At 66.5% G+C, this 56,319-nt stretch carries 52 protein-coding genes (2 of these 52 running past the window's edge); 22 read left to right on the top strand and 30 right to left on the bottom strand.

The features are described 5' to 3' along the window. A protein-coding gene (locus ACCQ04_RS01185) for an MBL fold metallo-hydrolase (RefSeq protein WP_226427047.1) crosses the window boundary here: on the bottom strand, window positions 1-660 show its 5' portion. 396 nt of this gene lie to the left of the window's left edge; 660 of the gene's 1,056 nt are visible here — the first part of the coding sequence; its start codon is at window positions 658-660; its stop codon lies beyond the left edge, outside the window. Between the two features lie 102 nt (window positions 661-762). Between ACCQ04_RS01185 and ACCQ04_RS01190 the strand changes: the two genes are divergently transcribed. Continuing rightward, window positions 763-1,395, top strand: coding sequence for a TetR/AcrR family transcriptional regulator (locus ACCQ04_RS01190; RefSeq protein WP_039529027.1), 633 nt, complete (start codon window positions 763-765; stop codon window positions 1,393-1,395). A 157-nt stretch (window positions 1,396-1,552) separates the two neighbouring features. Here the strand turns inward: ACCQ04_RS01190 and ACCQ04_RS01195 are convergent, their stop codons facing one another. The 4 genes from ACCQ04_RS01195 to ACCQ04_RS01210 all read right to left on the bottom strand — a co-directional run bounded on the left by ACCQ04_RS01195 (window position 1,553) and on the right by ACCQ04_RS01210 (window position 5,448). Continuing rightward, window positions 1,553-1,900 (bottom strand): VOC family protein, encoded by a 348-nt coding sequence (locus ACCQ04_RS01195; protein ID WP_226427151.1) that lies wholly within the window; start codon window positions 1,898-1,900, stop codon window positions 1,553-1,555. A gap of 77 nt (window positions 1,901-1,977) precedes the next feature. Then, window positions 1,978-2,706 (bottom strand): helix-turn-helix domain-containing protein, encoded by a 729-nt coding sequence (locus tag ACCQ04_RS01200; protein WP_104569279.1) that lies wholly within the window; start codon window positions 2,704-2,706, stop codon window positions 1,978-1,980. 145 nt (window positions 2,707-2,851) lie between these two features. After that, entirely contained in the window at window positions 2,852-4,114 is a 1,263-nt protein-coding gene (locus ACCQ04_RS01205) for a cation:proton antiporter (RefSeq protein WP_226427046.1), read from the bottom strand. A 377-nt stretch (window positions 4,115-4,491) separates the two neighbouring features. Beyond that, window positions 4,492-5,448, bottom strand: a complete 957-nt coding sequence (locus tag ACCQ04_RS01210) for a LysR family transcriptional regulator (RefSeq protein WP_046345344.1) — start codon at window positions 5,446-5,448, stop codon at window positions 4,492-4,494. A gap of 119 nt (window positions 5,449-5,567) precedes the next feature. Here ACCQ04_RS01210 and aceB point away from each other — a divergent pair, with 119 nt between their 5' ends. The 4 genes from aceB to ACCQ04_RS01230 all read left to right on the top strand — a co-directional run bounded on the left by aceB (window position 5,568) and on the right by ACCQ04_RS01230 (window position 12,702). After that, window positions 5,568-7,184, top strand: coding sequence for a malate synthase A (gene aceB, locus ACCQ04_RS01215; RefSeq protein ID WP_065033136.1), 1,617 nt, complete (start codon window positions 5,568-5,570; stop codon window positions 7,182-7,184). Window positions 7,185-7,362: 178 nt separating this feature from the next. Continuing rightward, window positions 7,363-8,658, top strand: coding sequence for an isocitrate lyase (aceA, locus tag ACCQ04_RS01220; protein ID WP_039517647.1), 1,296 nt, complete (start codon window positions 7,363-7,365; stop codon window positions 8,656-8,658). Between the two features lie 303 nt (window positions 8,659-8,961). Then, entirely contained in the window at window positions 8,962-10,038 is a 1,077-nt protein-coding gene (locus tag ACCQ04_RS01225; RefSeq protein WP_039517644.1) for a GGDEF domain-containing protein, read from the top strand. 3 nt (window positions 10,039-10,041) lie between these two features. Beyond that, the gene (locus ACCQ04_RS01230; RefSeq protein ID WP_226427045.1) at window positions 10,042-12,702 is read left to right on the top strand and encodes a putative peptide modification system cyclase; all 2,661 of its coding nucleotides are present in this window, start codon (window positions 10,042-10,044) and stop codon (window positions 12,700-12,702) included. Here ACCQ04_RS01230 and ACCQ04_RS01235 read toward each other — a convergent pair. Beyond that, window positions 12,642-12,980: an NHLP-related RiPP peptide gene (locus tag ACCQ04_RS01235; RefSeq protein WP_024939015.1), complete on the bottom strand. Its 339-nt coding sequence runs from the start codon at window positions 12,978-12,980 to the stop codon at window positions 12,642-12,644. The two genes, ACCQ04_RS01230 and ACCQ04_RS01235, sit on opposite strands and share 61 nt — an antisense overlap. A 95-nt stretch (window positions 12,981-13,075) precedes the next feature. Between ACCQ04_RS01235 and ACCQ04_RS01240 the strand changes: the two genes are divergently transcribed. Then, entirely contained in the window at window positions 13,076-14,284 is a 1,209-nt protein-coding gene (locus ACCQ04_RS01240) for a putative peptide maturation dehydrogenase (RefSeq protein WP_226427044.1), read from the top strand. A gap of 149 nt (window positions 14,285-14,433) precedes the next feature. On the opposite strand, the gene ACCQ04_RS01245 is transcribed toward ACCQ04_RS01240, so the two are convergent. From ACCQ04_RS01245 to ACCQ04_RS01260, 4 genes are all read right to left on the bottom strand, one after another. Then, complete coding sequence (locus ACCQ04_RS01245) at window positions 14,434-16,521, bottom strand: S9 family peptidase (protein WP_226427043.1); 2,088 nt, start codon at window positions 16,519-16,521, stop codon at window positions 14,434-14,436. Between the two features lie 103 nt (window positions 16,522-16,624). Next, the gene (locus ACCQ04_RS01250; RefSeq protein WP_226427042.1) at window positions 16,625-18,652 is read right to left on the bottom strand and encodes an acetyl/propionyl/methylcrotonyl-CoA carboxylase subunit alpha; all 2,028 of its coding nucleotides are present in this window, start codon (window positions 18,650-18,652) and stop codon (window positions 16,625-16,627) included. Window positions 18,653-18,894: 242 nt separating this feature from the next. Beyond that, the gene (locus ACCQ04_RS01255; protein ID WP_226427041.1) at window positions 18,895-20,505 is read right to left on the bottom strand and encodes a carboxyl transferase domain-containing protein; all 1,611 of its coding nucleotides are present in this window, start codon (window positions 20,503-20,505) and stop codon (window positions 18,895-18,897) included. Between the two features lie 10 nt (window positions 20,506-20,515). Continuing rightward, the gene (locus tag ACCQ04_RS01260) at window positions 20,516-21,679 is read right to left on the bottom strand and encodes an isovaleryl-CoA dehydrogenase (RefSeq protein WP_104553342.1); all 1,164 of its coding nucleotides are present in this window, start codon (window positions 21,677-21,679) and stop codon (window positions 20,516-20,518) included. A 128-nt stretch (window positions 21,680-21,807) separates the two neighbouring features. Here ACCQ04_RS01260 and ACCQ04_RS01265 point away from each other — a divergent pair, with 128 nt between their 5' ends. From ACCQ04_RS01265 to ACCQ04_RS01275, 3 genes are all read left to right on the top strand, one after another. Then, window positions 21,808-22,428, top strand: coding sequence for a TetR/AcrR family transcriptional regulator (locus ACCQ04_RS01265; protein ID WP_104553341.1), 621 nt, complete (start codon window positions 21,808-21,810; stop codon window positions 22,426-22,428). An 86-nt stretch (window positions 22,429-22,514) separates the two neighbouring features. Next, window positions 22,515-22,889 carry a hypothetical protein gene (locus ACCQ04_RS01270; RefSeq protein ID WP_016902050.1) on the top strand — a complete coding sequence of 125 codons (375 nt, stop codon included), beginning with the start codon at window positions 22,515-22,517 and terminating at the stop codon, window positions 22,887-22,889. Further along, entirely contained in the window at window positions 22,886-23,413 is a 528-nt protein-coding gene (locus ACCQ04_RS01275) for an RES family NAD+ phosphorylase (RefSeq protein ID WP_024939008.1), read from the top strand. The genes ACCQ04_RS01270 and ACCQ04_RS01275 overlap by 4 nt, the downstream gene beginning before the upstream one ends. A gap of 9 nt (window positions 23,414-23,422) precedes the next feature. Here the strand turns inward: ACCQ04_RS01275 and ACCQ04_RS01280 are convergent, their stop codons facing one another. From ACCQ04_RS01280 to ACCQ04_RS01295, 4 genes are read right to left on the bottom strand one after another with little or no spacing between them, the layout of a single operon-like run. After that, the gene (locus ACCQ04_RS01280) at window positions 23,423-23,758 is read right to left on the bottom strand and encodes a DUF3325 domain-containing protein (protein ID WP_226427040.1); all 336 of its coding nucleotides are present in this window, start codon (window positions 23,756-23,758) and stop codon (window positions 23,423-23,425) included. Beyond that, on the bottom strand, window positions 23,755-25,371 hold the full coding sequence (locus tag ACCQ04_RS01285) for a PepSY-associated TM helix domain-containing protein (protein ID WP_226427039.1): 1,617 nt from the start codon (window positions 25,369-25,371) through the stop codon (window positions 23,755-23,757). The genes ACCQ04_RS01280 and ACCQ04_RS01285 overlap by 4 nt, the downstream gene beginning before the upstream one ends. After that, window positions 25,368-25,679 carry a DUF3649 domain-containing protein gene (locus tag ACCQ04_RS01290; RefSeq protein ID WP_024939006.1) on the bottom strand — a complete coding sequence of 104 codons (312 nt, stop codon included), beginning with the start codon at window positions 25,677-25,679 and terminating at the stop codon, window positions 25,368-25,370. The genes ACCQ04_RS01285 and ACCQ04_RS01290 overlap by 4 nt, the downstream gene beginning before the upstream one ends. A gap of 25 nt (window positions 25,680-25,704) precedes the next feature. Then, the gene (locus ACCQ04_RS01295; protein WP_039528992.1) at window positions 25,705-26,349 is read right to left on the bottom strand and encodes a DUF4198 domain-containing protein; all 645 of its coding nucleotides are present in this window, start codon (window positions 26,347-26,349) and stop codon (window positions 25,705-25,707) included. 281 nt (window positions 26,350-26,630) lie between these two features. Between ACCQ04_RS01295 and ACCQ04_RS01300 the strand changes: the two genes are divergently transcribed. After that, window positions 26,631-27,149: a c-type cytochrome gene (locus ACCQ04_RS01300; RefSeq protein ID WP_016902056.1), complete on the top strand. Its 519-nt coding sequence runs from the start codon at window positions 26,631-26,633 to the stop codon at window positions 27,147-27,149. Window positions 27,150-27,543: 394 nt separating this feature from the next. Then, the gene (locus ACCQ04_RS01305; protein WP_226427038.1) at window positions 27,544-29,262 is read left to right on the top strand and encodes an ExeM/NucH family extracellular endonuclease; all 1,719 of its coding nucleotides are present in this window, start codon (window positions 27,544-27,546) and stop codon (window positions 29,260-29,262) included. A 4-nt stretch (window positions 29,263-29,266) separates the two neighbouring features. On the opposite strand, the gene ACCQ04_RS01310 is transcribed toward ACCQ04_RS01305, so the two are convergent. Then, window positions 29,267-29,653, bottom strand: coding sequence for a MerC domain-containing protein (locus ACCQ04_RS01310; protein WP_026064212.1), 387 nt, complete (start codon window positions 29,651-29,653; stop codon window positions 29,267-29,269). Between the two features lie 62 nt (window positions 29,654-29,715). Here ACCQ04_RS01310 and ACCQ04_RS01315 point away from each other — a divergent pair, with 62 nt between their 5' ends. After that, window positions 29,716-31,041: a GTP-binding protein gene (locus ACCQ04_RS01315; RefSeq protein ID WP_226427037.1), complete on the top strand. Its 1,326-nt coding sequence runs from the start codon at window positions 29,716-29,718 to the stop codon at window positions 31,039-31,041. 436 nt (window positions 31,042-31,477) lie between these two features. Here the strand turns inward: ACCQ04_RS01315 and ACCQ04_RS01320 are convergent, their stop codons facing one another. Beyond that, window positions 31,478-32,353, bottom strand: a complete 876-nt coding sequence (locus ACCQ04_RS01320) for an EamA family transporter (protein WP_226427036.1) — start codon at window positions 32,351-32,353, stop codon at window positions 31,478-31,480. 66 nt (window positions 32,354-32,419) lie between these two features. Between ACCQ04_RS01320 and ACCQ04_RS01325 the strand changes: the two genes are divergently transcribed. From ACCQ04_RS01325 to ACCQ04_RS01355, 7 genes are all read left to right on the top strand, one after another. Then, window positions 32,420-33,082 (top strand): alpha/beta hydrolase, encoded by a 663-nt coding sequence (locus ACCQ04_RS01325; protein WP_184614736.1) that lies wholly within the window; start codon window positions 32,420-32,422, stop codon window positions 33,080-33,082. A 78-nt stretch (window positions 33,083-33,160) separates the two neighbouring features. After that, complete coding sequence (gene zapE, locus ACCQ04_RS01330) at window positions 33,161-34,255, top strand: cell division protein ZapE (protein WP_226427035.1); 1,095 nt, start codon at window positions 33,161-33,163, stop codon at window positions 34,253-34,255. A 2-nt stretch (window positions 34,256-34,257) separates the two neighbouring features. Beyond that, a complete protein-coding gene (locus ACCQ04_RS01335; RefSeq protein WP_506191512.1) occupies window positions 34,258-34,938 on the top strand; it encodes a hypothetical protein in 681 nt (226 codons plus the stop codon). A 109-nt stretch (window positions 34,939-35,047) separates the two neighbouring features. Continuing rightward, a complete protein-coding gene (locus ACCQ04_RS01340; RefSeq protein WP_047127839.1) occupies window positions 35,048-35,509 on the top strand; it encodes a MarR family winged helix-turn-helix transcriptional regulator in 462 nt (153 codons plus the stop codon). A gap of 106 nt (window positions 35,510-35,615) precedes the next feature. Further along, window positions 35,616-36,044: an organic hydroperoxide resistance protein gene (locus tag ACCQ04_RS01345; protein ID WP_226427033.1), complete on the top strand. Its 429-nt coding sequence runs from the start codon at window positions 35,616-35,618 to the stop codon at window positions 36,042-36,044. A 274-nt stretch (window positions 36,045-36,318) separates the two neighbouring features. After that, complete coding sequence (locus tag ACCQ04_RS01350) at window positions 36,319-37,020, top strand: alpha/beta fold hydrolase (RefSeq protein ID WP_184432496.1); 702 nt, start codon at window positions 36,319-36,321, stop codon at window positions 37,018-37,020. A 480-nt stretch (window positions 37,021-37,500) separates the two neighbouring features. Next, the gene (locus ACCQ04_RS01355; RefSeq protein ID WP_226427032.1) at window positions 37,501-37,911 is read left to right on the top strand and encodes a hypothetical protein; all 411 of its coding nucleotides are present in this window, start codon (window positions 37,501-37,503) and stop codon (window positions 37,909-37,911) included. 72 nt (window positions 37,912-37,983) lie between these two features. Here ACCQ04_RS01355 and ACCQ04_RS01360 read toward each other — a convergent pair whose 3' ends face one another. From ACCQ04_RS01360 to ACCQ04_RS01375, 4 genes are all read right to left on the bottom strand, one after another. Beyond that, a complete protein-coding gene (locus tag ACCQ04_RS01360) occupies window positions 37,984-38,286 on the bottom strand; it encodes a hypothetical protein (RefSeq protein ID WP_024938997.1) in 303 nt (100 codons plus the stop codon). 143 nt (window positions 38,287-38,429) lie between these two features. Next, window positions 38,430-39,233 carry a 2,5-didehydrogluconate reductase DkgB gene (gene dkgB, locus ACCQ04_RS01365; protein WP_226427031.1) on the bottom strand — a complete coding sequence of 268 codons (804 nt, stop codon included), beginning with the start codon at window positions 39,231-39,233 and terminating at the stop codon, window positions 38,430-38,432. 73 nt (window positions 39,234-39,306) lie between these two features. Continuing rightward, window positions 39,307-40,335: an NADPH-dependent curcumin/dihydrocurcumin reductase gene (gene curA, locus ACCQ04_RS01370; protein ID WP_226427030.1), complete on the bottom strand. Its 1,029-nt coding sequence runs from the start codon at window positions 40,333-40,335 to the stop codon at window positions 39,307-39,309. Between the two features lie 116 nt (window positions 40,336-40,451). Then, window positions 40,452-41,423: an aldo/keto reductase gene (locus ACCQ04_RS01375; protein WP_024938994.1), complete on the bottom strand. Its 972-nt coding sequence runs from the start codon at window positions 41,421-41,423 to the stop codon at window positions 40,452-40,454. Between the two features lie 232 nt (window positions 41,424-41,655). Here ACCQ04_RS01375 and ACCQ04_RS01380 point away from each other — a divergent pair, with 232 nt between their 5' ends. Together ACCQ04_RS01380 and ACCQ04_RS01385 are read left to right on the top strand one after the other, a co-directional pair. Next, complete coding sequence (locus ACCQ04_RS01380) at window positions 41,656-42,510, top strand: class I SAM-dependent methyltransferase (protein WP_226427029.1); 855 nt, start codon at window positions 41,656-41,658, stop codon at window positions 42,508-42,510. Window positions 42,511-42,866: 356 nt separating this feature from the next. Further along, a complete protein-coding gene (locus ACCQ04_RS01385) occupies window positions 42,867-43,445 on the top strand; it encodes a pseudouridine synthase (protein ID WP_104626053.1) in 579 nt (192 codons plus the stop codon). 401 nt (window positions 43,446-43,846) lie between these two features. Here the strand turns inward: ACCQ04_RS01385 and ACCQ04_RS01390 are convergent, their stop codons facing one another. Both ACCQ04_RS01390 and hrpB read right to left on the bottom strand, forming a co-directional pair. Further along, a complete protein-coding gene (locus ACCQ04_RS01390; RefSeq protein WP_104593690.1) occupies window positions 43,847-44,278 on the bottom strand; it encodes a hypothetical protein in 432 nt (143 codons plus the stop codon). Window positions 44,279-44,607: 329 nt separating this feature from the next. After that, window positions 44,608-47,109 (bottom strand): ATP-dependent helicase HrpB, encoded by a 2,502-nt coding sequence (gene hrpB, locus ACCQ04_RS01395; protein WP_372358631.1) that lies wholly within the window; start codon window positions 47,107-47,109, stop codon window positions 44,608-44,610. 182 nt (window positions 47,110-47,291) lie between these two features. On the opposite strand from hrpB, the gene ACCQ04_RS01400 reads away from it, so the two are divergent. After that, entirely contained in the window at window positions 47,292-49,409 is a 2,118-nt protein-coding gene (locus ACCQ04_RS01400) for a methyl-accepting chemotaxis protein (RefSeq protein ID WP_275945960.1), read from the top strand. Window positions 49,410-50,030: 621 nt separating this feature from the next. Here ACCQ04_RS01400 and ACCQ04_RS01405 read toward each other — a convergent pair. The 8 genes from ACCQ04_RS01405 to ACCQ04_RS01440 all read right to left on the bottom strand — a co-directional run. After that, window positions 50,031-50,504 (bottom strand): YehS family protein, encoded by a 474-nt coding sequence (locus tag ACCQ04_RS01405; protein ID WP_016901421.1) that lies wholly within the window; start codon window positions 50,502-50,504, stop codon window positions 50,031-50,033. Between the two features lie 104 nt (window positions 50,505-50,608). Next, entirely contained in the window at window positions 50,609-50,968 is a 360-nt protein-coding gene (gene uraH / locus ACCQ04_RS01410) for a hydroxyisourate hydrolase (protein WP_016901422.1), read from the bottom strand. Then, the gene (gene hpyO, locus ACCQ04_RS01415) at window positions 50,938-52,359 is read right to left on the bottom strand and encodes an FAD-dependent urate hydroxylase HpyO (RefSeq protein WP_226427027.1); all 1,422 of its coding nucleotides are present in this window, start codon (window positions 52,357-52,359) and stop codon (window positions 50,938-50,940) included. Before hpyO ends, uraH begins: the two co-directional genes overlap by 31 nt. Next, window positions 52,356-52,847: a 2-oxo-4-hydroxy-4-carboxy-5-ureidoimidazoline decarboxylase gene (gene uraD, locus ACCQ04_RS01420; RefSeq protein ID WP_016901424.1), complete on the bottom strand. Its 492-nt coding sequence runs from the start codon at window positions 52,845-52,847 to the stop codon at window positions 52,356-52,358. Before uraD ends, hpyO begins: the two co-directional genes overlap by 4 nt. Continuing rightward, window positions 52,844-53,239, bottom strand: a complete 396-nt coding sequence (hpxZ, locus tag ACCQ04_RS01425) for an oxalurate catabolism protein HpxZ (protein ID WP_226427026.1) — start codon at window positions 53,237-53,239, stop codon at window positions 52,844-52,846. Before hpxZ ends, uraD begins: the two co-directional genes overlap by 4 nt. Continuing rightward, window positions 53,236-54,126: an allantoinase PuuE gene (gene puuE / locus ACCQ04_RS01430; protein WP_046344985.1), complete on the bottom strand. Its 891-nt coding sequence runs from the start codon at window positions 54,124-54,126 to the stop codon at window positions 53,236-53,238. The genes hpxZ and puuE overlap by 4 nt, the downstream gene beginning before the upstream one ends. Further along, complete coding sequence (locus ACCQ04_RS01435) at window positions 54,123-55,379, bottom strand: pyridoxal-phosphate-dependent aminotransferase family protein (RefSeq protein WP_184457827.1); 1,257 nt, start codon at window positions 55,377-55,379, stop codon at window positions 54,123-54,125. The genes puuE and ACCQ04_RS01435 overlap by 4 nt, the downstream gene beginning before the upstream one ends. Next, window positions 55,369-56,319, bottom strand: the 3' portion of a protein-coding gene (locus ACCQ04_RS01440) for an allantoate amidohydrolase (protein ID WP_226427025.1). It continues 321 nt past the right edge of the window; 951 of the gene's 1,272 nt are visible here — the last part of the coding sequence; its start codon lies beyond the right edge, outside the window; it ends in the stop codon at window positions 55,369-55,371. Before ACCQ04_RS01440 ends, ACCQ04_RS01435 begins: the two co-directional genes overlap by 11 nt.

Raw genomic sequence — 56,319 nt, forward strand, 5'->3', positions numbered from 1 at the left:
CTCGCGCTCCTGGATCGCCCAGGAGCACCACAGCGAACGACCACTATCGAACAGGCCGCGCCCGGAAAAATGCTGCGACGGGGTGGCGGTGAGTTGCAGGCCATCGATGTTGATCGTGTCCCACCAGTCCAGCTGGCGCACCTTGGCCGGGTCCACGCCCCAGCGCACCAGCAGATCGCCCACGCCCAGCGGCGCGACGAACACGCCGACGCGGTCGGCCAGGGCACGGATGCTGGCGCGGTCGAGGTGGTCGTAATGGTTGTGCGACAGGATCACCCCGGCCAGCGGCGGCAGCTCGTCCAGCGCGATCGGGGGCGCATGGAAGCGCTTGGGCCCGGCGAACGGCACCGGCGAGGCGCGCCTGGAGAACACCGGGTCGGTCAGCCACAGGCCGCCGGCCAGCTTCATCAGCACGGTGGAATGGCCCAGGCGATACAGGCTGCGATCGGGCGCGGCAAGCAGCTGCGCGCGTGTCAGCGGCTGTACCGGCAGCGGCGCGGACGGCACCGTGGTGCTGGGTTTGTCGAAGAGGACGGTCCAGATCAGGCCGATCTGCTTGCGCAGGCTGAGCGCGGTGGTCGGCAGCGGCAACGCATTGCGGAACCGGCCGCCGCGAAACTGCGGTGAATCGGCATACGGGGAAGGGCGAGAGGAAGCCATGGGGAGTCCGATCGGGAGCAATGAACGACAGCAGGAGGAAATTACACCGAGCAGTGTAGTTTCATCCCGCTGAAAGTAAACTGTCGGGTGTAAAATGATCCGATGTCGAGCGCATCTTCCCCCCGGCCCGCGCCGCAGCGGCTGACCGACCGCAAGCGCCACGCCATCGTCGAGGCGGCCATTGTCGAGTTCCGCCAGCATGGCTTCGAGGCCACCAGCATGGACCGCGTGGCGGCCACTGCGGGCGTGTCCAAGCGCACCGTCTACAACCATTTCCCCAGCAAGGACGCGCTGTTCGGCGAGATCCTGCGCGGGCTGTGGCAACGCAGCGCCGACGCGGTGAATCTTGTCTACCGGCCCGACCAGCCGCTGCGCGCGCAGCTGATCCAGCTGCTGCAGCAGAAACTGCACCTGCTCGACGACCCGGCGTTTATCGACCTGTCGCGTGTCGCCATTGCCGAAGGCATCCATTCGCCCGAGCGCGCGCGTGCGCTGATCGCGCAATTGGGCAGCAAGGAAGAAGGCACCACCACCTGGGTGCGCGCCGCACTGGCCGACGGCCGGCTGGCGGGCGTGGAGCCGGAGGTCGGCGCGCAGCAACTGCAGGCGTTGATCAAGGGCTTTGCGTTCTGGCCGCAGATCGCCATGGGCCAGCCGCCGCTGTCGCCGCAGCAACGCGCCCAGGTGGCCGAATCGACGGTGGCGATGTTCCTGGGTTTGTACGGGCGCGAGTGATGGTCTGCGATGCGCGTTCCGGCGCAGCGCCGCCCCGCATCGCAGGCCGGATCTTCCTCGCATTGCGGGTCGACCGCAGCGCTGCAGGGCAACGCCTGCGTCTTGCGCCACGCTGTCTATGCAACCCTTGCCGCTGCAGCCTGCGCATGTTGCGCGCTCAGTCCTTCGACCACACCGCCAGCGCATAGCCATGCGGATCGGTGAAATGAAAACGTCGCCCGCCGGGAAACGCAAAGACCGGCCTGGTGATGTGCCCGCCCGCCGCTTCGATGCGTGCCTGGCTGTAGGTGAGGTCGTCGGAGGCCAGGACCACCAGCGCACCACCGGGCTGGGCGAGGCCGTGGAAGAAGCCACCGCTCAGCCGGCCGTCGCGGAATTCGCAGTAATCTGGGCCGTAATCCTGAAACGTCCAGTCGAAGGCCTGCCCGTAAAAAGCCTTGGCGACGGCGATCGAGTCGACGGCGAACTCGAGGTAGTCGATGCGGTGCTGCGGCGTGTTGTCGATCATGGCGTGGTGTCCTCCGCGAGTGGAGGTACAGCATGCAGTCGGCGCGTATGACTGGCTTGGCGAAAACGGCCAACTCAGCGTGCGTGGCGCCGTACCAACACGCGCGGGCTCAGGCCGGTGAGCTGGCGCGCATCGCGCACCAGGTGCGGCGCATCGCCGTAACCGGCATCCAGCGCGGCGTCGGTCAGACTGCGGTGCTGGCCGGCGATACGCAAAAAGCGCTGCAGGCGCAGTACCCGCTCCAGCGTTTTGCTGCCATAGCCGAACGCATCCTGGCAGCGGCGGCGCAACGAGCGCTCGCTGAGACCCAGCGCCTGGGTCAATTCGCTCAGCCGGGCGGGGGTGCCGGCACGCAATCGATCGAACAGCCACGCCATCTGGCGGTCTTGCGATGTGCCGTGCTGTCGGCACAGCGCCTGCAAGGTGTGTAGCGGGTCGGCGCCGTCTTCCAGGCGGTGTTGCCAGGTGCGCCCTTGCACGCCCCACAGCGATTCCAGTGCAACGCGTTGGTCGGCAATGGCATGCAGCGGGAGCTTCAACAGGCCGGCTGCCGCACCCGCTGCCAGGCGCACCCCGCTCAGCGCACTGCCCGGTGCCAACGCTGCCATGGCGGCGGTGCGATCGGGCCCGGCAACCAACAGCAGCGTGCCATCCCAGATCAGATCGACGCTGCCATCGGGCAAGACCAGCACCGGGTCCGTTGCGGCCGTGCCCTGGCGAAAACGCCAACTGCACTGCAGCTGCGTGTGTAACGCCGGCGGTGCCGGGCTTTCGGCATAACAGGACTCGGAGAGTTCGGACATCAGTGCGTTGTGCGAAGAGGTGGATGCCGTGTGGCTCGGTGGCCGCAGCGATGAGAGTGCATGGCGTCGACCGCATTCGGTCGACATCGCAGGCCCGCGCCGACGCAACCATCTTGGCCGCATCCGGCAGCCTGGCGCTGCCTCGTCAATGCGGCTGGTTACCCGCGCCCAGCCCGTTGGCGGTGACGGTGTGCCGGCCGCGTTGCAACCAGGCCACCATCGGCGAGGCCATCACCGTGGTCACCAAGGTCATGCCAAACAGCAGGGTGAACAGGTCCCGCCCGATCACGCCGCTGTCCAGGCCGATCTTGATCACCACCAGTTCCATCAGGCCGCGTGCGTTCATCAGCGAACCCACGCTCAGGCTATCTCGCCAATCGTGGCCGCTCAGGCGCGCGCCCAGGGTGCAACCGAGCAGCTTGCCGGTGACCGCCACGCCGACCACTAGCGCAAAGCCGGCCACACCTGCGCCGACGAACACGCCGGGGCTGGTGGCCTGGCCGGCGACCGCAAACAGCACCGGCATCAGCAGGGTGATCGCCAGGGGTTCGATGCGCCCGGCCAGGTGTTCCAGCAGGCGGTCATCGCGCGGTACGCAGATGCCGAACAGGAATGCGCCGAAGATCGCATGCAGGCCGATCCATTCAGCCGCCGCGGCGCAGGCCAGCATACCGATCAGCACCCACACCAGCGCAGTCGGCGCATAGCTTCCATCGCTTGCGCGCGGGGTGAGCACGCGCGCATACACCGGCTTCAACACGCCGAACACCACCGCAATCAGCACCACCGCACCGGCCGCAGTGAACGCAACGCCGCCATGGCTATTGCCGCCGGTCAGGGTGAGCACGATCGCCAGGAACATCCACACCGTGGCATCGTCGATCACCGCCGCGCCCAGGGCCAGGCGGCCGGCCGGCGTGCGGGTCATGTTGCGGTCCTTGAGGATGCGCGCCAGCACCGGAAACGCAGTCACCGACATCGCCGCGGCAATGAACAAGGCAAAGGGCCAGAAGCCGATGCCTTGCGGAGCAAAGCGCGCAAACAACCACGGTGCGGCGGCCAGCCCCAGCAGCAACGGCAGCACGATACCGGACAGCCCCACCAGCACCGACGCGCGCACCTGCGCAGTGGTGCCTTCCGGCGCACGCAACTCCGCGCCGACGATGAACATGAAAAGCACCACGCCGATGTTGGCCAGGCCCGACAGTGGCGGCAAGCTGCTGGAGGCGAACAACACGCCATGCAACTCCGGCAGCCACGCGCCGAATGCGATCGGCCCCAGCATCAGGCCGGCGGCCATTTCGCCGATCACCGGCGGCTGCCCGAAGCGTTGCAGCAGCGCACCGCATGCACGCGCCGCGCCCAGGATCAGCGCCAACTGCACCAGCAACAGCATGGTCGGATTCATTGCGTCAGCCTTGGTTGGTTGAGTCGGCTCGCCCCTGCAGTGCGGGACGGCTGCGCATCTGGTCAGTTGTTTCCCCGGACTGATCAGCGGTGACATGCCGTCCCCACAACATCGGCCTAGTCTATGACGACAACCGCCGTGCGGTTGCATCGAGCCGACATGCTGCGGCAATGTGGCGTGGTTCGCGCTGCAGGCGGGAACCGTCGTCGGTGCTGCTTGTGTGCGCTTGCACGGCTTGATCGAACGACGCCGTCAACGGCAACCCGCATGTCGCACACGGGATCGCAGATGGAGAGCGCGTGGCGGCCTCATGCGCGGTGCCTGGCGAGCAAGCTCAGGCGCGATGCGAACTCACGCGCGCACAGCCGGCAGCAGACTCACCGCTCCGAATCGCCACTCTCGTCATACCCGCGCGGGGTAAACAGATCCGGCTGGATCAGCTCGATAAACGCACGCGCCTGCGGCGACAGATACTTGCCCTTGCGCACCACCACGCCGTAACTGCGGGTGGGGAAGTAGTCCTTGAGCGAGCGGGTGGCGAGTTTGTCGCGGTCTGCATCGGTGACGCAGATCGCGGTGACGATGGAGATGCCCATGTCCATCGCCACGTATTGCTTGATCACTTCCCAGCCGCCCACCTCCAACGCCACGGTATAGGGCACCCGTGCCTGCTGGAAGATCAGATCGACTAACCGATAGGTCACCTGCCGGCGCGGCGGCAGGATCAGCGGATACGGCGACAGATCCTGCAGCGTGACCGTGGACCTGCTTGCCAAGGGGTGGTCGGGCGGGGTGATCAGCAACTGTTCGAAGCGATACACCGGCGCGTAGTTGAGGTCGGCCGGCACGTCCAGCATCGAGCCGATCGCCAGGTCCACCGCGTCCTCGCGCAGCAGGTCGGTGCCGTCGGCGCTAATGGCGTTGTGCAGGGTCAGCCGCACGTCCGGGTGGCGCGCGCGGAAGTTCGCCACGATGCGCGGCAGCAGGTACAGGATGGTGGAGCTGTTGGCGGCGATATTGAGCTCGCCCGCATCCAGCCCGCGCACCTTCTCGCGAAAGCTCGCCTCCAGCCCGTCCAGGCTCTCCACCAGCGGCAGCGCCATGTCGTAGAGCAGCTGGCCCTCGCGGCTGGGTGCCATGCGGCGCCCCGAGCGCTCGAACAGGGCCACCCCCAGGTCGCGTTCCAGCGCCTGCAGTTGCAGCGTCACCGCCGGCTGGCTCACGTACAGTGCCTCAGCCGCCCGTGAGACAGACCCCAGACGCACCGTCTGGCAGAACGCACGCAGGGGCTTGAGCCGGTCGGATTTGTAGGAAAATCGCGGGGTTGGCGACATCTGGGTGTGTTCTGAAACCCAATATAAGTCGGGCTTATTTACAGCATTGATAAAACTGCTTTGTCAAATAATTTCCGTCGGCGCACGGTGCAGGTCCGGATGCACAAGGACTCCCCGACATGTCTGCCACCGCTTTTGCCCCACGTCCCACCGAACGCGCCACGCCCGGGCTGTCGCTGACCACGCAGATCGCAGGCCAGGCAGAACTGCTGCCGGCCGCCGCGCTGGCCTTGCTGGTGTCGTTGCACCGCGCGATCGAACCCGGCCGCCAGCAGCGCCTGGCCCAGCGGCGCGCCCGCCAGGCCGAGTTCGATGCCGGCCAGCTGCCGGATTTCCGCCCCGATACCCGCGCCATCCGCGATGGCGACTGGCGCGTCGCCGCACTGCCGTCGGCGCTGCAGGACCGCCGGGTGGAGATCACCGGCCCCACCGATCCGAAGATGGTCATCAACGCGCTGAACTCCGGCGCCAAGGTGTTCATGGCCGACTTCGAGGATTCCACCGCGCCGACCTGGCGCAACCTGCTGGCCGGCCAGCGCACGCTGGCCGCTGCGGTGCGCGGCGATCTCAGCTTCGATGCGCCCAACGGCAAGCATTACGCGTTGCGCCCGGAAGCCGAGCGCGCCGTGTTGATCGTGCGCCCGCGCGGCTGGCATCTGGATGAGAAGCACGTGCTCATCGATGGGCAGCCGCTGGCTGGCGGCCTGTTCGATGCGGCGGTGTTCGCCTTCCATAACGGTCGCGCGCTGCTGGCCAAGGACCGTGGCCCGTATCTGTATCTGCCCAAGTTGCAGAGCATGGAAGAAGCCGCGCTGTGGGAGACCGCGCTGGCGCATATTGAAGCGATGCTGGGCCTGCCGCACGGGCAGATCAAGGTGACCGTGCTGATCGAAACGCTGCCGGCGGTATTCGAGATGGACGAGATCCTGCACGCGCTGCGCGAGCGCATCGTCGGGCTCAATTGCGGCCGTTGGGATTACATCTTTTCGTATCTGAAAACCTTCCGCGCGCATCGCGACCGCGTGTTGCCCGAACGTGGCCAGGTCACCATGACCCAGCCCTTCCTCAAGGCGTATTCGGAACTGTTGATCAAGACCTGCCATCGCCGCGGCGCCCATGCGATGGGCGGCATGGCGGCGCAGATTCCGATCAATCACGACGAGGCCGCCAACGAGCAGGCGATGGCGCGCGTGCGTGCCGACAAGCTGCGCGAAGTCAGCGCCGGCCACGATGGCACCTGGGTGGCGCATCCGGCGTTGATTCCGGTAGCGATGAAGATCTTCGACGAGCACATGCCCACCGCGCATCAGCAGCATGTTTTGCGCAACGACGTGCAGGTGACGCGCGACATGCTGATCGCGCCTTCGCCAGGCACCGTCACCCGCGCCGGGTTCGAAGGCAATGTCGAAGTCTGCGTGCGTTATCTGGCGGCCTGGCTGGACGGTAATGGATGCGTGCCCATCCACAACCTGATGGAAGACGCCGCCACTGCCGAAATCAGCCGCGCGCAGCTGTGGCAGTGGTTGCATCACGGCCAGCACCTGGACGACGGCACTGCGATCGATCAGCCCCTGTTGCAGGCCACGTTGCGTGCGTTGCCGGCACGCCTGGGCGCGACCGATGCATTGCCCGGCGCCGCACGCATCGACGACGCCATTGCACTGCTGGACACACTCAGCCGTGCCGATGCGCTGGCCGACTTCCTCACCGTGCCGGCGTATCGCCTGATCGATTGAGCCAACGCTGCAGCGACACGCCGGCGCACGCGCGCTGTCGCTGCAATCCATTCACGTCATGCATCAAACCGCCGGTTGCGCCCAGGCGCGCAACGACGGCCTTGCCATGCCCGGCGCGTATCAATGCGCCCCTTCCTTCCTCGTTGCATCCGTCGTATCCCTGCCAGGAGAACGCACCATGAGCAGCACACTGCAGACCGCCGAACAGATCCAGCAAGACTGGGCCAGCAACCCGCGCTGGGCCGGCATCACCCGCAACTACACCGCCGCCGACGTGGTGCGCTTGCGTGGCACCGTGCATGTCGAGCATTCGCTGGCGCGGCTGGGCGCGGACAAGTTGTGGAATGCGTTGCACGCCACGCCGTTCGTCAATGCGCTGGGCGCGTTGACCGGCAACCAGGCGATGCAGCAGGTCAAGGCCGGGTTGAAGGCGATCTACCTGTCCGGCTGGCAGGTCGCCGCCGATGCGAACCTGGCCGGGCAGATGTATCCGGACCAGTCGCTGTATCCGGCCGACTCGGTGCCGGCGGTGGTCAAGCGCATCAACAACACCTTGTTGCGCGCCGATCAACTGCATCACGCCGAAGGCAATGACGACATCGACTTCCTGCAGCCGATCGTGGCCGATGCCGAGGCAGGCTTTGGCGGCGTGCTCAACGCCTTCGAGCTGATGAAGGCGATGATCGAGGCCGGCGCGGCCGGGGTGCACTTCGAGGATCAACTGGCATCGGTGAAGAAATGCGGCCACATGGGCGGCAAGGTGCTGGTGCCTACTCGCGAGGCAATCGAAAAGTTGAATGCCGCGCGTCTGGCGGCCGATGTGCTGGGTGTGCCCACGCTGCTGATCGCGCGCACCGATGCCGAGGCGGCCGATCTGATCACCAGCGACGTGGATGCCAACGACCAGCCGTTCACCACCGGGCAGCGCACCGTCGAAGGCTTCTTCAAGACCCGCAACGGGCTGGATCAGGCGATCAGCCGCGGGCTGGCCTACGCGCCGTACGCCGATCTGATTTGGTGCGAGACCGGCAAGCCGGATCTGGAATTTGCGCGCGCCTTTGCGCAAGCCATCCATGCCAGATTCCCCGGCAAATTGCTGGCCTACAACTGCTCGCCGAGCTTCAACTGGAAGAAGAACCTGGATGACGCCACCATCGCCAGATTCCAGACCGAGTTGGCGAGCTACGGCTATAAATTCCAGTTCATCACCCTGGCCGGCTTCCACGCCCTGAACTACGGCATGTTCAACCTGGCGCATGGCTACGCACGCCGCCAGATGAGCGCCTTCGTCGAGTTGCAGCAGGCCGAGTTCGCGGCGGCCGAGATGGGCTTTACCGCAGTCAAGCATCAGCGCGAGGTGGGCACCGGCTATTTCGACGCGGTGACGCAGGCGATCCAGCAGGGCCAGTCGTCCACCACCGCGCTGCGTGGCTCGACCGAGGAAGAGCAGTTTCACGGCGAAAAGGCCGCATAACCCAGCGCGCAGACGCCGCGACCGCGTGCCGGCCGGCCGACGGGTGAAACGGAGCAGCGGGCTTCGCCCACCGCCAAGCCCCTGCTAGCACCGCTGGGGGTGGTGGTGGCCTGTCGGAGAGGATGGCGGGCTCTGCCGGGAGCAGGGGCGAGGGGCTCGGGAAACCGAGCCCGATTTTTTTTGCCAATACCCGTCATTTCGTCTCAATCTCAATGAGAGGGAGTGTGACCTGGTGCTGAACAAAACGCTCCTGTACGATGCTTAGGCAGGCCGGCGCTGCAGGTCGGTCTAAGGGATTTTGGGATGACGTGCCATAACACTGCCGGCGCAGTGGAGCCGACGGGGAGCGTTGCAAAGACGCTGTCGGACGGGCTGCATGCGCTCATGACTGCCGAAGAGCTGGGGTTTTTCGCCCGCTTTGGCCGCGCCCGCGAATTGGCCGCCGGCCAGGCGCTGTTCGAGCGCGGTGCAGTGGGCACGCAGATGTTCATTGTGGTCAGTGGTCAGATCGATCTGGATTTCGGCGAAGACCTGATGCTCAAGCACCTGGGCCCGGGCGAATTCTTCGGCGAACTTGGCCTGTTGATCGGCGACCATGCGCGCAGTGCCGGCGCCAGCGCATCCACCGACACCCGTTTGATCGAACTGGCGCACGAGGACTTCCAGCGCCTGGTCGATCACGACCCGTCGATGGTGGCGCATTTCCTGCGCCGCTCCATCGTGCGGGTGGTCAACAACGAGCAGCTGCTGATCCGCCAGCTGCGCCGGCGCAACCACGACCTGGAAGCGGCGCTGGACAACCTCTACGTCACCTCGCACCAGCTCAACCACACCGAAGAACTCAGCCGCACCGACGAACTCACCGGCCTGCACAACCGCCGCGGGCTCGCCCTGCATCTGCAGGAATGCCGGCGCGCCGGTCGCGTGCCCGGGGTGGGCCTGATCCTGATCGATTGCGACCGCTTCAAGCGCATCAACGACGAATTCGGCCATCTCGCTGGCGACCGCGTGCTGCAGAATGTCGCCCACGCGCTGCGTTCGGTGATCGCCGACGGTGACCTGGCCTGCCGGCTCGGCGGCGACGAATTCTGCGTGCTGGTCGCGCAGGGCACCCGGGAGCTGCTGCACCACATCGGCGAATGCATCGTGCGTGCAGTGGAAGCGCGGCTGTGCAACGGCCAGAGCGAGCAGGGCTGCTCGGTCAGCCTGGGCCTGTGCATGATCGATGCCGACGCGGCATGGAACGATTGGTACACGCTGGCCGACAGCGCGTTGTACGAAGCAAAGCGGCAAGGCGGCAATGTGCTGTGCATGCATGAAGCGCTGGGGTCGGGCAGCACGCAGCCACCCGGCAACGCAGCCACGTCGGACAATCGCTGAGCAATGAGCGCCCGCACCCACGCACGCAAGGATGCGTCGTCGGAAGCGATCCAGGCGCCGCGCTTGCGCACCTTGCTGCTGACCGACCTGTGCGACTCGACCGCGCTGGTCGAGCGTACCGGTGACAACGCCGCCGCCGCGCTGTTTCGTGAGCACGACCGGCTGGTGGTTAAACTGCAGCAGCAGTGGCGTGGCCGGCTGATCGACCGCTCGGACGGATTGTTGCTGTTGTTCGATCGTCCCATCGACGGCCTGGGTTTTGCGCTGGATTACGCCCGTGGCCTCAAGGCGATGGGCGATGCCCGCGCGCTGACGCTATGCGCGCGGCAGGGCCTGCACGTCGGCGAAGTGCTGACCTGGCGCAATAGCGACGAAGCGGTCAGCATCGGTGCCAAACCGCTGGAAGTCGAAGGCCTGGCCAAGCCCACCGCCGCGCGCCTGATGTCGATGGCGCGGCCCGGGCAGATCCTGTTGTCGGCAGTGGCCGAGTCGTTGACCCACCGCGCCGCACGCGAACTGGGCGACCGCGGCGAACGCATCCTGTGGAAATCCCACGGCCGCTGGCGCTTCAAGGGCGTGCCCACGCCGATGGAGATCTATGAGGTCGGCGAGATCGATGTCACGCCATTGCGCGCGCCGAAGCATTCGCCGAAGGCATGGCGGGATATTCCGCTGTGGCGGCGGCCGGCGGCACTGTTGGCGGAAACTGCCTTGGTCGTCGCCGTGTGCGTGTCGGCGTGGTTTTTCACCCGTTCCGAGCCAGCCATTGCGTTCTCCGAACGTGGGTGGGTGGTGGTCGGAGATCTGCGTAATCTCACCGGCAATACGTTGCTCGACAGTTCGCTCGACCAGGCGCTGCGCATCAGCCTGGAGCAGTCGCGCTACGTCAATGTCCTGAGTGAGATGAAAGTGCGCGACACCATGGCGCGGATGAAGCGCGATCCGGATCGCGTGATCGTCGATCGCGCCATCGCCTCGGAAGTGGCGCTGCGCGATGGTGCAAGCGCTGTGCTGCTGCCGACTGTTGCGGAGATTGGCGGCAAGCTTCGTTTCAGCGTTGAATTGGTGGATCCGCGGACCCAGACCACGGTTTACTCGGAGTTTGTGCAAGGCGATGGCTTGCCATCGGCACTGTCCTCGGTGGATCAGGTGACCCGCAAGCTCAGGCAGGGGCTGGGTGAGGTGGTGGCCTCGATCGACAAGAATTCCGTGCCGTTACCCGCCGTGACCACGTCCAGCCTGGATGCGCTGCGGGCTTATGCCCTGGGGGTTGACGCAACGGCGCAAGGCCAATGGAAAGAAGGGTTGGAACTGTTCGAGCGCGCGGTGGCCATCGATCCGGAATTTGCGCTCGCGTATCTGGGGGCGGCACGCATCAAGGTGGCTATCTCCGATCGCCGTGGTGCGCTTCCGTACCTGGAGAAGGCAATTCGTTTCCGTCAGCGTTTGCCTGAGCGTGACCAGTTGTACATGGATGCATGGGCAGCCGAGTTGCTAGCACCCGACAAGGCATTGACGCTGTGGAGAACGCTGGCCTCGCTCTACCCGGACAATTTTGCCGGCACCGCGAACGCCTCGTGGCACCTGTTCGTTGCCAATCGTTTTGCCGACGCGTTGCCGTACGCGCAGGCGGCCGATGTTCCGCAGGACCCGCTGCGCGCGATCGCGACCGATCGGGTTGGACGCATTTTGCTGGCACAGGGAAAGGCCGAAGCGGCGCTGCAGCGCTTTTCCATTCCCGGCGATGCCGATCGCGCCGGCCCGCTGCGGCGCCAGGCGAACGCGCTTGCGGTGTTGAACCGCCATGTCGAAGCGAAGCAAACGCTCGACAGGATCATCGAGCAAGGCTATGCCAACGACGATGTGGTGCCATTGATCGATCGCACCAGCATCGCAATCGATCAGGCCGACTGGAGCGCTGCACGTGCAGCGATCGCACAAGGTCTGACGCGCAGCAAGCAAGGCGACGATTTCAACCGTCGCCAGTTCTCGGTCATTGCGGTGACAACCGATGCGTTGGTCGATCCGTCCCTGGCGACGGCGGCAGCGCTCAAGCCGACGTTCGATCGGCTGGTGTCGGCTGTCATTGACGACGGGTCGGCAACGGTAAACCTGCAGGACAATGCCGCAATGGTATTGATCCTCGCAAGCCAGGCGCAGCGGAGCGGCGATAACAGCCTCACCGCCCACGCGCTTGCGGCGATCAAGCCGGCGCTTGTGCATGAAACACCGGTGCTTGCCGACCTGCGCGCCATTGTCGAAGCCCAGCAGCTGGCACTGTCGGGCGACCGTGCAGCAGCCATCGCGCGCCTGCCGGTCAATGACGATGATCTTTTCCAGACACGCGTGACGCTGTACACGCTGTTGCACGACAGCGGTCGGCACGCTGAAGCGTTGCAACAGGCACGTTGGCTGCTTCTCCATCGCGGGCGTGCTTACATCGAAGCAAATGCGTCGCAAACGCTGCAGCCGCTCAATGTTGCCGATGCGCGTCTGGCCCAGCTCTGGATGGCCGAATCGCTGCACGCACTCGGCCGTAGCCAGGAGGCGCGCGAACAGGCCCAGGAATTTGCGCGCGCCTGGCCTTTACCGAGTCTGCCTGCTTACTTGCGTAACAGGGTCGAACGCATGCTGTCCGATTCGAAGGCGAAGATCACGGTGTGATTGGCCTTTTCGGTCAGGTAGCTCTGCAGCTCGGCGCGAGCCGCTGCAATGTCCTGCTTGGATGCGAGCTGATTGGTGTTCATGCAGTAATAAGCCTCTCCTACGCCGGGGACGGCGTTGTCCGCACTCACGCCAGGTGCGCCGATCTGGGCAAGCGCCTGCGCCGGATTGCATTGAAAGCAGTCGCGGAAGTCGTCATCGGTTGCCAGTAGCTCCAGCAGCTTGTCGGCTGTGGATGCATCAAACGGGAGATGGGTGTCATTGGCTGCGTCAGTCATGGTGTGGCTTGCCTGGAAGGTGAGGGAGTGTGCTGTTGTATGACGTGGGACCTGACACAATATCGACCGTACTCATGCGTCCTTGAGATGTTCCTATGCAAATTCGTCGCTGTGCCACGTTGTTTTTTGAACTGCGCGACGATTCGGTGTTTGATCTTGCACGATTGCTTGCCGGGGGCGATGGCCTGCGTCGCCGCACACGATGGCTGGCGCTCGCGCCTCATCTTGAGGCGGAGGTGGAGGTTTCAGAGGAAGAGCGCGAATGGCTGGGCGAGTTGAGTTCCTCGCGCTGGCAGTCCATCGATCGGGTGCATCCGTTGCCAATCTGGGCGGAGCGTTTGATCGAGCAAGGTCTTGTGATCAGCGATCAACCACAACATGTTCAGCACCGCCGCAACGACGAGTGCGTGCAGCAGCAGCGCTGGTGGCCATTGGCTGCGTTGTGGCATCGATCCGCGCGCTGGAGTGGCGAAGACAGCGTGGCCACCATGGAAGCGCATGGCCTGACAACTGCAGAAGGCATGGTCGGCCGACTGGGCGCCCCCCCGGCAGAAATCGTAGACCGAGGCGAGGGTGGCGTCGAAGCGCGCATTGCCTTGCCGCGGTCAACCCCGGGCACATTCGATGAGCTACTGTCGCGTCGCGTCACCTGTCGCAATTTCGATACGCAGCGTCCACTGTCATCCATCTTGCTCGGCCAGATGCTTGAGCGCAGCGTCATGGCAAGCGCGCGCATCGAAGTGGGGCACGACACCGCATTCTTGAAGAAGCCGGTACCGTCGGGGGGGAGTCTCCATCCCACCGAAACCTACTTGCTGGTCCAGCGTGTCGAGGGAATGACGAGCGGTCTCTATCACTATCGCCCTGTCGATCATGCTTTGCAGCCATTGCAGTCGCCGCCGCAACCGCTGGTGGACTTCGCGCTTCGCGCCGTGTCCGGGCAGCACTGGTTTGCCGATGCGCCGGTGCTGGTGATCCTGGTACCGCGGTTTTTACGCAGTTTCTGGAAGTATCGAAACCACGCCAAGGCCTACCGCGCAATGATTCTGGATGTCGGCCATATCGCGCAGACGCTTTATCTGAGCGCAACCGACCTGGGGCTGGGAGCGTTTGTCACCTCGGCGATCAACGAGGTGGACATTGAACAGGCGCTTGGCCTGGACGGCCTGCAGGACGGCCCACTGGCCATCTGCGGATTCGGTTGGCGTGGCGAGGAAATGAACAATACCGAGCTGGATCCCGGCGGGGCAGTGTGGCCGGCTGGTCGTGATCCAGAGGCGGCCAAGGACATCGGACCCCATTAGCGAGAGACCATCACACATCTCTCGATCTGGATCGCTTGGCGAGGCAGGCAAGCGTACCGGCTCGCTGAAGCACCTTGATCCAACCGTCAGCGCTCGTCGTTGCAGGCGAGCGCTGACGTCGATCCAAAGCAAGCACTCCGCAGATCGCGTTACCGCCGAATCGCCTGCGTATGCGTCTTCAACGCATCGCTCAGACCGTTTACCTTGTCGGCGCCTTCCGGCACGGTGATGCTGGAGCCGGTTAGGTCGTCGCCGATCGGTTGCACGCGGCCGCCCAGGCACTGGCCCAGGAACCCTTCGGTCACTGCGTTGAAGGCCTTGCTGTTTTCCGGGCGGCGGAAGCCATGGCCTTCGTCGGGGAACAGCACGTAGGTGACCGGAATGTTCTTGGCCTTCATCGCGTTGACGATCTGGTCGCTCTCGGCCTGCTTGACGCGCGGGTCGTTGGCACCCTGGCCGATCAGCAGCGGCTTGCTGATCTTGTCGACATGGCTGAGCGGGGAGCGCTCGGTCAGCCACTGCTTGCCGGCCTCGGTGGCCGGGTCGCCCATGCGTTTGGTCAGCTGCTTGTAGAAGCTGGCCCAGTACGGCGGCACGGTGCCGAGCAAGGTGTTGAGGTTGGCCGGGCCAACGATGTCCACGCCGCACTTGAACGCGTCCGGGGTGAAGGTCAGGCCGACCAGCGTGGCGTAGCCGCCATAGCTGCCGCCCATGATCGCCACGTCCTCGGGCCTGGTCACGCCTTGCTTGACCGCCCACTGCACGGCGTCGAGCAGGTCGTCGTGCATCTTGCCGGCCCACTCGCCGTTACCGGCATTGGTGAAGGCCTTGCCGAAGCCGGTGGAGCCACGGAAGTTCACCGCCAGCACCGCATAGCCGCGATTGGCCAGCCACTGCTCATACGGCCCGTAGCCGTAGCTGTCGCGCGCCCACGGGCCACCATGCACGAACAGCACCAGCGGCACCGGCTTGTCGGCCTTGCCATCGTGATTGGCGTCAGCCTCAGAGGGCAGGGTGAGATAGCTGACCAGCTTGAGGCCGTCGCGCGCGGTCAGTTCCTGCGGCCACATCGGGACCAGCGGTTTGCCGTCGAGCGCGGGGCGGGCGGAGAACAGTTTGGTCAGCTTGCCGCCGTCTGCACGGTCGTAGCGGTAGTAGCTCAGCGGTGTCTCTGCCGCCGAATACCCTACGATCCAGATGCGATCGTCGAGCGTGCGTGCGGCAACGCTGGCATCACCGCTGCCGAGTGACTTGAGCTTTTGCAGGTCGGCGGCAATGCCGGTGTCCAGCACCTTCCATTCCTCGCGCAGATAGTCGGTGGACACGGCCTGCACCACGCCGGTCCTGGGGTCGTTCAAGGTGGCGCCGACATCGGTGCGCGGGTTTTCGAACAGCAGCGTGCGCGCATTGCTGGCGGTGTCGATGGCATACAGTGCCGCGGTGTCGCGATTGCGCGAATCCTGCATGTACAGCGTCTTGCCGTCGTCGGTCAGTCCGTTGGGCGAGGTGTTGCTGACATCCTCGAACGGGATGCGGTCCACGCGCTTCCAGCGCTTGCCGTCCGGCACCAGCAGCTCTCTGCCGGCATCGTCGGTGGCGCGCGTGGCGTAGCGCAGCTGGTAGTTGCCGTCGAGCAGATAGGAATCCAGGCTGTCGGTGTTCTGCTGCACCAGGCTGCGCTTGCCCGAGGCCAGGTCCACCCGATACAGGTCATGCCATTTGGGATCGCGGTCGTTCATGCCGACCATGATCGACTCGGGGTGCTGCGCGCTGACGCGATACACCTCGGCGTTGGTCTTCTTGAACGGGGTGAGGTCCTTGCTGCTGCCATCGCTCAGATTCACCGAGAACAGATGGAAGTCTTCGTCGCCGCCATTGTCGCGCAGGTACAGCAACGTGTTGGGTTGATAGGTCCAGAAATAAGTGCGGATGCCGCGTGCGGTGTCCTTGGTGATCGCGCGCGCCTGATCCGGTGCATCCACCGGGGCGACCCAGACATTGAGCACGCCCTCCAGCGGCGCGACCCAGCTGAGGTACTTGCCGTCCGGGCTGATGCTCACGTTCGCCCGTTCCGGGTTGCCGAACAGCGCATCGCGGGTGATCAGTTCGGGGGGGGCCGCGGGTGCTTGCGCAGCGGCCGGGGCCGGCGTGGCGGCCTTGTCGGTGGTGGGCGCGGCGTTGTCGCTGCAGGCGGTCAGCGCGAGCAGCATGCTGGAAACAAGAAGCAGGCGTTGCATGGACGTCTCCGGTCTGGGGCGCGGCCACTCCGGCCGCCTTCCCCCACGCTAGGGCCAGGGCCGGCCCCTGCGGACGTGCCGTTGGTCACGCCACCAGGCGCCGCTACGCAGACGCGGACACAAATTCCACCAACGCGACACCCTCGGCGACCAGCTCGCCCTCGGCCACCAGGTACGCCGCCACGGTGCCGTCGCCGGGCGCGTGCAAGGTGTGCTCCATCTTCATCGCTTCCAGCACCACCAGGGCCTGCCCGCGGGTGACCGACTGCCCCACCGGGGCGACCAGCGACACGATGCGGCCCGGCATCGGCGCGGTCAGGCCACCGGTGTCGTGCGCGGGCTGATCGGCTTCGGCCAGCGTGTCATGGTGGCGGAAGGTCGCCCGCTGTGTGGCATCGCGCAATGTCAGGGTGTCGCCGTCGCGCAGGACCTGCATGCGCCATTGCCGGCCATCCATTTCCACGCGCAGTGCATCGCCCTGCAGGTGGTAGCGCAGCGTGTGGGTATCGCCTGCAGTCGTGACCTGCCAGCCATCGCCAAGCGGGCGCACGCCGAACTGGCGGCGCTCGCCTGCGGCCTCCAGCGTCATGGCGTGCGCGGCATGCGCACCGATGCGCCAGCCATCGGTGTGTTGCCATGGCGAAAACGGGTCGGCCGGATCGGCGGCGGCCTTCGGCAACGCGTCGGCAATCAACGCCGCTGCCAGGCACCACCAGGCATTGGCCGGACTGACCGCCTGGGGAAACAACACGGCCTGCTCGCGTTCGATCAGCGCGGTATCCAGATCGGCAGACGCAAACGACGCCGTGCCGATCAGGCGCGCAAGGAACGCGCTGTTGGTGGTCACGCCCACCGCATGGAATTGCGCCAGCGCCTCGCGCATGCGTGCCAGGGCGGCAGGGCGATCCACATCCCATACGATCAGCTTGGCGATCATCGGGTCGTAGTAGGGGCTGATGCTGTCGCCTTGCTCCACCCCGGCATCGATGCGTACATGCGCGCCGGCTGCGGGAAACTGCAGCTGCCGCAGCGTGCCGGTCGACGGCAGAAAGCCGCGGTCGGCATCTTCGGCATACAGGCGCGCTTCCAGCGCGTGGCCATGGATGCGCAGGTCCTGCTGACGCAGCGGCAACGGCTCGCCCGCGGCGACATGCAATTGCCACTCGACCAGATCGGTGCCGGTGATCAACTCGGTCACCGGGTGCTCGACCTGCAGCCGGGTGTTCATTTCCATGAAATAGAAATCGCCATCCGGGCCGGCGATGAACTCCACCGTGCCGGCACCGACATAACCCACAGCGCGCGCGGCATCCACGGCGGCCTTGCCCATGGCGGCCCGGCGTTGTTCGCTCATGCCGGGAGCAGGCGCTTCTTCCAGCACTTTCTGATGCCGGCGCTGCACCGAACAATCGCGTTCGAACAGATAGACGACCTCGCCCCGGGTATCGCCAAACACCTGGATCTCGATATGGCGCGGCCGCTCGACGTATTTTTCCACCAGCACCTGCGCATTGCCAAAAGCCGATTGCGCCTCGCGCTGGCAGCTGGCCAAGGCCTCTTCGAAGGCCGCGCTGGCATCCACGCGGCGCATGCCCTTGCCGCCACCGCCGGCGCTGGCCTTGATCAGCACCGGATAGCCGATCGCATCGGCCTGCGCGCGCAGGAAGGCCGGCGCCTGTTCGTCGCCGTGGTAGCCCGGCGTCAGCGGCACGCCGGCGCGTTGCATCAGCGCCTTGGCCGCACTCTTGTCGCCCATGGCGCGGATGGCTGCCGCCGGTGGGCCGATGAACACGATGCCAGCCTGCGCGCAGGCATCGGCAAACGCCGCGTTTTCCGACAGGAAGCCGTAGCCGGGATGGATCGCCTGCGCACCGCTTGCGCGTGCCGCCTCCAGGATTGCATCGCCACGCAGATAACTCTGCTGCGCCGGTGCGGCGCCGAGATGGATCGCTTCATCGGCCAGCCGCACATGCCGCGCATCGCGGTCGGCATCCGAATACACCGCCACGGTCGCGATACCGAGCTTGCGACAGGTGGCGATGACCCGGCACGCGATCTCGCCGCGATTGGCGATCAGGATCTTGTCGAAATAGGGCGGTCTTGCTGCGGTGGTGAGTTCGCGCTGGGTCATGACGAAGTTCTCTGCACGCCGCCATGCTGGCGGGCGCTGCGATGAAAAGACGGTTGCATGGATTGCGCCACACGCCGTGCGATGACAGCTGACGCCGCTGCGCCCCCGCGCGATGCGCTGCTCGACGCAGGCAACGCGTGCGCACTCATGCAATGCTCCAGGCGTCACGCAACGCCTTGCGTGCAGGTGTGTGTACACCGCAAGACAGCCAAGAGCAGCACCTGCAGACGGACATCATCACCTCACATCCGGAACACGCCAAAGCGTGTCGTCTTGATCGGTGCATTCAATGCGGCCGACAGTCCCAGCCCCAGCACGCGACGGGTATCGGCCGGGTCGATGATGCCGTCGTCCCACAGGCGTGCGCTGGCGTAATACGGATGCCCCTGCTGCTCGAACTGTGCACGGATCGGCGCCTTGAACGCAGCTTCCTCTTCGCCCGACCAGGCGCCACCCTTGGCTTCGATCCCGTCGCGGCGCACGGTGGCCAAGACGCTGGCGGCCTGCTCGCCGCCCATCACGCCGATGCGCGCATTCGGCCACATCCACAGGAAGTTCGGCGAGTAGGCGCGACCGCACATGCCGTAATTGCCGGCACCGAACGAGCCGCCGATCACCACGGTGAACTTGGGCACCTTGGCGCAGGCCACCGCCATCACCAGCTTGGCCCCGTCCTTGGCGATGCCGCCATGTTCGTATTTGCGCCCGACCATGAAGCCGGTGATGTTCTGCAGGAACACCAGCGGAATGCCACGCTGCGTGCACAGCTCGATGAAGTGCGCGCCCTTGAGCGCGGACTCGGAAAACAGGATGCCGTTGTTGGCGATGATGCCCACCGGATAGCCATGCAGATGCGCAAAGCCGGTGACCAAAGTGCTGCCGTAGCGCGGCTTGAATTCGTCCAGCTGCGAGTCGTCGACGATGCGGGCGATCACTTCGCGCACATCGAAGGGTTTGCGCGTGTCGGCAGGAATCACGCCATACAGTTCGTCGGCGATGTAGCGCGGCGGCAGCGGTGCCTGCAGTGCCAGCGATGCAGCCGGCTTGCGCCAGTTGAGCTGCGCGATGATGGCGCGCACGCGCGCCAGGGCCTGCAGGTCGTTGTCGGCAAAGTGGTCGGCCACGCCGGAGATGCGCGTGTGCACATCGGCACCGCCGAGTTCTTCGGCACTGACTTCTTCGCCGGTGGCCGCCTTGACCAGGGGTGGACCGCCGAGAAAGATCGTGCCCTGCTCGCGCACGATCACCGTTTCATCGCTCATCGCCGGCACGTAGGCGCCGCCAGCGGTGCACGAGCCCATCACGCAGGCGATCTGCGGGATGCCGTTGGCCGACAGGTTGGCCTGGTTGTAGAAGATGCGCCCGAAGTGATCGCGGTCGGGAAACACTTCATCCTGCAGCGGCAGGAACGCGCCGCCGGAATCGACCAGGTAGATGCATGGCAAGCGGTTCTGCTGCGCGATTTCCTGCGCGCGCAGATGCTTCTTCACCGTCATCGGGTAATAGGTGCCGCCCTTGACGGTGGCATCGTTGGCCACGATCACGCACTCCACCCCGGACACGCGCCCGATGCCGGCCACCACACCGGCGCACGGCACCTGATCGTCGTACATACCGTGCGCGGCCAATGGCGCGATCTCCAGCAAGGCGCTGCCCGGATCCAGCAAGGCATCGATACGCTCGCGTACCAGCAACTTGCCGCGTGCGCTGTGCTTGGCACGCGCAGCCTCGCTGCCGCCCAACGCGGTCTGCGCCAGCGTGCGGCGCAGATCCTCGACCACGGTGCGCATCGCAGCAGCGTTTTGTTGGAAGCTCTCGCCGCTGACCTGCAGCTGGCTGGTGATCGCGCTCATGGTGGCTCCGTCAGGCGGTGCGTTCGAACAGCTCGCGGCCGATCAGCATGCGTCGGATCTCCGAGGTGCCCGCGCCGATTTCGTACAGCTTGGCATCGCGCCACAGGCGCCCGGTGGGGTAGTCGTTGATGTAGCCGTTGCCGCCCAGCACCTGGATCGCCTGGCCGGTGAGCCAGGTGGCTTTTTCGGCCGCGTAGAGAATCGCGCCGGCCGCATCCTGGCGCGTGGTCAGCCCGGCATCGCAGGCGCGCGCCACCGCATAGACGTACGCGCGGCAGGCGTTGAGCCCGACGTACATGTCGGCCAGCTTGGCCTGCATCAACTGGAAGGTGCCGATCGGCGCGCCGAACTGCTTGCGCTCGTGCACGTACGGCAGCACCACGTCCATCGCCGCGGCCATCAAGCCCAACGGGCCGCCGGCCAGCACCACACGTTCGAAATCCAGCCCGGACATCAGCACGCGCACGCCGCCGTTGAGCGTGCCCAGCACGTTTTCGGCCGGCACTTCGCAATCGGTGAACACCAGCTCGCAGGTGTTGGAGCCGCGCATGCCCAGCTTGTCGAGCTTCTGCGCGGTGGAGAATCCCGGCATGCCCTTTTCGACGATGAAGGCGGTGATGCCGCGTGCGCCGGCATCCGGGTCGGTCTTGGCGTACACCACCAGCACATCGGCGTCCGGGCCGTTGGTGATCCACATCTTGCTGCCGTTGAGCACATAGCGGTCGCCGCGCGCATCGGCGCGCAGCTTCATCGACACCACATCCGAGCCGGAGCCGGCCTCGCTCATCGCCAGCGCGCCGACATGCTCGCCGGTGCACAGCCTGGGCAGGTAACGCTGCTTCTGTTCCGGCGTGGCGTTCTTGCGCAGCTGGTTGAGGCACAGGTTGGAATGCGCGCCGTACGACAGGCCGATGGCCCCGCCGGCCCGCGAGATCTCTTCCATCGCCACCACATGCGCCAGGTAGCCCATGCCGCTGCCGCCGTACTCTTCTTCCACGGTCAGCCCGAGCAGGCCCTGCTCGCCGAACAGGCGCCACAGCTGGGCAGGGAAGACATTGTCCTGGTCGGCCACGGCGGCGAGCGGGGCAATATGGTGGCTGGCGAAGGCCGCCACGCTTTCGCGCAGCAGATCGATGTCTTCGCCAAGCGCAAAATTCAGGGACGGCACGTGCATGGAGCGACTCCGCAGGGATCGGGATGTGCCGGGTGGGAGCGGGCAGGCCGCACGGCGTTTGTGCGCAGCCTAGCGGTCCCCAATGAAAAAGTGAACTAAAATTCAACTATTGAACCCAGAATCACACCATGGCTTATCGACGCTCCGCCCTGATGGAAGAACGCCTGGCCGGCAATCGCGAACGCATCCTGCACGCGGCCCGCGCCCTGATCGCCGAAGGCGGCTACCGCAATGCGCCGGTGACCGCCGTCGCCGCTGCCGCTGGCGTGTCCACCGGGCAGATTTACCGGCACTTCCCTTCCAAGGCCGAGCTTTTCGTGGAAGTTCTCAATGCGGCGGTGCAGCGCGAGATGACCATCCTGCGCGCCATCACCACCACCCAGGCCAGCGCTGCCGAGCGCCTGCGCAATGCGATCGCCACTTTTGTGCGGCGCGCGCTGGCCGGTCCGGCGTTGGCGTACGCCTTCATCGCCGAGCCGGTGGAAAGCGAGGTGGATGCCGAGCGCATCCGTGGCCGGCGCCTGTTCGGCGAAGTGTTCCGTCAGTTGCTTGCCGAAGGCGTGGCGGCTGGCGAGTTCCCGCCGCAATCGCTGGACGCGGCGGCGGCCTGCATCGTCGGCGCCTTCACCGAGGCGCTGGTGGGACCGATCGCCCCCAGTCGCGGCGACCCGCAGCAGGGCGAGCAACTGGTCGAGGCGATCTGCGGGTTCTGCCTGCGCGCGGTCGGCGCGTCCCATCCGGCCGGCTGACAGTGCACTGACTGAGCCTCTAACTGGGCCGTATGAACGCTTCTGACTGTGCATATACTGTGCACTCGTCCTGCTGGAGTCGTGCGATGGTCGCCGTTCTCAATCCCCTGGCCCTGACCGAACGCCTGCGCGTACCGGATCGCACCATCCTGTCGCCCTCGGCCATGGCCGGCCTGCTGGATCTGTCGCAGCAGGAGCTGGCCGAGCTGGCCGGTGTGCATCGCAACAGCCTGCGCGTGCATCCGGAAAGCCCGCGCGTGCAGGACCTGCTACGCAACCTGTCGCGCCTGCTGGTGGCGATGACGCAGCTCCAGCCTGACGAACGCCAGGTGGTGTTCCACCTCAAGAACACCCCGATTCCCGCGTTCGAATTCGCCACCTTGCTGGAAGTGGTCAAACAGGGCCGTACCGACGATGCGCTGACCTATCTGCGCACCGTCGCCTCGGGGGCCGCCGGTTGAAGCTGAGCGCCCCGGCGCACTGCACGCTGTATCGCGCCTTCACCCCGCGCTGGGCCGCCGAACCGCTGAGCGGCGCCGGTGCGGCACGCTCGGGCGGGCGCTTCAATCGTTTCGGGCAGCCGGCGCTGTATCTGTCGCTGCAGCTGGAAACCGCTGCTGCCGAATACGCGCAGGCCGCGCTGTTCCTACCGCCATTGACCCTGGTCAGTTACGCCGCCGAGCTGCCGGCGTTGGCCGATCTACGCCTGCTCGATGCAAGCTGGGATCCGCTCTGGTCCGATTGGACCGAGGACTGGCGCAAGGCCCTGGTCAACAAGATCGAACCGGTGAGCTGGGTGCTCGGCGACATGCTGCGCGAGGCGGAGATCCCTGGCGTGATCTTTCCCAGCATGGCGTTGCCGGAGGGCATCAACGTGGTGTTGTTTCTGGACATGCTGCAGCCCGAACAGGTATTGCGCGTGCTCGACGATGGCCGCCTGCCGCGCGATGGGCGTAGTTGGGGCGATCCGCCGATCGAGGCGTAGCGAGGCCCTTCAACCCAGCAACAGCTGCAGCGCACCCGCCAGCACCGGCGCGGCCACGGCCGTGGGCAGAATTAATCCACGCCGATACGGCAGCAGCCACAGCGACAGCAACGCGGCTGCGCCGGTCAATGTGCCCAGCCACAACACCGGGCCGATGCCCCAGTCTTGCGCGTGTACCGCCAGGCCGAAGGTGAGCAGCAACAACAACCAACCCAGCACGCGCAGTTGCCGCGAACGTGCGGCGCCCAGCGTGCGGCCACGCACTTCCTGCTGATGCTTGTCCATCGCCAGGCACAGCGCGGCGAATCCGGAAAAATTCAGCGCCAGCAACAGCCACACGCTCATGCGCTCTCCTGCATCGGCACGCCGCCTTGCGCAGGCGCGGTTGCAGTGGCGCGCGCACGTCGTGCCGATGCCGGTTGCGGCGCCTTCCAGTGTTGCAGGCGCCATCCCGCGATCCCGAGGGATACGCCAAGGAACAGGCAGACCAGATCGACCCCGGCCAGCGTCCATTGCCCGGCCGGCAACGTCACGCCCAGATGCACATCGGTGGTGATCGCATTGACCACCGGCACCAACGCGAACAAGCCCGCACCCAGATACAGGTGCCAGCTCCACATCGCACGCCGTGGCCACACGAATGCGGCCAGCAATGCAGCGACCCATGCGACGAAGAACAGATTGGCCTCCATCGCCGCGCGCCCCTCCAGGCCAACCGGCAACAAGCGGTTGGCCCAGAAGAAACTGGCAAAGGCGATCGGCAGGCCGGCGACCGTGCCGATGTTGAGCGCATCCACCAACCGCAGCCCGAAGCCGATGCGCCCGGCCTTCAGGTGTTTGGGGCGTTCCTTCACTGCCCACATCACCACGCCGCTGGCCACCATCAGGCAACCAAGCAAGCCGGAGCCGAAGAACAGCGCGCGCATCCACGGCCCGGCGAAGTGGGCGATATGCAGGCCCACCATCACCCCACGCGTCTGGCTGGCACCGCCCGGCGGCCCGCTGCGCTGCAGGCGCTGTCCAGTGATTGCATCGAACAGGATGGACGGCGCATCGGTGGAGAGGTTGCCAGCGCGCTGGGTGACGCCGACCGCCGCATGCGCGTCGTTGGGAAGCGAGACCGCCACGTTGCCCACCTCGCCGCCGCGCCAGTCGCTGCGCGCACGCGCCACGAATTGTTCCAGCGGCAGCATGCGCGCCGGCGTGCCGGAGGCGCTTCGCGTATCGGCGACCCGGTTGGCGGATTCTTCGTAGAAACGCATTTCGTTGTCGGGGTACTGCGCCTTGATGCCCCAAGGCAGGTACATGAACATCAAGGTCACGATGCCGGTGTAGGTGATCATCGCGTGGTACGGCAACGCGGTCACCGCGCTGACGTTGTGGAAATCCAGCCACGAGCGCAGGCCCTTGCCCGGGCGAAAGGTGAAGAAATCCTTGAAGATCTTCTTGTGCGTGATCACGCCGCTGATGATTGCCACCAGCATGAACATCGCGCAGAAACCGACGATATAGCGCGACCACATCACCGGCAGATAATGCAGATCGAAATGCAGCCGGTAGAAGAATTCGCCGCCCAGGGTGTCGCGTGCGGCGATCTCCCTGCCGGTGGCCGGGTCGATGATGGCGGTGCCGTACATCTGCCGGCGGCTGGCCGGTTTGCCATCGGCTGGCACAGGGTTTTGCCAGTACATGCTGACTACCGGATTGCGCGTGTCCGGCAAGGTGATGTTCCAGCTCTGCGCATCGGCTGCATGCGTCTGCAGATACTGCTCGGCACTGCGCAGCGCGGTTGCGTTGCTCACCGTGGTGATGGGCAATTCCGGGCGCATCCAGCGGCTGATTTCGTCGCGGTAATAACTCGCCGTGCCGCCCATGAAGATCAACAGCAGCACCCAGCCGACCAGCAGCCCGGTCCAGGTGTGCAGCCACGCCATCGACTGGCGGAATCCCTGCTTCATGCCACGCCCCGTTGCAGCCATGCGGCCAGTGCGAACATCAGCGCCGCCGGCACCGCGATGCCGGCCCAGGCGCGCCACACGCTGGCGGTGGCGAAAGCCCATAGCGGCGCGCAGGCGCACACCACGATGCCGACCAGCATGCTGGTCAACACCGCCTCGCTGCGTGGCATCGGCAGGACCAGCGCCAGCAACAGATTGGTGGCGCTGGCGAGTGCATAGCCGCCAAACATCGCCGCCAGCGTGCGCCCAAGCACGCCCAGCCAGGGACGCCTGAACCAGGGAAGCGGCAGGGACGGTGCGGTGGACATCGGATCAGCCAGGCGTGCGGCCGACTTACTCGGCCAGGAAGGTCAACGTGCTGATGTGATGGATCATCGACACCTGCTTGCCGGCGATCTCACGCTTCACCGGCTCCTTGTTGGTGGCGACTAGGATGTGCCGGCCGGCGCGCAGCTTGGGCAGGGTCACCTGGCCCTTGGCGTCGGAGGTCAGCGTCTTCTGCCACTTCTGCGGGTCGATCACCGTCACCTCGACCTTGGGCAGCGGCTTGTTGCGATAGAGCACGGTCAGCGTGTTGCTGTTGGCGGCGGTGGGCACCAGTTCGAAATCGAGCTTGGCCGAAGGCGTGGCGCGCCCGGCGCGTGCGTAGTAGCTCACGGTCTCGAAGCCGCCGGCCTCGCCCTTCCACGGCTCGAACACGCTGTCGTCGCTCAGCCAGGCATCGCCGGTGCCGGACAACGGCGCGGTGAGGAACTCGCTGCCGCGCTGCAGGGCGCCAGCCTTGCCGGCGCTGCCGAACACAGTCGGCTTGACCACCCGCTTGATCTCGTCCTCGCCGTGATCCAGGGCCTCCTGCGCCGGCTCGCCGAAGTAGATGCGTACCGGGCCGCTGCCGTCACGCTCGATCCAGATCTCGTGAGCCTGGGCAGACAGACTGATGCTGGCCAAGGCCAGGCAGGACAGCAGGAAGGACTTCATCGCGGCGACTCCTCATAAGCGGGACCGGGCGAGGCGAGAACCGCGTCACCGTGGATTGATGGGAATGATACGCAATTCCCTCAAGCGAGACCAACGTCTCATGCGGCATTGCGGCAATTCATCGGGCTGCGCAGACCGGCGTGCCTGCAAGACCCATAGCGCGCCAGGGCGCAGCGCACACCGCTGCAATCACTGTCATGCACAGTGGCCAGACGGGCGCGAACTGTGCTCTATACTCCGGCGCTAGCAGAGGTCTTCGACCAACAGCCAGGGGTGAGCGCGTGCGGAATTACGACCTCGAGTTCCTGAAGAAATTCTCGATGGTGATCGGACTACTGGTGGTGATCACCCTGGGCCTGATTGCCCTGGCAGCCTATTTGCAACGCGCCATTCCCGACGAAGTCTCGCCCACCGCGGCCAAGCGCGTGCAGCAACGCATCGCCCCGGCCGGCGCGGTCTATGCCGGCACCACCGGCGCGTCCGCACAGGCCGCAGCCCAGGCGGCAGCGCTGGCCAAGGCTGCCTCGCAGTCCGCCTACGGTGGCAGCACCGACGGCAAGACCATCTTCGACAACCTGTGCACCGCCTGCCACACCACCGGCGTCGGCAAGGCGCCGACGCTGGACCATGCGCACTGGGACGCGCGCATCGCCCAGGGCAAGGACACCTTGTACAAGCACGCGATCGAGGGCTACACCGGCCCGGATGGCGGCATCATGCCGCCCAAGGGCGGCAACCCGGCGTTGACCGAAGAGCAGGTGCGGGCCACGGTCGACTGGATGCTGAGCAATCTGAAGTAAGCGCCTGAAGCATTAGCAAGCGTTCGCAATAAGCGACTGACACAAGCGGTCGGGTACGGCCAGGTTGCAGCGCCTGCCGTGCGCGGGTCCATCGACTGGTCAATCGTGAGGCTTGCGCACGCTTGAGCACGCTTTGCTTTTGTAGCGCGGCAGCCACTGCGCGAGCGTTTGCACTCGCTGCACGACGTGCTAGCACGACAACGTCAGCCTTGGTCACCCACGCCAGCGCAATTGCTTCCGGGAATGCCCGCAGTTGCCGGCACCTGCGCACCGGCCAGGTTACCCACGCGGCAGCTGTCCGCCACTCGCAAGGTTTTGCTAGCCTGTCGCGGTTCTCACGCGCCGCCTTCGGGGCGGCGCTTGCATGTGGTCTACGTCTTTCTGGAGTGTGTCGATGTCGCGTTGCTCGCTGGTTGTGCTCGGTGTGATCGGTCTGTTGGCGCCACTGCTGGGCAGTGCCGCCGAGGGCGCGCCGCAACGTCTGTCGATCGCCGACGTGCAAGGCGAAGACACCCGTAGCCCCTACGACGGCCGTGTGGTCGACGTGGAGGGCATTGTCACCGCCGATACGCGTGCCGGTCTGGCCGGGCTGTTCGTGCAGCAGCCCGGCTTCGAGCCGCGGCGCTCGCACGGTCTGTTCGTCACCGGTGCCGGCAATGCCGAGGTGGCGGTGGGCGACCGCGTGCGCATCGTCGGCACCGTGCGCGAGGTGTCGGCAGGCGGCGAGGCGAGCCTGACCACGGTGGATGCCAGCAGCATCGAGCGACTGGCCAGCGGCCAGCCGGTGCCGGTGCGCATGCTCAGCGGGCCGCCGGCCAACTGGGAAGCGCTGGAAGGCGAGCACGTGCGCATCGCTGCGCTGACGCTCAACGGCAGCGATCGTCTGGACACCTATGGCGAGCTGGTCGCCGCGTTCGGCGGGCGCTTGTGGCAGCCCAGCGAAGTGGCCGCCGCCGGCACCCCGGCCTTCGCACAGGTGCAGGCCGACAACGCCCGTCGCCAGGTGTTGCTGGACGACGCGCGCAACGGCCGCAGCCCCAAGACGGTGGCCTATCTGCCGGCCGATCCGGTGCTGCGCAGTGGCAGCCTGCTCAAGTCGGTCGACGGCATCGTCGACCAGCGCTACGACGGCAACTACCGCATCCAGGTGCTGAGTCCGTTGACGCTGCCGGCCATGCCGACCGCGGTGGCGCCGCAGGTTGGCGGTGACCTGCGTATCGCCTCGTTCAATCTGGAGAACTTCTTCAACGGCAATGGCCGCGGCGGCGGCTTTCCGACCAAGCGCGGTGCGCGCACGCACGAGCAGTTCCAGGCGCAGCTGACCAAGCTGGTGTCCACCATCGTGCCGTTGCACGCCGATGTGGCTGCGTTGATGGAGCTGGAAAACGATGGCAATGACGCCGATGCGGCGGTGGCGCAACTGGTCGCCGCGCTCAACGCGGCTGACAAGGACAAGGACTGGCAGTTCGTCGACACCGGCAGCGGCCCGGGCGATGACGCGATCCGGGTCGGCATCGTGTACCGCAGTTCGCAGGTCACGCCGGTTGGCAAGTCGGCCACGTTGACCGGCGGGCCGTTCGACAGCCACAGTCGGGTGCCGCTGGCGCAGGCGTTTCGCAGCACCCGCGGGGCAACCTTCGTGGTGGTCGCCAATCACTTCAAGTCCAAGGGCTGCGGCAGCGCCAGCGGCGCCGATGCCGACCAGCGCGACGGCCAGGCCTGCTGGAACGCCACCCGCACCGAATCGGCCAAGCGCCTGCACCAGTGGCTGCAGACCGACCCCACCGGCGCGCAGACCAAGCTGGCTGTGTTGCTGGGCGATTTCAACGCCTACGCAATGGAAACGCCGATGCGCAGCCTGCGCGCCAGCGGCTGGCAGGATGCCTTTGCGGTGGCCGGCGTGAAGCAGCCCTACAGCTACGTCTACGATGGCATGAGCGGGCGGCTCGACCACGCCCTGCTCAGCCCGGCGATGGCCAGGCAACTGCGCGGCGCGGTGGAATGGCATATCAACGCCGATGTCATGGACGATGCCGGCTATGCCAAGCGCAACCTGCCCGGCCCGTGGCGCAGTTCCGACCACGACCCGGTGCTGCTGGGTTTTTCGCTATAGCGCGCTAGCTGGCGCACGTCCCGGCGCGGCGGCGCAGCCGCAGGTTGAGCAGGTGCGTGCTGGCCAGCAGCAGGCTGCCGGTCACCGTGATCGGGGTTTCCCAACTGCCGCCGGCAAGCCCGCTGGCGCCCAGCACCAGTCCGGCTAGGCCGAAGACCGCCAGCGCCCACACCGGCGCGGGCAGCGCATGCCGGCGGTGGCTGCTCCACAGCGCGTAGCCGCTCAGCGGCACGGCAGCCGTGGCGAACACCACATGCACCCATTCGGCCCGGCTCCAGGCACCCAGCAGCGGCAGTGCAGCGGCCAGCAATGGCAGCGCCAGGCAGTGCAGCAGGCACAGGCTGGATAAGGCGATGGCCGAGTTGTCCAGTACGGAAGCGGTAACGCGCATCGGAGGTGTCCTGTCGAGCTAGTGTTATATAGTAACACTTCCATTCCAGCCAGGCCCTCAGGATGTCCCTGTCCCCCAAGCGCGATTCACGCCTGCCCGTCACCGTGTTGTCCGGCTTTCTCGGCGCCGGCAAGACCACCCTGCTCAACCGCATCCTGCATAACCGCGACGGCCTGCGCGTGGCGGTGATCGTCAACGACATGAGCGAGGTCAACATCGACGCGCAGCTGCTGCGTGAGGGCGGCGCGGCCTTGCGACGCACCGAAGAGACATTGGTGGAATTCAGCAACGGCTGCATCTGCTGCACGTTGCGCGACGATCTGCTGCAGGAGGTGCGCAAGCTGGCCGAACAGAAGCGCTACGACTATCTGCTGATCGAATCGACCGGCATTGCCGAGCCGATGCCGGTGGCGGCCACCTTCGCGGTGCGCGATGCCGACGGCTTCAGCCTGGCCGACATCGCCCGGCTCGACACCATGGTGACGGTGGTGGACGGCAGCCACTTCCTGCAGGACTTCGGCTCGGCCGCCACGCTGGCCGAACTCGGCCAGCAAGCCGGCCCGGACGATAGCCGCGGGCTGGTGCAGTTGCTGGGCGAACAGGTGGAATTTGCCGACGTGTTGGTGATCAGTAAGTGCGATCAGATCGATGCACAGCAGCTGCAACGCCTGCGCGCGGTGTTGCGTGCGCTCAATCGCGAGGCGGCGATCGTGGACGCGGCACATGGCGAGGTGCCGCTGCGCCAGGTGCTCGACACCGGCCGCTTCGATTTCACCCGTGCGCAGCTGGCGCCGGGCTGGATGCAGGAACTGCGCGGCCAGCACACGCCGGAGACCGAGGAATACGGCATCAGCAGCTTCGTCTATCGCGCCCGCCGGCCGTTTCACCCGCAGCGTTTTGCACGCATGGTGCAAGGTGGTCTGCCGCAGGTGATCCGCAGCAAGGGATTTTTCTGGTTGGCCAGCCGCATGGATTGGGTTGGCGAATTGTCCAGCGTGGGTGGCGCGACCCAGACCAATGCAGCGGGCTTCTGGTTTGCCGCACGCCATCGCGTGGATGCGCATGCCATCGGCGAGCCGTTGCAGACCAGCATCACGCCGCTGCCGTATACCGATATCGGCTGGCAGCGTCAGCAGACGCAATGCTGGACCGCGCCGCTGCCGCAACTGCACGAGGTTGGCGATGCCAGCGAGTACGCCGCGATGCAGCGGCTGTGGCACCCACTGTGGGGCGACCGTCGCCAGGAGCTGGCGGTGATCGGCGTGGACATGGATGCGCCGCGCACGCGCGCTGCGCTGGATGCCTGCCTGCTCAGCGATCACGAACTGCGCCAGGGCCCGGCGCAATGGCAACTGCTGGACGATCCGTTTCCGCACTGGCAGCGTTGATGGCGGCCTGGATCGCGCTGTCGACATCCGTTCGCGCCTGGTTCCGGATGCAATCTGCCGCAGGCTTGCATCTGCAGTGCGGCGTGCGGATGTGCCGCCACGTGGCGGTGTATCGCATGCCTCATCCGCGGCCGCCGGACAGCGCGCACAGGCAACGGCGCTGTCCGGATCTTCTGCGGTAGCCGTTGTCGCTTGCCTTGCGATGTGCTCTTGCTTTTTCGGCAGACTGGCAACGAGAGCCGTCGTCCAGGCCGGCGACGTGAGGAGGGCGGCGACGGATCTAGGCGCCGAAGTGAGCACACCGCGACGCGATGACGGCTGCCAAACAACTGACCCATGCGCATCACAGTCCCCCTTGGGTCACTGCAGCATGATCTCCAGCGCTGCCCCTTCGAGGCGAGTGGCGAAACGGCGTCGCGCCGGCCGAATGCCGCCATCAGCCCAGCCGCATGCCCCAGGCGATCGCTGCGATTGCCGGCGCCGCCAGCAACAGCCCCACCCAGCCGCGTCGGCCGATGCGTTCGCCAAACCCCAGCTTGCCGACGAGCGCTCCCAGGATGACCACGCCCAGGTTCATGCTGGCGAAGACGGTGGCCGGGCTGTGTGGCAGCAGCTGATGGGCGCGCACGTAGCACAGGATGTTGCCGAAATTGAGCGCGCCCAGGAGCACGCCGGCGAGCAGGTTGCGAAAGCTCAGGCGCGCGACACCACCCCGGCGAACGACTTGCAGGCCAAGCATCAGCACACCTGCCAGGGCAAAGCACAGCGTCAATGACGTCAATGAAGGCGTACCGGCCTGTGCGATGTGCTTGAGCAACAGATCGATCAGGGCAAAGCCCATCCACACGCCTGCCAGCCACGGCCATCCGATCGAGGTCGGGGCCGAATCCACACCGGTGGCCTGACGTGGCCGTTGCAGGATGCAGACGATGGCCAGCAGACCCAGGCCCAGTCCCGTCAGCTTCCAGGCATTGACCGGTTCACCGAAGAGCGTGAACGCCGCCGCCAGCGAGAGCAGGAGCGACAGGCGTTGGGCAATGTCGGTACGGACGATGCCGGCGGTGGCGACCGCGCGTGCCAGCAGCATGAAGATCGAGGGCAGCGCCACCGCCAATGCAAACAGTGCCAGCCAGGGCGTGGTCGGCGCGCGCAGCGTGTCCAGTGACGGATGCAGGGTCAGCCACGCCAGCAGTGCGGCGGTGGCGTAGTTCCAGGTGATCGCCTGCGCAGCGTCCAGGCGATAGCGCGGTAGCAGCTTGAGAACCACCGACACCAGGACACTGCAAACGACGGCAAACAGCAGAAAATGCATGGGCAACGCAACGAAGTGTGCAGGCAGGGCGATGAACGCGGCCGGCGGGGCGGCTATTATGACGGTATGTCCAATCCCTTATTCCCCACCGAATCGGCCGCACTGACATTGGACGGGCCGGTCGGTCCGCTCGATGTCGCGGTCGATCTGCCCGAGCCGGACGTTGCCGTGCAACCGGTCACCGCCATCGTCTGCCACCCGCTCTCCACCGAGGGCGGCAGCATGCACAACAAGGTCGTCACCATGGCTGCGCGCGCGCTGCGCGAGTTGGGGATCACCGTGGTGCGCTTCAATTTCCGCAGTGTCGGCAACTCGGCCGGTGCGTTCGATCATGGCGATGGCGAGCAGGACGACCTGCGTGCGGTCGCCGCATGGGTGCGCAGCCAGCGCCCGGGCGACACCCTGTGGCTGGCCGGCTTCAGCTTCGGGGCGTATGTGTCGTTGCGCGCCGCCGGCTCGCTCGCACCGCAGGTGCTGATCTCGATCGCGCCGCCGGCCGGGCGCTGGGATTTCAGCGACATGCAGCCGCCGGCGCAGTGGCTGGTGGTGCAGGGCGATGCCGACGAAATCGTCGACCCGCAGGCGGTGTATGACTGGCTGGAGACCCTGGAGCAGCAGCCCGAGCTGGTACGCATGCCCGACACCAGCCACTTCTTCCACCGCAAATTGATCGACCTGCGTGGTGCGATCCAGCATGGTGTCCGGCGCTGGTTGCCGGCCGCCGTTTGACCGCGGCAGGGCCCATGCGTATCGCCCGGCGATGCGCCGTTGAGCGGGCAAGGCAACAGCCGGCCCGCGGAGAACACGATGAGTGACATGACCCCGTCGCAGCGCTACGCCGCCGGCGTACAACGCGGCGACTGGCGCGCCGACCCCGCGCAGCAGGCGGCGCTGGCCGAGCTGGACCGTATCCACGAGGCATTGGTGGACAGCGCGCAGGACGGCTGGCTGGATCGGCTGTCGGCGTTCTGGAAAAAGCCCGAGCCGGTGCGCGGCCTGTATTTCTGGGGCGGGGTGGGGCGCGGCAAGACCTTCCTGGTCGACCTGTTCTACGACGGGTTGCCGATCAAGCAGAAGTACCGCACGCACTTCCATCGCTTCATGCGCGGGGTGCACGAGCAACTGCGCGAGCACGCCGGGCAAAGCGATCCGCTGGCCAAGATCGCGCAGCAGTGGCGCGAGAATTTGCGCGTGCTGGTGCTGGACGAATTCTTCGTCACCGACATCGGCGATGCGATGTTGCTGGCGCGCCTGCTGGAACGCCTGTTCGCCGAAGGCGTGACCCTGGTGACCACCTCCAACACCGCACCGGAAAACCTCTACGCCAACGGCCTGCAGCGCGATAGCTTCATGCCGGCGATCGGCCTGCTGCAGAAATTCTGCGTGGAACTCTATGCCGAAGGCACCGAGGATTACCGCATGCGCGCGCTGACGCGCTCACCGGTGTATCGCGCGCCCCTGGATGCGCAGGCCGACACATGGCTGACGCAGCGCTGGGGCGAGCTGAGCGGAAACTCCGAGCCGCGCAGCGGCAACATCGAAATCGAGGCGCGCAAGATTGCCGTGCGTGCGCGCGGCAAGAGCATCGCCTGGTTCGATTTCGCCGCGCTGTGTGAAGGCCCGCGTGGCCCGGGCGATTACATCGAGATCGCGCGCGAATTCACCACCGTGTTGCTGGGCGGCATCCCGCACTTCGATCGCATGAACGAGGACGCCGCGCGCCGCTTCGTCAATCTGATCGACGAGCTGTACGACCGCCACGTCAACCTGGTCTGCACCGCGCAGGACGCCCCGCCCGCGTTGTACAGCGGCCAGCGCCTGGCCGGCGCCTTCGAGCGCACCGCCTCGCGCCTGATCGAGATGCAGAGCGCCGAGTATCTGGCGACCGCACATCGGGCCTAGACATGCAGACGCGGCCCGGTCCCGGACTGCACAAGATCGTTGTGACCGATCAGGACGGCGACCTGGGCCAGTTCGGCGGCGGTGCCTGGTTGCACGATGCAGCGCTCTGGCCAATGGATCCATCGACCGGCCGACCGATGCTGCCCATCGTCATGCTCACCGGCTTGTTTCTACCTACGGCCTATCTGCCCGACGATATGGTGCTGACGGTCTTCGCCTCGATCGAGCGGCCCGGCGGCGCGGATGGCCGGTCGTCGCTGCGTAGGCTCGCCGTCAACCAGCAAGGTGAGTCCGACAAGCTCGCGCAGGGCCACAGCAAGGTGCTGCTGCATCGACGTGCCGCGCAGGAGGTGTGCGTCGGTGACAGTGCGCGGTTGCTCGGGCGTCATTTCATCGGGCTGCAGCCATTTGGCGACCACGACATGGCCGAAGAGCTGGAAGATGAAGACAGCGGCGCAGGAATGAGCAAACAACTCGGCCGACCATGCTGGTTGCAGGACCCGATCTATACGAGCCCGCGCTACTACTTTCTTGCCCAGTTTGTAGAGGCGGAATTGGGCCGGGTCGATCCCGGCTACGCCGGCCTGTTCGGTGACGGCACTGGTTATCTGTTTGCAGACCAGCGCGCCAGGAAGCTGGGCGACGGCGTTGCGGCGGGACATTTCTTCATCCAATTCACCTGAGTCCTCGCGCCGTGCAGTCGCGCGCGGCCGTGGTACGGCCACCAGCCCCGCAAAAGCGACAGATCAAAAATCGCTTGCAATTAAATCGTGCGCTATGTAAATTGCAGCCATGGACACCGCCACAGCCACTGACGCCCGGACCAACGCGCTGCTGCAGCTCGACAACCAGCTGTGCTTTGCGCTGTATTCGGCCAACCTGGCGATGCACAAGCTCTACCGCGGGCTGCTGAAGACGCTGGACCTGACCTATCCGCAATATCTGGTGCTGCTGGTGCTGTGGGAAACCGACGGCCGCAGCGTGTCGGAGATCGGCGAGCGCCTGTACCTGGACTCGGCCACGCTGACCCCGCTGCTCAAGCGTCTGCAGGCTGCTGGACTGGTCACCCGCACGCGTGCTGCCAGCGACGAGCGCCAGGTGATCATTGCGCTGACCGATACCGGCCGCGCACTGCGCGCCAAGGCCGGGGCGGTGCCGGAGCAGGTGTTGTGCGCCTCAGCGTGTTCGTTGGACGAATTGCGTCAACTCAAGCAGCAACTGGAAACGCTGCGCTCAAACCTCGGCACCGGGTAAGCCGGCCCCGCAAGGTCCGCACGTTTTTGCAACATGTCGTACACGATTTAATCGTCAACTACTCAGCTACATCACGCGCTGACAGCGCTCATTCTGGAGAACCACCATGGCCTCACCTGAAAAAGTCCTCTACACCGCCCACGCCACCGCCACCGGCGGCCGCGAAGGCCGCGCCGTGTCTTCCGACAAGGCGCTGGACGCCAAGCTGTCCACCCCGCGCGAGCTGGGCGGCGCCGGCGGCGACGGTACCAACCCGGAGCAGTTGTTCGCTGCCGGCTACGCCGCCTGCTTCATCGGCGCGATGAAGGCTGTCGCGGCGCAGGACAAGCTCAAGCTGCCGGGCGAAGTGAGCATCGACAGCAGCGTCGGCATCGGCCAGATTCCGGGCGGCTTCGGCATTGCCGTGGAGCTGCGCATCGCAGTGCCGGGCATGGAACAGGCCGAACTGCAGACGTTGGTCGACAAGGCCCACCAGGTCTGCCCGTACTCCAACGCGACCCGCGGCAACATCGACGTCACCCTGACCCTGGCCTGATCCACGCCAGCACCACGCGTAACACGTGGTGGAGTCATAAACGGCCCGGCGCCTGCGTCGGGCCGTTTTTGTTGCAGCAGCAGCGCTCCCCTCAAGAACACAGGCAGCCGGCGTCGCTGTGTCAGCGCGACCTGGCATGGACGCAAGACACGCCAACGAGGCGATGCACCCGCGTCCGGGTGCGCACGCACGCGCTGGCGATGGGCGTCACCGCGCGGCACACTGTTGCGATGACAGTGCCTGCTTCTGCGATCCCGATCGGACTTTCCTGCGCATGAGCGCAACGCGTCCCACCTTGTTGCTGCTCCCCGGTCTGCTCAACGATGCGCAGTTGTGGCAGGCGCAGCGCGTGGCCCTGGCCGAGCTTGCCGACTGCGTGGTCGGCGACATCACCCAGGGCGAGAGCATGCGCGCGCTGGCGACACAGCTGCTGGCGCAGATGCCTCCGCGGTTTGCACTGGCAGGATTTTCCTTGGGTGGCTACGTCGCGCAGGAAATCCTGCGTATCGCGCCGGAGCGCGTGGAGCGGCTGGCCTTGCTGGATACCTCCGCACGTGCCGATTCGCCCGAGCGTGCGGCGCAACGGCGCGCGCAGGAAGCGAGCGTGCGTGGCGCCAGTGCCTTCCACGGATTCGGCGAACGGCTGCTGCGGCACTACGTGCATCCCTCGCGCTGGCAGGACGAGGCCTTGCTGGAGCGGGTGCGTGGCATGACCCAGCGGCTGGGCGTGGAGGTGTTTCTGCGGCAGAACCGGCTGGAGCGGGAAGACGGCCGCGCGCTGCTGCGCGCCTATGCCGGCCCGCTGCTGGTGCTGTGCGGCCAGGACGATGCGATCACCCCGCCCGCATTGCACGAGGAAATGGCCGCACTTGCAGTGCACGCGCGTCTGGTGCAGGTGCCTGCGTGTGGCCATCTGTCGCCGCTGGAACAGCCGCAGGCGGTGTCGGATGCACTGCGGCAATGGCTGCTCGCCTGATACGGCGACAACCGAGCCGGCGTAGCCATGCCTGCCGCTGTGCGATCGCCGTGGGGTGGCATCAACCAGTGTGCGATGAGGTGCTCTGAACCAGCGGTAGTTGGGGAGCAAGCATCAGCATGCCGTCGGCTGATACGTAATGCGTGCATTCCTGCACGCACGGTGTCGCACCTGGTCACGGTAGCCATCCGGCCGAAGCGAATCGTTGTGCCGCCGCAAGGCGCGCAAGTCCGCTTGCGCTGCACCGCCACCGTCACCGCGCGGCAGTCGTCGGCCAGCGCCTGTTCCCGGCGGCCACGCCCCAGCGTGACATCGACCTGTGGCAGGACGTCGGGGCGCCGTAGCGGCGTCTGGGCCTCGCCACGTAAAACGTGAACCGGGTCGAGCATCGTTGCGCCGACATCCTGCAAACGTTTGGCTCACTTGATTCTCACGGTGTATGGTGTGAATTATGTTGCACAGCAGCATCGGAGCTCAGCAATGCTCGACTCACGCATCGAAAAGGTTGATCTGGCACTCACCGAGATTGCCAAGGACCCATCGGAGAAGGTGGCGCTGTGGCAGTGGGCGTGCCGCGAGATGCTGCACGAGACGCTGATCGGCATGCACCAGCTCTCGCACCTGGCGGGCATTTCCCAGCAGGTTGCCAACGACTGGCGCGCGCCGGTGGATGTGATCGCACCCGAGAAGCCCTATCTGGCCCCCTCCGCGCTGGCCGATCGCCGCCTGCCGCAGGTGCTCGATGGCCTGGGCAATACGCATGACGACAACGACCGCGCCATGCTGTGGCGGCTGCGCTATGCCAGCCTGATCGCCGCCACCCTGCAGGGCATGCAGGCACTGGCCGACAAGCACCGCATCGACCGCCAGGCGATGGCACTGGGACAGTGAGCTGACCGCGCTGCGCGGGTGCACAGGCTGTGCTGCCATCCGAGCGTTGGCTTCGTGTCAGACCGCTTGTCTTCAATGCCGGACGGCGGCCTCTTCCAGATGCCGCCAGGCATGCCGCACGATCCAGCGCGCCTGGTCCCAGGGCACCGACAGCAGCGGTTGATAGTGGTAATAGCCGTCCTGCAGCACGCGATACAGCTGCGCCTCGGTCGCGCGCGGATAGGCCAGATAGATGTCGTAGCCGAGCGTAAGCAGCCGGGCATAATCGGCGAAGGCGTAGCCCCCGAGATGGCCTTCGGCGTGGACACCGCGCCAGTAGGCGATCTCGGTGTCGAGATCGACGCTGCGGCGGGTCAAGACGGATGCGCTGTGCATGGGTAGGACTCCGTTGCCGACACTACCCCCTGTGCCCGGCACCGTAGCAGCGCCTGCCGCGTGCAACCAGCACGCGACGACGAGCGGTCGTCGCGGTGGTGATGCCACGGGCCGGACAGCGCCGACCCGTTGCAGCCGGAACCTCAATCCCAGCCGGGTGCGATGGCCTTCGGGTTGGCCAGCCGCTGCCCGCGGTCCAGTACGGCGATCTCGGCCATGTCCTGCTCGCTCAGCCGCAGCGTCTGCGCCTTGAGATTGCTCTCCAGATTGTCGCGCTTGGTCGAGGACGGAATCACCGAATAGCCCTGCTGCAGTGCCCAGGCCAGGGTGACCTGCGCCGGGGTGGCGTCATGGCGTGCGGCGATCGCCTGGATCACCGGGTCCTTCAGCACCTCGCCCACCGCCAGCGTCATGTACGAGGTGACATGGATGCCTTGCTCGCGCAGGAACGCGATCAGGCTGCGGTTCTGCAGGTACGGATGTACTTCGATCTGATTGGTGGCGATGGCCTCGGCGCCCAGGATCTCGATGGCCTGCTTGATCAGCGCGATGGTGAAGTTGGAGACGCCGATCGCACGGGTCAGACCCTGCTGCCTGGCCTCGTTCAAGGCTTCCAGGTAGTCGCGCATCGGCACCTGATCCTTGGGCGAAGGCCAGTGGATCAGGGTCAGGTCGACGTCGTCGGTGCCCAGTTTGCGCAGGCTTTCCTGCAGGCTGGGCAGCAAGGCGCTGCGGTCGAACTTGTCGACCCAGATCTTGGTGGTCAGATACAGCTGATCGCGCGGCAGGCCGGATGCAGCGATGGCCTGGCCGACCTGTTCTTCGTTGTCATAGATCTGCGCGGTATCGACGGCGCGGTAGCCCAACTCCAGTGCATTGCGCACCGAGTCGATGACGACCTGGTCCTTGAGACGGAAGGTGCCGAGGCCGAATGCGGGGACTGTCATTGTGTTCCTTTGGTAATCGGGAATGGGGAATCGTGCATCGCAAAAGCTGATGTCGTGGGGGCGCTGTGAGCCATTAATCCAGTGCGACGACGGCCTTGCCGAAGTTCTCGCCGCGCAGCAGGCTGATCAGGCCCTGCGGGGCGCTATCCAGGCCGTGCAGGACGTGTTCGCGGTACTGGATCTGGCCGTCACGCAGCCACTGGCCCATCTCGCGCAGAAACGCGGGCATCAGGCGGATGAAATCGTGCTGGATGAAGCCGCGTACGGTCAGCCGCTTGCGCAGCACCTGGCCCATGAACTCCGGCAGGCGATCTGGCCCCGGCAAGGCCTGGCCGCGGCTGTTGTAGGTGGCGATCACGCCGCACACTGGGATACGTGCGAAGTCGTTCAATTGCGGCAATACCGCGTCGAAGACCTTGCCGCCGACGTTCTCGAAATAGATGTCGATCCCGTCCGGGGTGGCCGCGCGCAGCTGCTCGGCAAAGTCGTCGGCGCGATGGTCCAGCGCAACATCCACGCGCAGCACCTCGCGCAGGTAGCGCACCTTTTCCTCGCCACCGGCAATGGCCACCACGCGCAACCCCTGCAGACGCGCCAGCTGGGCCACGGTGGCGCCAACCGGTCCGCTGGCTGCCGCCACCACCAGGGTTTCGCCGGCCTGCGGCTTGCCGATTTCGTGCAGGCCGGCGTAGGCGGTGAAGCCGGGCATGCCGTACACACCGAGCGCGGTACTGAGCGGCAGGGCATCGTCCTTGGGCAGCTTGCGCAACGGCGCGGTGGGCGTGAGCAGGCTATGGCTCTGCCAACCGCCGGGCAGTACCAGCAGGTCGCCCGGCTGATAGCCGGCATGGTGCGACTCGAGCACTTCGCCGACGGTGCCGCCTTCCATCACCGCGTCGATCTCCACCGGTGCGGCGTAGGACGGGCCGTCGTCCATGCGTCCGCGCATGTACGGGTCCAGCGACAGGAAGCGGTTGCGCACCAGAATCTGGTCGTGCCCGGTGGGCGGCAAGGCGACGTCTTCAATGCGGAAATTGTCGGCGCTCGGTTCGCCGTGTGGGCGTGAGGCCAGCACGATGCGGCGATTGGTGATCGATGTCATGGGGGATTCCTTGCGGAAAGGGCCGCGCGTGCGCGACCGGGGGAGCGCAGCCGCGATGGCGGATGCGCGCGGAAAGACGCGCGTGGTCGACTGCGTGCGTGATGCAAGCCGATGCGTCAGGCTGCGTCGGCCGGCTCGGGGGCGCTTGCGGCATCGAGCTGTGCAATCTGATCGGCGCTCAACGACAGCTGCGCGGCGGCCAGCACATCGTGCAACTGGGTCACGCTGGTAGCGCTGACGATCGGTGCGGTCAGGCCGGGACGTGCGATCAACCAGGCCAGTGCGATCTGTGCCGGCGTGGCGCGGTGGGTGGCCGCCAGATCGTCCAGCGCCTGCAGAATGCGCAGGCCGCGCGGATTGACGTATTGCTTGACCACCGAGGCACCGCGCGCGCTGCTCTTGCCGGCGTCGTCGGCGCTGCGGTATTTGCCGGTCAGAAAACCGCTGGCCAGCGAGTAGTAGCTGATCACGCCGAGCTCGCGTTCGCGCACCAGCGGCTCCAGCTCGGCTTCATAGCCGGCGCGGTCGTAGAGGTTGTATTCCGGTTGCAGGCTTTCGTAACGCGGCAACTTGTACTGCTCGGAGATATCCAGGGCATCGCGCAGGCGTGCGGCGCTGTAGTTGGACGCGCCGATCGCGCGCACCTTGCCCTGTTCGATCAAGCGGCCGAACGCGGCCAGCGTGGCTTCCAGCGGAATCGATTCGTCGTCTTCGTGCGCCTGGTACAGATCGATCACATCGGTCTGCAGGCGGGTGAGCGAATCTTCCACCGCGGCGGCGATGTTCTCCGGCGACAGGCCCGGATGCTCGCTCCATTTGGCCACCTTGGTGGCGATCAGCACCTTGTCGCGCTTGCCGCTGCGTGCGAGCCAGCGCCCGATGATGGTTTCCGACTCGCCACCGCGATTGCCCGGCACCCAGCCGGAGTACGCATCGGCGGTGTCGATCAGATTGAAACCGGCATCGACGAAGGCATCGAGCAACGCGAACGAGGTCGCCTCGTCGGCGCTCCAGCCAAACACATTGCCACCGAACACGATCGGTTGAACCTGCAGGCCGGAGCGGCCTAGCGCGCGGGAGTGGGTCATCACGGTTGCTCCTGATTCGAACTGCCGACAGGATAGTCATGCGTGCCGATGTTGCGTGTGACACCTGCGTGGATTCAGCGTTCCGCAGATCGCCCTCATCGACTCACGTCGTCTGAACATGTCGTCCGCCGCGCCTGGTGCGGCGCGTCATGCGGCGTACGGATCCGTGCACATGGCAGGCTTCGGGCCGCATGCTAGGCTCGCGCTACTTTTTCCCGCAAAGGGCGCTGCGATGATCCGCAACAAGCTGGTGTGTGCATGTGTGATGGGGATGGCAGTGGCGATGAGCGCGCCACTGGCAATGGCAATCAAACCGGCCGATAGCGCCAGCTTGCCGGCGCCCGATGCGGCGCTGCAAAAAGCCATCGACGGCAACTGGCGCGATCGCGTCTACGTGCAGCGCGACGTCTATCGTCATCCCGGCCAGACGCTGGCGTTCTTCGGCATCAAGCCGACCCAGACCGTCATTGAAATCACGCCGGGCGGCGGCTGGTATTCGGAAATCCTGGCGCCGTACCTGCGCGACAAGGGCAAGTATGTTGCTGCGGTGGTCGACCCGGCGGCGGTGCCGGAGGGGCGCGGCCGCGATTCGGCACAACGTGGGCGCGACGAGCTGGAGAAGAAGTTTGCCGCCAAGCCGGAGGTGTACGGCAAACCGTCGTTCGTTTCCTATGTGCCCAAGACGCCGTCGTTCGGCGTGGACAACTCGGCCGATCTGGTGCTGACCTTCCGCAACGTGCATAACTGGCGCATGGCCGGCAATGCCGAGGCGATGTTTGCCGGCTTCTACAAGGTGCTCAAGCCCGGCGGCGTGCTCGGCGTGGTCGAGCACCGTGCCAAGGCCGACGTGCCGGCCGACGACAAGAGCGGCTATGTCGGCCAGGCGCAGTTGATCGCGATGGCCGAAGCGGCCGGATTCAAGCTCGCCGGCAAGAGCGAGGTCAACGCCAATCCGCGCGACACCAAGGACTATGCCGGTGGCGTGTGGACCCTGCCGCCGAGCAACAACCACGACAAGGCCGACGATGCCAAGTACAAGGCGATCGGTGAGAGCGACCGCATGACCTTGAAGTTCGTCAAGCAGTGAGACGCGGCCTGCATGCCGACGCACCGCGCGTCGGCATGTGGGTCTTTGGCTGCCTGCCGCAGTGCGTCGATGCTGTCATGGCGCGCGGCATGCGATGACTGCGCAAGCGGCTGCACGATCGTAAGGACGCCACGGGCAGCGCAACGACGGCCAGTTGGACCAACGCTGCGCTGGTTTGCATGCGGCAGGCCACTGATGCACAACCGCCCCGCGTAGCGATGCCGGCTGCGTCAGCGTGCAACGCGGTTGCGGGCAGCAGCGCACCGCTTGCCGCTGGTAGCGCGACCTCTTCAACCCGGTGCACGACTCACGCGCCACGCGCGTGGCCGGCAACGACCTTGCGCAACAGGATTGGCATGTTGGTGTTGTTGAACAAACCCTATGGCGTGCTGTCGCAATTCAGCGACCGCTCGCAGCCGCCCAAGCGCACGCTGGCCGAATTCGGTCTGCCGGCCGACGTCTATGCAGCCGGTCGCCTGGATCACGACAGCGAAGGCCTGTTGCTGCTGACCGACGATGGTGCACTGGCGCATCGCTTGACCGACCCGCGCCACAAGCAACCCAAGACTTACTGGGTGCAGGTGGAAGGCGACCCGGAGCCTGCGCAACTGCAGGCCTTGCGCGATGGCGTGCTGCTCAACGACGGCCCGACCCGCCCGGCCGAAGTGCGCAGGCTCGATCCGGCACCGCAGCTGTGGCCGCGCGATCCGCCGGTGCGCGTGCGCAAGACCGTGCCCGATGCCTGGCTGGAGCTGCAGATCACCGAAGGCCGTAATCGGCAGGTGCGGCGCATGACTGCCTCGGTGGGCCTTCCGACCTTGCGTCTGATCCGCGTGGCGATTGGCGACTGGACCCTGGATGCGCTGGCGCCGGGTCAGTGGCGCATCGAACAAACACATGGCGCGCGCCCTGGTAGGACCCGACGCGGAGCCTGATGCATCCGGTACAGCGGTTGCTGCACCGCATGCGGCGCTGAGCTCGATGCATCTTGGACGGCGCTGCTTACCGCACGGCTCATACGGCATGAGCAGCAGGATTGGTAACGCGAGCACAGATGCAACGGTTGCGTACCTGCGTGGCCGATCCACCCTGCGATGCGGCAATACGGCGCGGGTCAGGACAGGCGCGGTAATGACAAGGGCGCGACTAGGGGCAAGCAGCGCGATCACACGCGATCGCTAATCGCTCCGGACTTGCACATGTAGTGCCGCATTCTTCGAGCACGCAAGTGGGTGTCGATGACTTGGCGATTTAACGGTGGCATCGATCGTCGTCCACAAACAAAAACGCCACGGCGCAGGGCCGTGGCGTCATGTTTTTTGCCTGGAAGGACGGCTTACTCGATGCCGTCGCTCGGAGTCACTGCACCGCGACGCTGGTAGGCGGCGCGACGCGCGCTGGCATTGCTGGCGTGTTCGCGGTCCAGACGGTGGACGTTGCCGCCAAGCACCTGCTGGTCACGCTGGCGCTTGCGATACATGGCATAACCGATCAGGCCCAGGCCGGCGACGGCGGCAGCCACGGTGACGGCCGGGTTGCGCTTGACCACTTTGCTGACGACCTTGCCGCCGGTGCGCACGGCACCCAGGGCAGCACCGGTCTTCAGCCATTCGCTGGCGCCTGGACCGAAATGACGCAGGCTGCTGCCTGCATGACGGGCCTGATCGCCAGCGTTGGAGGCGGCGTGACGCAGATGGTCGCCCGCATTGCCAGCCAGTTCCAGGGCACGCTCCAGGGCGCGTTCGGTGATCACAGTCAGCTTGCTCATTGGAGGCGTTTCCTTTCTGAGTACGTGGGCCGCAGTGTGTGGGCTGTTGCGTATAGACGGTGTTAGCGGTGGCAGGGCTTGTTTGGGTTGCGGTTAAGTAATGATGCGGGGCGATGCTGTGATCGGCGTTTACCTGGATCCGGTATCTACGTGGATGCGGCAGAAGCCTGACCTGGCCGGTGTCGACGCTGACGTCGCTTCTCCCGCCGGAAGTAAGGTGCCCGACGGGTGGATGAGGGGACGGGCGAAGCCACGTGCACTTGAGCAGCGCGAGGGCTTCGCCCCGTACCCTCACCCCAACCCCTCTCCCGAAGGGAAAGGGGCTTACATCAGGTACCGCGCGGTTTTGCCCGATGGGTTGCAGTCGCGGTCCATGGATCTTCCGGCCACGGATGTCTGGGATACCGTCCCTTCATCTCCTTTCTGACATCCGGATAGGTCGTGACCCAGAAGCTCTTCAAATCCTGCGTGACCTGCAACGGGCGTCCGCCGGGCGAGAGCAGATGCAGGGTCAGCGGGATGCGGCCGTCGGCGATGCGCGGGGTTTCGGCCAGGCCGAACAGTTCCTGCAGCTTGACCGCCAGCACCGGCGGCAACGGTTGCTCGGCGTGGTCGAGGGCGTAAACGATCTGCCGCTCCATGCCCGAGGGCACGCTGATGCGGGTGGGCGCATGGCGGTCGATCAGCTGGCGGCGGTCCCACGGCAGGGCGGCCTTGAGCGCCTCGCCCAGATTGGCCTCGTCCAGCGCATCCAGGCGGGTCTTGCCAGCGAAGGCCGGGCGCAGCCAGGTGTCCAGTGTCTCCAGCAACGCGGCGTCGGACAGATCGGGCAGTGCAAGCTCGGGCATCCAGGCACGCAACGACTGCAGGCGGGCCCGCCATTGGCGCAGGCCATCGGTCCACGGCAAGGCATCCAGGCCGAGCTGCCGCACCGCCTCGGTCAGCGCACCGGCGGCTTGCGCCGGATCGACGCGGCCGGCCGGGCGGCTGTCGAGCACGATGCGGTCGAAGCTGGATTGCCGACGCGCGACCAGGGCGCGCTTGTCCGCGTCCCACTGCACCAGATCCTGCTGCACGAAACGCTCGGGCACGCTGCGGCGCAGATAGCCTTCGTCCACCGGCGCGGTACGCAACAGCAGCGCGTCCTTGGCTTCGTAACGCAGCTCGCTGGCAACCAGCCAGGGTTCGCCGCGCAGGTCGCTGTGGTCGAACAGGCGCGCGCTGCGGCCGTTGGCCAGCAGGTAGCGCAACGGGTCGCTGGGATGGCGTGCGGCAATGCGGTCGGGGAAGGCGTGCGAGAGCAGGTCGCCGAGCGCGTGCGCTTCCACGCTGGCGGGCGGCGCACTGTCGCAGCGCAGCCGCCGTCGCCATTGTTTGGTGGCGCTGTCGATCGCGGCCAGACCGCCGCGGTTGGCATCGTGCGCGCTGCGGCCTTGGCGGAATGCTGCCAGTGCGCGCCAGCGCGCAGCCAGTCCATCGCCGCCCTGACGCAGCGGGTCGCGCGCTTCCAGCAAGGCGGCCAGGTCGCAGGCCAGCGCCACGCGTGTCGCGTCGCCAGCCTGCGCCAGCATCGCGGCCAGGCGCGGATGGGTGCCCAGCGCGAGCATGCGCCGGCCCAGCGTGGTGATGCCGCCGCCGCCGGTGAGCGCGCCCAGCCGCTGCAGCAATTCGTGCGCGGCGGCCAGCGCACCGGCCGGCGGGGCATCCACGAAGCGCAGCGCAGCGCTGCCCCAGGCGGCCAGTTCCAGTGCCAGGCCGGCCAGCTCCACCTGGGTGATCTCCGCGCGCCGCTGCGGTTCCAGCCGCTGCGATTGCGGCCACAGCCGGTACGCCCAGCCGCTGGCCACACGCCCGGCGCGGCCGGCGCGCTGGTCGGCCGAGGCCTGCGCAATGGTGGTGATGTCCAGGCGCGAGAAGCCGCTGTTGGGATCGTAATGCGGCTCGCGCGCCAGCCCGCTGTCAATGACCACGCGCACGCCGGGCAGGGTGACCGATGACTCGGCGACGTTGGTCGCCAGCACCACGCGGCGGCGGCCGGACGGGTCGGGTTGCAGCACCTGGCTTTGCGCCTCGACCGCCAGCTCGCCGTGCAGCGGCAGCACCTGCACCGCCGGGTCCAGCACGTCCTGCAGCGCGCTGTGCACGCGTGCGATCTCGCGCTGGCCGGGCAGGAACACCAGCACATCGCCCGGGTGGGTGGACAAGGCGTGTTCCACCGCGCGTCGGGTCTGCGGTTCCAGCGCTTCGTCGCGGCGCGCGGGAAAGTGCGCGATCTCCACCGGGAAACTGCGGCCGGCGCTGCTCAGGCGCGGCGCGTCGAGAAAGCCGGCCAGGCGCTCGCCATCCAGCGTGGCCGACATCGCCACGATGCGCAGGTCCTCGCGTACCTGCGCCTGCACGTCCAGCGCCAGCGCCAGGCCGAGGTCGCCGGCCAGATGGCGCTCGTGGAACTCGTCGAACAGCAGCGCGCCGACGCTCTCCAGCATCGGGTCGTCCTGGATCAGCCGGGTCAGGATGCCCTCGGTGACGACCTCGATGCGGGTACGCGCGGAGGTCTTGTTCTCGAAGCGGATGCGGTAGCCCACCGTCTCGCCGACCGTCTCGCCCAACTGGCGCGCCATGAACACGGCGGCGCTGCGGGCGGCCACGCGCCGCGGTTCGAGCATCACGATCTTGCGGCCGGCCAGCCACGGTGCGTCCAGCAAGGCCAGCGGTACCTGGGTGGTCTTGCCGGCGCCGGGTGGGGCTTCCAGCACCAGCCGCGGATGGGCGGCCAGGCTGTCGCACAGCTGCGGCAGCAGGGGGGAGATCGGAAAGGCAGGCTCGGTCATGCGCGGGAAGGATACGGGCACGTCACAGATGGCGCGACGGTCGGGCCGTCGGGTGAAGCCTGTCGGGGAATCCGGAAGTGCTATTACCTTTCGGGCATTCAAGGCTGACTTTGGCGCCGGCGCTGCTTCAGGCCGGCAGCGTGCCTGTCGATAACCGCTGTACTCCCTGATTTGGACGCCCCATGTCTGCTGTCACCCCGAAATTCGTCAGCCTGCAAAGCAAGCTGCTCGGCGCGCTCGCGCTGGGTCTGTCGGTCATCCTGCTGTGTGCCCTGGGCGGTTTGGGCACGGCGTGGCTGAGCCTGTCCGGCAAGGTGCCGCCGGAGGTGGCGCAGGCCTCCAGCAGCGAAGAGATCACCCGCGATTTCCGCCTGCAGGTGCAGGAATGGAAGAACGTGCTGATCCGCGGGCGCGATCCGGCGTTGCTGGACAAGCATCTGAGCGCCTTCCGCGAGCAGGGCAGGAAGGTGCAGGCCAGCACCGAGGCGCTGGCCAAGGCAACCCAGGACCCGCAGGCGCGCACGCTGGCGCAGGACTTTGCCAAGGCGCATCTGGGTCTGCAGCGCAATTACGAAGCGGCGCTGGGCAAGTTTGCCGAGGCCGGCTACGACACCCAGGTGGGCGACCAACTGGTCAAGGGCCAGGACCGCGCGCCCAGCCACACCCTCGAAGAACTGGTGAAGCGCAGCAAGACCCTGGCCGATGCGGCGGTGCTGGCCAGTTCGCAATCGGCGCAGCACAAGCTGGTGCTGTCGGCGGTGGCCACGATCGCTGCGGCGCTGTGCCTGGTGGCAGTGCTGGGCTGGTGGATCCGTCGCTCGATCGTGCGCCCGATCGAAAACGTCGCGCGTGCGGCACGCCAGGTGGCGGCCGGCGATCTGTCGGCGCGTGCGGCGGTCAGTACGCGCGATGAAATCGGTCTGCTCGGCCAGGCCATGGGCCAGGTGGTCAACACGCTCACCGACGTCTCCACCGCGCAGGCCGACATGGCACAGCGCCACGAAGCCGGGCAGATGAGTTACCGCATGGATGCGCAGGCCTTCCCGGGCGCGTACGGCCGCATGGTCGACGACACCAATGGCTTGATCGGCGCGCAGGTCGGTCTGATCGGCGACATGCTGCAGGTGATGCAGCATTACGCGGTCGGCGACATGTCGGTGGACATGCCCCGCCTGCCGGGCGAGAAAGCGCAGATCACCGAAGCGATGGACACCACCAAGCGCAACCTGGCGGCGATCAATGGCGAAATCCGTGGCCTGGTCGATGCGGCTGCGGCCGGCGACTTCGCCACACGCGGCAATGCCGAGGCCTACCAGTTCGAATTCCGCGCCATGGTCAGCGGCGTCAACGGCCTGATGCAGAACGTGGACCAGAATCTGGCCGAGCTGTCGCAGCTGCTCAAGGCGATCGCCGATGGCGACCTGACCGCGCGCATGCACGGCAACCAGCAAGGCGTGTTCGCACGCATGCGCGACGATGCCAATGCCACCGTGCAGCGCCTGACCGATATCGTCGGCGACATCACTGTGGCCGCGCAGACCATTCGCACCGCCTCGGCAGAGATTGCCGCCGGCAACAACGACCTGGCGCAGCGCACCGAACAGCAAGCCGCCAACCTGGAAGAAACCGCCGCCTCGATGGAAGAACTCACCTCCACCGTGCGCCAGAACGCCGACACCGCGCAGCAGGCAAGCCGCGGCGCGCAGGCGGCCGCGGAGATCGCCGGCCGTGGTGGCGAGATGGTGGCCAGCGTGGTCGATACCATGGGCGAGATCGAGGTGTCGTCCAAGAAGATCGCCGAGATCATCAGCGTCATCGACGGCATCGCCTTCCAGACCAACATCCTGGCGCTGAACGCGGCAGTGGAAGCGGCGCGTGCCGGCGAACAGGGCCGCGGCTTTGCCGTGGTCGCCTCGGAAGTGCGCGCGCTGGCGCAGCGTTCGGCCGGCGCGGCCAAGGAGGTCAAGCAGCTGATCGACGCCTCGGTGGACAGCGTGGAGCGCGGCAGCGCGCGCGTGGATCAGGCCGGGCAGACGATGCAGCAGATCGTGCAGTCGGTGCAGCAGGTGACCACGCTGATTGCGGAGATTTCCGCCGCATCGCGCGAACAATCCTCCGGCATCGAGCAGGTCGCCCGCACCGTCAACGACATGGACGAAACCACCCAGCGCAATGCCGCACTGGTGGAAGAAGCCTCCGCCGCAGCACGTGCGATGGAAGAGCAAGCAGTGGAACTGAGCGAAGCCGTATCGGTGTTCCGCCTGGACGCACGCCGGCCAAGCCTGGCGGCTGCGGCTTGATTGCGTGAGGCGTTGTAGCGGCCCAGGTGCAGCTGCTTGAATCAAAAGCCCGGTGCGTCGAGGGCGCGGTGCCCTCGCCACCTGCGGGACACGCCGTGCATCCGTCCGTGGAGGCTCCTTGGCGGCCTCCATGCCGCCAAGGGTCCCGCAAGCGGCGGGGACGCCGCACCGAGCGTTGGTCGGTGGCCCGGTCAAAACCTGTGTTTGCTTTGGAGTTCGAGATCGCCTTGTTCATGGCTTGCCTGTTGCTCGAATTCGATTGAGGGCCAACTGGGCTCCCACAATCCGAACAACGCACATCGTGCATTGCTTGCACCAAGCACACCGACCATCTCGCTTGGTCCTTGCCCGCCTACCGTCGCGGGACCTTACGCGGCATGGATGCCGCGTAAGCGCCTACACGGACGTACTTGCGGCGTGTCCTGCGATGGTGGGCGGGCAAGGACCCTGCAACCAAGCCGCAGATCGACCGCTCCAGATCCATCGCTTCACGACCGCTCTATCCGCACCATCCAGTCACTTCGAGACACACGAAACTGCGCTAAAAACCTGCGGATTCAAGTCGCAGCGTCGTCGGACGACCAAGCCAGGCCAAGCCAGGCCGACCTCAGCGCCCGGGCATCAACCCGCTTCGCGCATCCGCGCGGTCAGGCCCTTGAGGAAGGCGCGCAGCAGCTGGTCGCCGCAGGGGCGAAAATTCTTGTGGCCGGGCTGGCGGAACAGCGCGGACAGTTCCGGCTTGGACAGCGGGAAGCCGGCGCTGGCGAAGATGGCGTGCATGTCCACGTCTTTCAGCTCGAAGGCCACGCGCAGTTTCTTCAGCACCAGGTTGTTGCCGACGCGGGTTTCCAGCGGGCGCACCGGCTGGCTCTCGTCGCGGCCGCGAAAACGCAGCACCAGGCCATCGAGGAAGCGTGCCAGCATTGCGTCGGTGCAGGGCTCGAAACCGGGCTCGTCTTCCTTCTTCAGCCAGGCCTGTACCTGCGGCTTGTCGAGCGCGAACTCCGGGTCGGCCAGGTGAGTGATCTCCACCACCTTGTCGTCGCTGAGGTCGAGCATGTAGCGGATGCTGCGCAGTACATCGTTGTGGATCATGACAATTCCGGGGCCCCGGCCTGTCGCCGGAAAGGCGCCATTCTACGGGGCCGACGCGGAACGCGGCGTGTGCCCCGCCGATCCGTTGCCGAACCGGCGGCCGCTCAGCTGCCGCGATAGGTGGAATACCCGTACGGCGAGAGCAGCAGCGGCACGTGGTAATGGCCGTCGTCGGCAATGCCGAACGCGATCGGCACCTGTTCCAGGAAGGGCGGGTCGGGCAGTGCGGTGCCGGCCGCCCGCCAGTAGCCGGCCACCTCAAATTCCAGCCGGTAGCGGCCGGGTTGCAGCGTGAGTGCAGCCAGTTCGGGGCAGCGCCCGTCCTGGTTGGTGACCCCGTCGAAATGCAGCGTGGCGCCGGCGAACAGGCGCAAGGCGATGCCGGCGGCGGGGCGGCCGGTGGCCGTATCCAGCACATGGGTGGAGAGCGTGCTCATGCCACCGCCTGGGTCGGTTGCGGCCATTGGCCGATGAACTCGGGTTGGTCGTAAGCCAGATAGCTGTCGACGATGGCCTGGCGGTCGTCCAGGAACAGCTGGTCGGCCACCGCGCGGGCCAGCCGCGGCAGCGCGACCTTGAGCCCGGACAGCGCCGCCGCCGACGGGCCGTGGTTGATCAGCGCCGAATAGTTGAAGGCGAACAAGCCGTGCAGCAGTGCGGCATCGTCGGGCGTGCGCGGCAGCAGTTCGAAGCCCGGGCCCAGGTAGGGATGCGCATCCAGCACCGGATTGGCCTGGCCCGGCGGCGGCTGGTAGCGGTCGCCCCAGCAGGCGATGCGCCCGGACAGCGCGGCCAGTTCCGGGCGCAGTTGCGGGTCGGTGACCAGGCCGGTGGCAACGGCCAGAAAATCGAAGCGGTGCTCGCCCTGTGGCGTGCGCACCACCACCTCGCCATCGCGCTCGGCCACCTCCAGCCATGGCGCGCCCAGGTGCAGCGCGAAGCCGGCATGCGCGCAGGCACGCTGGAAGGTGTCGTTGGTCGGCGGCTGGTTGTGTGCGAAGAAGCTGGCCATCATCCGGTACTTGTCCGCATCCGGCAGCGTCAGAAAGCGCGGGATGATGCCGGCCTGTTCCATGTGGCGGAATGGGTTGATGCGCGGCAATGCGCTGCGGCGCACGAACACCTCGGCACTGGCGACGCCTTGATCCAGCGCGAAACAGGCGTTGTCGAACGCGGAGGCGCCACCGCCCAGGATGCCCACGCGCTTGCCGGCCAGCGCGGCGAAGTCGATGTGGCCGGAGGTATGCGCATAGCGCTGTGCGGGCAGGGCGCGGCTGATCCAGTCCGGCACCATCCACTGGCCGCCGCCCTGGATGCCGGTGGCCAGGATCAGCTTGCGCGTCAGCAGCGGCGCGCCCATCGCCAGATGCAGGCGATGGATGCCCGGCGCCACGTCCGGTTCCACCCGCGCCAGCCGCGTGGCATTGCGCACCGGCAGACGCAGCACCGCGCGGTACCAGCGCAGGTAGTCCATCCAGCTGCCGCGCGGGATCTTGTCCAGCGCGTCCCAGCCGGCGCCGCCGTGTTGTGCTTCCCACCAGGCGCGGAAGGTCAGCGACGGCACGCCCAGGTCGATCGAGGTGATCTGCTTGGGCGTGCGCAAGGTCTGCATGCGCGCGTAGGTCACCCACGGGCCCTCCTGCCCGGCCGGGTTCTCATCGATGACCAGCACGTTGTGCACGCGCTCGCGTTGCAGTGCGAACGCCGCGCCCAGGCCGCTCTGGCCGGCGCCGACGATGACCACGTCATACACATGCCCTGCCGGATGCACGCGCGGCTGCACCCAGGCATCGCCGCCATGGGCCAGGCGTTGCAGGTCGTGGTGGAGCTCGCGTTCGAGTTGGGCCAGGCTCATGGCAGTGCCTCCAGGCGCAGTTGCACGATCTTGCCGATCTCGGCGAGGGCGGTGGACAGTTCTTCGCTGCGCGAGGCATCCAGCCGGCGTTCCAGTGCGGCCAGGATGCCGGCCTTGTCGTGCAGCCGCACGCAGATCACGAACGGAAATCCGAAGCGATGGCGATAGGCCTGATTGAGCGCGTGGAAGCGCTTGAATTCGGCTTCGCTGAGCCGGTCCAACCCGGCCGAGGCCTGCTCGGCGGCCGACGCGGCGGTGAGCGTGCGGTCGATCGCCGCCTTGCCGGCCAGTTCCGGATGCGCGCGGATCAACGCAACCTGGTCTTCCTGCGACGCGTCGAACACCACCTGCATCAGCCCGCGGTACACATCGGCGAACGGACGCCGCCGTGCAGCGCGTTCGACCACCCACGGCGAATGCTCGAACAGCTCGCGGTAGCGCGCCACGAAGGCGGCATCGTCCAGCACGCTGTCGTCGATCACGCTCATGCATGCGTCCCCTGCAGCGAGACATGCGCGGCCACCACTTTCCAGCCGTCGGCAAAACGCACCCAGCTCTGGCTCTGGCGGCCGCGCGCGCTGCTGCCGTCGCGGATGAATTCTGCATGCGTGGTGGCGAAGTCGTGGCCGAAGCCATGCACTTCCACATGTGCGAGCTGGCGCTGTGGCGAGCCGCCGCGGCCGATGCGGAAGGCGCGGATCGCCTCGATGCCGTACAGCACCTCGCCCACGCCGTAGCGCACCGTGCTGGGTGCGGGGTGGAACAGCCCATCCATTGCGGCGATGTCGTCGTCCATCAGGGCTTGTTCGTAGGCATGGAAGGCGGCGGTCACTTGCGCGATCACCTCGGGCAGGTCGATGTCGGCGGTGTCGATGCTCATGCCGGATGGACCTGCAGCCAATGCCGCGCAATATCGATGCGGCGCGCAATCCAGGCATCGCCGCTGGCCAGCACGTGATCGACGAAACGTGCCAGGGCCGCCGCGCGCGCCGGCTTGCCGACGATGCGCCCATGCAGGCCGACCGACAGCATGCGCCCGCCTTCGCTGCGCAGGTGCTCGAAGCCATCGCGCAGATAGCGGAAGAACGGCTCGCCATCGGCAAAGCCGTTGTAGGCGACGAATTTCATGTCGTTGGCGTCCAGCGTGTACGGCACGATCAACTGCGCACGGCCATGCCGATGGTCGTAGTACGGCACATCGTCGGCGTAGCTGTCGGCGTCGTAGACAAAGCCGCCTTCCTCGGCGACTAGCCGCGCGGTGTTGGGGCTGGTGCGGCCCTGGTACCAACCCAGCGGGCGGCTGCCGGTGGCGCGGGTGTGCACGGCGATGGCTTCGGCGATATGCGCACGCTCGGTGGCTTCATCCACATGCTGGTAATCGATCCAGCGCAGGCCGTGGCTGGCGATCTCCCAGTCGGCGGCCTGCATCGCGGCGACCGCTTCGGGATTGCAGGCCAATGCCTGCGCCACGCCGAATACGGTCACCGGCACATTGCGCGCAGTGAACAGCCGGTGCAGCCGCCAGAAGCCGGCACGGCTGCCGTATTCGTACAGGCTTTCCATCGCCATGGCGCGCGCGCCGGGCTGCGCTTGCGTGCCGACCATCTCCGACAGGAAGGCTTCCGAGCCGGCATCGCCGTTGAGCACGCAGTTTTCCGCGCCCTCTTCGTAATTGATGACGAACTGCACCGCGATGCGCGCGCCACCGGGCCACTGCGCTGCAGGCGGGGTGGCGCCATAGCCGACCAGGTCGCGCGCTGTGCTCATGCCTGCGGCTCCGCGTGCCAGGCCGCCAGTGCGGCTTCCACCGCCAGCCCTGGTGTGCAGGCGTAGCCTTCGGCGCGCAGCACCGCTTCCAGCGCGGCCAGGGTGATCAGCACCTTGTGCTTCATCGCGTTGTAGCCCATCGCGCCGATGCGCCAGATCCTGCCCTGCAGTGGCCCGAACGCGGTGCCGATCTCGATCTCGAAATCCTCGCGCATGCGCCGGCGCACCGCATCGCTGTCGATGCCGTGCGGAATCACCACGCCGGTGACATTGGTCATGCGGTGCGCATCGTCGCCGAACACCTCCAGCCCCAGCGCGCGGATGCCGGCACTCACCGCACGCCCGGCGGCGGCGTGACGGGCGAAGCGGGCGTCCAGGCCTTCCTGCAGCGCCACGCGCGCGCATTCGCGGGCGCCGTACAACATGGTGGTGGCCTCGGTGTGGTGATTGAGGCGCTTGTCCGACCAGTAATCCATGATCATCGCCAGATCGAAATAATTCGAGGCGATGCGCGGCCCGCTGCCGTTGACGATGTCCTCGCGCACGATGCCGCGCTCGACATGGCGACGCGCGAAGATCGCCTCGGCCGCCGTGTCGGAGACGGTGATCGGCGCCGAGCCGGATGGCCCGCCCAGGCATTTCTGCAGGCCGCCGGTGACCACGTCCACGTCCCAGCGATCGCTGGCGATGGGCATGCCGCCGATGGTGGCGGTGGCATCGACGTAACTCAGCGCGCCGGCCGCGCGGCACAGCGCACCGAGGCCATCTAGCGGCTGGGCAATGGTGGTGGAGGTGTCGCCGTGCACGGTAGCGACCAATTTGGGTGCCACGCGCTCGATCGCCTCGGCGATTGCAGCAAGCGGCACCACCTCGCCCCATGGCGCATCCACGGTGTGCACGTCGGCACCGAGCCGGCCCAGGATCTCGGTGAGCAGCAGGCCGAAGCGGCCGAAGTTGATCACCAGCACGCGGTCGCCCGGGCTGACCAGCGACACTAGCGCCGCCTCGATGCCGGCGCGCGCGGTGCCGTCGACCAGAAACGTCCAGCGATTCTCGGTGCCGAACAGCGGCCGGTACAGCGCCATCACCTCGTTCATGTAGGTGGTCATTTCCGGATCGAACTGGCCGAGCAGATCGGCGGCCATCGCACGCAGCACGCGCGGATGCGCATTGACCGGGCCCGGGCCCATCAACAGCCGTTGCGGGGGATCGAGCTCGCCGAAGGTGTGCAGGTGACGCAGATCAGGTGACAAGGGGATCTCCCAGGTGTTCGATGAAGTGGCGCATGACCGCCAGTGCGAGCTCGGCATCGGCCGGGGCCACGTGTTCGTCCGGATGATGGCTGATGCCGCCGGCGCAGCGCACGAACAGCATCGCGGTGGGGCAGAGCGCAGCCATCACCATCGCATCGTGGCCGGCGCCGGACACCAACTGGCGCGGCGCGACGCCTTGTGCGGCGACTGCGTGTTGCAGACGGGTCATCAGTGCCGGTGCGCAGGGGCTGGCGGCCAGCGTCTGCAATGGGTCGATGGCGATGGCGATGTTGCGGGTTTTGCTGATACGGGCCAGTGCGCGTTCGATTTCCAGCACTGCCGCATCGCGCGTTGCATCGTCGCCGGCACGCACGTCCAGCGTGCAGTCCACCCGGCCGGGCACCACGTTGGTGGCACCGGGTGCGACCTGCAGCTTGCCGACCGTGGCGACCAGGTCGTCGCTGCCGGCGCGTGCAATCCCTTCGATCGCCAGCAGGGCCTCCGCAGCGGCGCTCAATGCATCGCGACGCAAGGCCATGGTGGTGGTGCCGGCGTGGCCGGCGCGGCCGTCGAAGCGCAGGGCAAAGCGCCGCTGCGCGGCGATCGCGGTGACGATGCCGACCGGCAGGCCTTCGGCTTCCAGCACCGGGCCTTGTTCGATGTGGGTTTCCAGATAGGCAAGCACGCTGCCGGGCGCGCGTGCGGCTTGATGTATGTGCGCGATGTCCAGATCCCAGTCGGCCAGCGCGCTGGCCACGTCGGTGCCGGCCGCGTCGGTGACCGCCAGCGTGGCGGGGTCGAGCGTGCCGGCGACCGCGCGGCTGCAGAACATCGAGGCAGGAAAGCGCGACCCTTCCTCATCGCCGAAGGCGATCACCTCAATCGCGAACGGCAGGCGCCGCCCTTGGGCGTGCAGCGCGGCGACGCATTCGATGCCGAG

The sequence above is a fragment of the Xanthomonas sp. NCPPB 2866 genome, assembly GCF_041475745.2.
Classification (GTDB): domain Bacteria; phylum Pseudomonadota; class Gammaproteobacteria; order Xanthomonadales; family Xanthomonadaceae; genus Xanthomonas; species Xanthomonas arboricola.

Coding starts and splice junctions, on each gene's coding strand:
- hpyO (WP_226427027.1), bottom strand. CDS start 52,359: ATGAGCCTGGCCCAACTCGAACGCGAGCTCCACCACGACCTGCAACGC.
- hrpB (WP_372358631.1), bottom strand. CDS start 47,109: ATGACCGAGCCTGCCTTTCCGATCTCCCCCCTGCTGCCGCAGCTGTGC.
- ACCQ04_RS01350 (WP_184432496.1), top strand. CDS start 36,319: ATGAGCGCAACGCGTCCCACCTTGTTGCTGCTCCCCGGTCTGCTCAAC.
- zapE (WP_226427035.1), top strand. CDS start 33,161: ATGAGTGACATGACCCCGTCGCAGCGCTACGCCGCCGGCGTACAACGC.
- ACCQ04_RS01345 (WP_226427033.1), top strand. CDS start 35,616: ATGGCCTCACCTGAAAAAGTCCTCTACACCGCCCACGCCACCGCCACC.
- ACCQ04_RS01285 (WP_226427039.1), bottom strand. CDS start 25,371: ATGAAGCAGGGATTCCGCCAGTCGATGGCGTGGCTGCACACCTGGACC.
- ACCQ04_RS01190 (WP_039529027.1), top strand. CDS start 763: ATGTCGAGCGCATCTTCCCCCCGGCCCGCGCCGCAGCGGCTGACCGAC.
- ACCQ04_RS01280 (WP_226427040.1), bottom strand. CDS start 23,758: ATGAGCGTGTGGCTGTTGCTGGCGCTGAATTTTTCCGGATTCGCCGCG.
- dkgB (WP_226427031.1), bottom strand. CDS start 39,233: ATGACAGTCCCCGCATTCGGCCTCGGCACCTTCCGTCTCAAGGACCAG.
- aceA (WP_039517647.1), top strand. CDS start 7,363: ATGAGCAGCACACTGCAGACCGCCGAACAGATCCAGCAAGACTGGGCC.
- ACCQ04_RS01340 (WP_047127839.1), top strand. CDS start 35,048: ATGGACACCGCCACAGCCACTGACGCCCGGACCAACGCGCTGCTGCAG.
- ACCQ04_RS01335 (WP_506191512.1), top strand. CDS start 34,258: ATGCAGACGCGGCCCGGTCCCGGACTGCACAAGATCGTTGTGACCGAT.
- ACCQ04_RS01305 (WP_226427038.1), top strand. CDS start 27,544: ATGTCGCGTTGCTCGCTGGTTGTGCTCGGTGTGATCGGTCTGTTGGCG.
- ACCQ04_RS01245 (WP_226427043.1), bottom strand. CDS start 16,521: ATGCAACGCCTGCTTCTTGTTTCCAGCATGCTGCTCGCGCTGACCGCC.
- ACCQ04_RS01240 (WP_226427044.1), top strand. CDS start 13,076: ATGCAAATTCGTCGCTGTGCCACGTTGTTTTTTGAACTGCGCGACGAT.
- ACCQ04_RS01235 (WP_024939015.1), bottom strand. CDS start 12,980: ATGACTGACGCAGCCAATGACACCCATCTCCCGTTTGATGCATCCACA.
- hpxZ (WP_226427026.1), bottom strand. CDS start 53,239: ATGAGCATCGACACCGCCGACATCGACCTGCCCGAGGTGATCGCGCAA.
- ACCQ04_RS01205 (WP_226427046.1), bottom strand. CDS start 4,114: ATGAATCCGACCATGCTGTTGCTGGTGCAGTTGGCGCTGATCCTGGGC.
- ACCQ04_RS01325 (WP_184614736.1), top strand. CDS start 32,420: ATGTCCAATCCCTTATTCCCCACCGAATCGGCCGCACTGACATTGGAC.
- uraH (WP_016901422.1), bottom strand. CDS start 50,968: ATGGCCGCAACCGACCCAGGCGGTGGCATGAGCACGCTCTCCACCCAT.
- ACCQ04_RS01270 (WP_016902050.1), top strand. CDS start 22,515: ATGGTCGCCGTTCTCAATCCCCTGGCCCTGACCGAACGCCTGCGCGTA.
- ACCQ04_RS01230 (WP_226427045.1), top strand. CDS start 10,042: ATGAGCGCCCGCACCCACGCACGCAAGGATGCGTCGTCGGAAGCGATC.
- ACCQ04_RS01360 (WP_024938997.1), bottom strand. CDS start 38,286: ATGCACAGCGCATCCGTCTTGACCCGCCGCAGCGTCGATCTCGACACC.
- ACCQ04_RS01385 (WP_104626053.1), top strand. CDS start 42,867: ATGTTGGTGTTGTTGAACAAACCCTATGGCGTGCTGTCGCAATTCAGC.
- ACCQ04_RS01295 (WP_039528992.1), bottom strand. CDS start 26,349: ATGAAGTCCTTCCTGCTGTCCTGCCTGGCCTTGGCCAGCATCAGTCTG.
- ACCQ04_RS01375 (WP_024938994.1), bottom strand. CDS start 41,423: ATGACCCACTCCCGCGCGCTAGGCCGCTCCGGCCTGCAGGTTCAACCG.
- ACCQ04_RS01250 (WP_226427042.1), bottom strand. CDS start 18,652: ATGACCCAGCGCGAACTCACCACCGCAGCAAGACCGCCCTATTTCGAC.
- ACCQ04_RS01265 (WP_104553341.1), top strand. CDS start 21,808: ATGGCTTATCGACGCTCCGCCCTGATGGAAGAACGCCTGGCCGGCAAT.
- ACCQ04_RS01225 (WP_039517644.1), top strand. CDS start 8,962: ATGACGTGCCATAACACTGCCGGCGCAGTGGAGCCGACGGGGAGCGTT.
- ACCQ04_RS01200 (WP_104569279.1), bottom strand. CDS start 2,706: ATGTCCGAACTCTCCGAGTCCTGTTATGCCGAAAGCCCGGCACCGCCG.
- ACCQ04_RS01255 (WP_226427041.1), bottom strand. CDS start 20,505: ATGAGCGCGATCACCAGCCAGCTGCAGGTCAGCGGCGAGAGCTTCCAA.
- ACCQ04_RS01405 (WP_016901421.1), bottom strand. CDS start 50,504: ATGATCCACAACGATGTACTGCGCAGCATCCGCTACATGCTCGACCTC.
- ACCQ04_RS01390 (WP_104593690.1), bottom strand. CDS start 44,278: ATGAGCAAGCTGACTGTGATCACCGAACGCGCCCTGGAGCGTGCCCTG.
- ACCQ04_RS01355 (WP_226427032.1), top strand. CDS start 37,501: ATGCTCGACTCACGCATCGAAAAGGTTGATCTGGCACTCACCGAGATT.
- ACCQ04_RS01290 (WP_024939006.1), bottom strand. CDS start 25,679: ATGTCCACCGCACCGTCCCTGCCGCTTCCCTGGTTCAGGCGTCCCTGG.
- ACCQ04_RS01260 (WP_104553342.1), bottom strand. CDS start 21,679: ATGCACGTGCCGTCCCTGAATTTTGCGCTTGGCGAAGACATCGATCTG.
- aceB (WP_065033136.1), top strand. CDS start 5,568: ATGTCTGCCACCGCTTTTGCCCCACGTCCCACCGAACGCGCCACGCCC.
- ACCQ04_RS01400 (WP_275945960.1), top strand. CDS start 47,292: ATGTCTGCTGTCACCCCGAAATTCGTCAGCCTGCAAAGCAAGCTGCTC.
- uraD (WP_016901424.1), bottom strand. CDS start 52,847: ATGAGCGTGATCGACGACAGCGTGCTGGACGATGCCGCCTTCGTGGCG.
- puuE (WP_046344985.1), bottom strand. CDS start 54,126: ATGAGCACAGCGCGCGACCTGGTCGGCTATGGCGCCACCCCGCCTGCA.
- ACCQ04_RS01315 (WP_226427037.1), top strand. CDS start 29,716: ATGTCCCTGTCCCCCAAGCGCGATTCACGCCTGCCCGTCACCGTGTTG.
- ACCQ04_RS01320 (WP_226427036.1), bottom strand. CDS start 32,353: ATGCATTTTCTGCTGTTTGCCGTCGTTTGCAGTGTCCTGGTGTCGGTG.
- ACCQ04_RS01310 (WP_026064212.1), bottom strand. CDS start 29,653: ATGCGCGTTACCGCTTCCGTACTGGACAACTCGGCCATCGCCTTATCC.
- ACCQ04_RS01380 (WP_226427029.1), top strand. CDS start 41,656: ATGATCCGCAACAAGCTGGTGTGTGCATGTGTGATGGGGATGGCAGTG.
- ACCQ04_RS01210 (WP_046345344.1), bottom strand. CDS start 5,448: ATGTCGCCAACCCCGCGATTTTCCTACAAATCCGACCGGCTCAAGCCC.
- curA (WP_226427030.1), bottom strand. CDS start 40,335: ATGACATCGATCACCAATCGCCGCATCGTGCTGGCCTCACGCCCACAC.